The 57,671-nt window shown below is 39.5% G+C and carries 53 protein-coding genes and 1 tRNA gene (1 of these 54 running past the window's edge); 37 read left to right on the top strand and 17 right to left on the bottom strand.

Annotated features, from left to right (window positions below; all coding sequences use genetic code 11):
* From E7413_05285 to E7413_05250, 8 genes are all read right to left on the bottom strand, one after another.
* Positions 1–276 carry the 5' portion of a GNAT family N-acetyltransferase gene (locus tag E7413_05285; protein ID MBE7019269.1) on the bottom strand. 165 nt of this gene lie to the left of the window's left edge, so 276 of the gene's 441 nt are visible here — the first part of the coding sequence; it begins with the start codon at positions 274–276; the stop codon falls past the left edge of the window.
* A complete protein-coding gene (locus E7413_05280) occupies positions 273–977 on the bottom strand; it encodes a glucose 1-dehydrogenase (GenBank protein ID MBE7019268.1) in 705 nt (234 codons plus the stop codon). The genes E7413_05285 and E7413_05280 overlap by 4 nt, the downstream gene beginning before the upstream one ends.
* Before the next feature lie 77 nt (positions 978–1,054).
* Positions 1,055–1,585, bottom strand: a complete 531-nt coding sequence (locus E7413_05275; GenBank protein ID MBE7019267.1) for a spore maturation protein — start codon at positions 1,583–1,585, stop codon at positions 1,055–1,057.
* Positions 1,582–2,166, bottom strand: a complete 585-nt coding sequence (locus tag E7413_05270) for a hypothetical protein (protein MBE7019266.1) — start codon at positions 2,164–2,166, stop codon at positions 1,582–1,584. Before E7413_05270 ends, E7413_05275 begins: the two co-directional genes overlap by 4 nt.
* 86 nt (positions 2,167–2,252) lie before the next feature.
* Positions 2,253–3,599 (bottom strand): tRNA uridine-5-carboxymethylaminomethyl(34) synthesis GTPase MnmE, encoded by a 1,347-nt coding sequence (gene mnmE, locus E7413_05265; GenBank protein ID MBE7019265.1) that lies wholly within the window; start codon positions 3,597–3,599, stop codon positions 2,253–2,255.
* Between the two features lie 32 nt (positions 3,600–3,631).
* Positions 3,632–5,320: a copper amine oxidase N-terminal domain-containing protein gene (locus tag E7413_05260; protein MBE7019264.1), complete on the bottom strand. Its 1,689-nt coding sequence runs from the start codon at positions 5,318–5,320 to the stop codon at positions 3,632–3,634.
* A 136-nt stretch (positions 5,321–5,456) separates the two neighbouring features.
* Entirely contained in the window at positions 5,457–5,675 is a 219-nt protein-coding gene (locus E7413_05255) for a holin (protein MBE7019263.1), read from the bottom strand.
* Between the two features lie 3 nt (positions 5,676–5,678).
* Positions 5,679–6,467 carry an N-acetylmuramoyl-L-alanine amidase gene (locus tag E7413_05250; protein ID MBE7019262.1) on the bottom strand — a complete coding sequence of 263 codons (789 nt, stop codon included), beginning with the start codon at positions 6,465–6,467 and terminating at the stop codon, positions 5,679–5,681.
* Between the two features lie 111 nt (positions 6,468–6,578).
* Here E7413_05250 and E7413_05245 point away from each other — a divergent pair, with 111 nt between their 5' ends.
* From E7413_05245 to E7413_05205, 9 genes are all read left to right on the top strand, one after another.
* Positions 6,579–7,334 carry a WecB/TagA/CpsF family glycosyltransferase gene (locus tag E7413_05245; GenBank protein ID MBE7019261.1) on the top strand — a complete coding sequence of 252 codons (756 nt, stop codon included), beginning with the start codon at positions 6,579–6,581 and terminating at the stop codon, positions 7,332–7,334.
* A gap of 4 nt (positions 7,335–7,338) precedes the next feature.
* A complete protein-coding gene (locus tag E7413_05240; GenBank protein ID MBE7019260.1) occupies positions 7,339–8,073 on the top strand; it encodes an FAD-dependent thymidylate synthase in 735 nt (244 codons plus the stop codon).
* A 15-nt stretch (positions 8,074–8,088) separates the two neighbouring features.
* Positions 8,089–9,030, top strand: coding sequence for an undecaprenyl-diphosphate phosphatase (locus E7413_05235; protein ID MBE7019259.1), 942 nt, complete (start codon positions 8,089–8,091; stop codon positions 9,028–9,030).
* Between the two features lie 15 nt (positions 9,031–9,045).
* Positions 9,046–11,400 carry a DNA translocase FtsK gene (locus E7413_05230; protein MBE7019258.1) on the top strand — a complete coding sequence of 785 codons (2,355 nt, stop codon included), beginning with the start codon at positions 9,046–9,048 and terminating at the stop codon, positions 11,398–11,400.
* A 15-nt stretch (positions 11,401–11,415) separates the two neighbouring features.
* Complete coding sequence (locus E7413_05225) at positions 11,416–13,128, top strand: bifunctional homocysteine S-methyltransferase/methylenetetrahydrofolate reductase (GenBank protein ID MBE7019257.1); 1,713 nt, start codon at positions 11,416–11,418, stop codon at positions 13,126–13,128.
* Positions 13,129–13,134: 6 nt separating this feature from the next.
* Positions 13,135–13,929, top strand: coding sequence for a dihydropteroate synthase (locus tag E7413_05220; protein MBE7019256.1), 795 nt, complete (start codon positions 13,135–13,137; stop codon positions 13,927–13,929).
* Between the two features lie 156 nt (positions 13,930–14,085).
* A tRNA-Gln gene (locus E7413_05215) sits at positions 14,086–14,159 on the top strand.
* Positions 14,160–14,240: 81 nt separating this feature from the next.
* Complete coding sequence (locus tag E7413_05210; GenBank protein MBE7019255.1) at positions 14,241–15,551, top strand: sodium:proton antiporter; 1,311 nt, start codon at positions 14,241–14,243, stop codon at positions 15,549–15,551.
* A gap of 144 nt (positions 15,552–15,695) precedes the next feature.
* Positions 15,696–17,165 carry a DUF1846 domain-containing protein gene (locus E7413_05205; protein ID MBE7019254.1) on the top strand — a complete coding sequence of 490 codons (1,470 nt, stop codon included), beginning with the start codon at positions 15,696–15,698 and terminating at the stop codon, positions 17,163–17,165.
* A gap of 41 nt (positions 17,166–17,206) precedes the next feature.
* Here E7413_05205 and E7413_05200 read toward each other — a convergent pair whose 3' ends face one another.
* Both E7413_05200 and E7413_05195 read right to left on the bottom strand, forming a co-directional pair.
* Positions 17,207–19,060: a ferrous iron transporter B gene (locus E7413_05200; GenBank protein MBE7019253.1), complete on the bottom strand. Its 1,854-nt coding sequence runs from the start codon at positions 19,058–19,060 to the stop codon at positions 17,207–17,209.
* Entirely contained in the window at positions 19,057–19,305 is a 249-nt protein-coding gene (locus tag E7413_05195) for a ferrous iron transport protein A (protein ID MBE7019252.1), read from the bottom strand. Before E7413_05195 ends, E7413_05200 begins: the two co-directional genes overlap by 4 nt.
* Before the next feature lie 127 nt (positions 19,306–19,432).
* On the opposite strand from E7413_05195, the gene E7413_05190 reads away from it, so the two are divergent.
* Positions 19,433–20,323 (top strand): aldose 1-epimerase family protein, encoded by an 891-nt coding sequence (locus E7413_05190; GenBank protein MBE7019251.1) that lies wholly within the window; start codon positions 19,433–19,435, stop codon positions 20,321–20,323.
* A gap of 12 nt (positions 20,324–20,335) precedes the next feature.
* A complete protein-coding gene (locus tag E7413_05185; protein ID MBE7019250.1) occupies positions 20,336–21,112 on the top strand; it encodes a DUF975 family protein in 777 nt (258 codons plus the stop codon).
* A 94-nt stretch (positions 21,113–21,206) separates the two neighbouring features.
* Here E7413_05185 and E7413_05180 read toward each other — a convergent pair whose 3' ends face one another.
* Entirely contained in the window at positions 21,207–21,752 is a 546-nt protein-coding gene (locus tag E7413_05180) for an AbrB/MazE/SpoVT family DNA-binding domain-containing protein (GenBank protein ID MBE7019249.1), read from the bottom strand.
* Between the two features lie 171 nt (positions 21,753–21,923).
* Between E7413_05180 and E7413_05175 the strand changes: the two genes are divergently transcribed.
* On the top strand, positions 21,924–24,128 hold the full coding sequence (locus E7413_05175; protein MBE7019248.1) for a hypothetical protein: 2,205 nt from the start codon (positions 21,924–21,926) through the stop codon (positions 24,126–24,128).
* 80 nt (positions 24,129–24,208) lie between these two features.
* A complete protein-coding gene (locus tag E7413_05170; GenBank protein MBE7019247.1) occupies positions 24,209–24,787 on the top strand; it encodes a hypothetical protein in 579 nt (192 codons plus the stop codon).
* A gap of 83 nt (positions 24,788–24,870) precedes the next feature.
* Here E7413_05170 and E7413_05165 read toward each other — a convergent pair whose 3' ends face one another.
* The 3 genes from E7413_05165 to E7413_05155 form a co-directional block, all read right to left on the bottom strand.
* The gene (locus tag E7413_05165; protein ID MBE7019246.1) at positions 24,871–26,019 is read right to left on the bottom strand and encodes a radical SAM protein; all 1,149 of its coding nucleotides are present in this window, start codon (positions 26,017–26,019) and stop codon (positions 24,871–24,873) included.
* Entirely contained in the window at positions 25,913–27,034 is a 1,122-nt protein-coding gene (locus tag E7413_05160; GenBank protein ID MBE7019245.1) for a hypothetical protein, read from the bottom strand. The genes E7413_05165 and E7413_05160 overlap by 107 nt, the downstream gene beginning before the upstream one ends.
* A gap of 97 nt (positions 27,035–27,131) precedes the next feature.
* Positions 27,132–27,998: a helix-turn-helix domain-containing protein gene (locus E7413_05155; GenBank protein ID MBE7019244.1), complete on the bottom strand. Its 867-nt coding sequence runs from the start codon at positions 27,996–27,998 to the stop codon at positions 27,132–27,134.
* A 250-nt stretch (positions 27,999–28,248) separates the two neighbouring features.
* Here E7413_05155 and E7413_05150 point away from each other — a divergent pair, with 250 nt between their 5' ends.
* The 6 genes from E7413_05150 (at position 28,249) to E7413_05125 (ending at position 33,505) form a co-directional block, all read left to right on the top strand.
* Positions 28,249–29,070, top strand: a complete 822-nt coding sequence (locus E7413_05150; GenBank protein ID MBE7019243.1) for a mechanosensitive ion channel — start codon at positions 28,249–28,251, stop codon at positions 29,068–29,070.
* A 111-nt stretch (positions 29,071–29,181) separates the two neighbouring features.
* A complete protein-coding gene (locus E7413_05145) occupies positions 29,182–29,406 on the top strand; it encodes a hypothetical protein (GenBank protein MBE7019242.1) in 225 nt (74 codons plus the stop codon).
* A gap of 105 nt (positions 29,407–29,511) precedes the next feature.
* A complete protein-coding gene (gene sigG / locus E7413_05140; GenBank protein MBE7019241.1) occupies positions 29,512–30,282 on the top strand; it encodes an RNA polymerase sporulation sigma factor SigG in 771 nt (256 codons plus the stop codon).
* A gap of 56 nt (positions 30,283–30,338) precedes the next feature.
* Positions 30,339–31,811, top strand: a complete 1,473-nt coding sequence (locus tag E7413_05135) for a hypothetical protein (GenBank protein ID MBE7019240.1) — start codon at positions 30,339–30,341, stop codon at positions 31,809–31,811.
* A gap of 383 nt (positions 31,812–32,194) precedes the next feature.
* Positions 32,195–32,935 (top strand): hypothetical protein, encoded by a 741-nt coding sequence (locus E7413_05130; protein ID MBE7019239.1) that lies wholly within the window; start codon positions 32,195–32,197, stop codon positions 32,933–32,935.
* Positions 32,936–32,953: 18 nt separating this feature from the next.
* Positions 32,954–33,505, top strand: coding sequence for a catalase (locus E7413_05125; GenBank protein ID MBE7019238.1), 552 nt, complete (start codon positions 32,954–32,956; stop codon positions 33,503–33,505).
* Positions 33,506–33,722: 217 nt separating this feature from the next.
* Here E7413_05125 and E7413_05120 read toward each other — a convergent pair whose 3' ends face one another.
* Both E7413_05120 and E7413_05115 read right to left on the bottom strand, forming a co-directional pair.
* Positions 33,723–34,520, bottom strand: coding sequence for an SDR family oxidoreductase (locus E7413_05120; GenBank protein MBE7019237.1), 798 nt, complete (start codon positions 34,518–34,520; stop codon positions 33,723–33,725).
* A complete protein-coding gene (locus tag E7413_05115) occupies positions 34,517–35,932 on the bottom strand; it encodes an MFS transporter (GenBank protein ID MBE7019236.1) in 1,416 nt (471 codons plus the stop codon). Before E7413_05115 ends, E7413_05120 begins: the two co-directional genes overlap by 4 nt.
* A 148-nt stretch (positions 35,933–36,080) precedes the next feature.
* On the opposite strand from E7413_05115, the gene ahpC reads away from it, so the two are divergent.
* The 18 genes from ahpC (at position 36,081) to E7413_05025 (ending at position 56,711) form a co-directional block, all read left to right on the top strand.
* Positions 36,081–36,644 carry a peroxiredoxin gene (ahpC, locus tag E7413_05110; protein MBE7019235.1) on the top strand — a complete coding sequence of 188 codons (564 nt, stop codon included), beginning with the start codon at positions 36,081–36,083 and terminating at the stop codon, positions 36,642–36,644.
* Positions 36,644–38,302, top strand: coding sequence for an FAD-dependent oxidoreductase (locus E7413_05105; GenBank protein MBE7019234.1), 1,659 nt, complete (start codon positions 36,644–36,646; stop codon positions 38,300–38,302). The genes ahpC and E7413_05105 overlap by 1 nt, the downstream gene beginning before the upstream one ends.
* A gap of 251 nt (positions 38,303–38,553) precedes the next feature.
* Complete coding sequence (locus tag E7413_05100) at positions 38,554–40,926, top strand: DUF3089 domain-containing protein (protein MBE7019233.1); 2,373 nt, start codon at positions 38,554–38,556, stop codon at positions 40,924–40,926.
* Positions 40,927–40,983: 57 nt separating this feature from the next.
* Entirely contained in the window at positions 40,984–41,316 is a 333-nt protein-coding gene (locus E7413_05095; GenBank protein MBE7019232.1) for a hypothetical protein, read from the top strand.
* 72 nt (positions 41,317–41,388) lie between these two features.
* Entirely contained in the window at positions 41,389–43,278 is a 1,890-nt protein-coding gene (locus E7413_05090) for a hypothetical protein (protein ID MBE7019231.1), read from the top strand.
* Between the two features lie 21 nt (positions 43,279–43,299).
* Positions 43,300–43,569 (top strand): hypothetical protein, encoded by a 270-nt coding sequence (locus E7413_05085; protein ID MBE7019230.1) that lies wholly within the window; start codon positions 43,300–43,302, stop codon positions 43,567–43,569.
* A gap of 278 nt (positions 43,570–43,847) precedes the next feature.
* Positions 43,848–45,719, top strand: coding sequence for a hypothetical protein (locus E7413_05080; protein MBE7019229.1), 1,872 nt, complete (start codon positions 43,848–43,850; stop codon positions 45,717–45,719).
* Positions 45,697–46,476 carry a response regulator gene (locus E7413_05075; protein ID MBE7019228.1) on the top strand — a complete coding sequence of 260 codons (780 nt, stop codon included), beginning with the start codon at positions 45,697–45,699 and terminating at the stop codon, positions 46,474–46,476. Before E7413_05080 ends, E7413_05075 begins: the two co-directional genes overlap by 23 nt.
* A gap of 116 nt (positions 46,477–46,592) precedes the next feature.
* Positions 46,593–46,907 (top strand): STAS domain-containing protein, encoded by a 315-nt coding sequence (locus tag E7413_05070; protein MBE7019227.1) that lies wholly within the window; start codon positions 46,593–46,595, stop codon positions 46,905–46,907.
* Entirely contained in the window at positions 46,904–47,461 is a 558-nt protein-coding gene (locus tag E7413_05065; protein ID MBE7019226.1) for an ACP phosphodiesterase, read from the top strand. The genes E7413_05070 and E7413_05065 overlap by 4 nt, the downstream gene beginning before the upstream one ends.
* 47 nt (positions 47,462–47,508) lie before the next feature.
* Positions 47,509–49,080, top strand: coding sequence for a diguanylate cyclase (locus E7413_05060; protein MBE7019225.1), 1,572 nt, complete (start codon positions 47,509–47,511; stop codon positions 49,078–49,080).
* 3 nt (positions 49,081–49,083) lie between these two features.
* Positions 49,084–50,040: a hypothetical protein gene (locus E7413_05055; protein ID MBE7019224.1), complete on the top strand. Its 957-nt coding sequence runs from the start codon at positions 49,084–49,086 to the stop codon at positions 50,038–50,040.
* 12 nt (positions 50,041–50,052) lie between these two features.
* Positions 50,053–51,111: a hypothetical protein gene (locus tag E7413_05050; protein MBE7019223.1), complete on the top strand. Its 1,059-nt coding sequence runs from the start codon at positions 50,053–50,055 to the stop codon at positions 51,109–51,111.
* Complete coding sequence (locus E7413_05045) at positions 51,111–51,641, top strand: bifunctional (p)ppGpp synthetase/guanosine-3',5'-bis(diphosphate) 3'-pyrophosphohydrolase (protein ID MBE7019222.1); 531 nt, start codon at positions 51,111–51,113, stop codon at positions 51,639–51,641. Before E7413_05050 ends, E7413_05045 begins: the two co-directional genes overlap by 1 nt.
* 25 nt (positions 51,642–51,666) lie before the next feature.
* Positions 51,667–51,963 carry an STAS domain-containing protein gene (locus E7413_05040; protein ID MBE7019221.1) on the top strand — a complete coding sequence of 99 codons (297 nt, stop codon included), beginning with the start codon at positions 51,667–51,669 and terminating at the stop codon, positions 51,961–51,963.
* 33 nt (positions 51,964–51,996) lie between these two features.
* On the top strand, positions 51,997–54,804 hold the full coding sequence (locus E7413_05035; GenBank protein MBE7019220.1) for a hypothetical protein: 2,808 nt from the start codon (positions 51,997–51,999) through the stop codon (positions 54,802–54,804).
* A 12-nt stretch (positions 54,805–54,816) separates the two neighbouring features.
* Positions 54,817–55,443, top strand: coding sequence for a hypothetical protein (locus tag E7413_05030; GenBank protein ID MBE7019219.1), 627 nt, complete (start codon positions 54,817–54,819; stop codon positions 55,441–55,443).
* 875 nt (positions 55,444–56,318) lie between these two features.
* Positions 56,319–56,711: a hypothetical protein gene (locus E7413_05025; protein ID MBE7019218.1), complete on the top strand. Its 393-nt coding sequence runs from the start codon at positions 56,319–56,321 to the stop codon at positions 56,709–56,711.
* Between the two features lie 149 nt (positions 56,712–56,860).
* Here the strand turns inward: E7413_05025 and E7413_05020 are convergent, their stop codons facing one another.
* Positions 56,861–57,625 (bottom strand): MerR family transcriptional regulator, encoded by a 765-nt coding sequence (locus tag E7413_05020; protein ID MBE7019217.1) that lies wholly within the window; start codon positions 57,623–57,625, stop codon positions 56,861–56,863.
* Positions 57,626–57,671: the final 46 nt, after the last annotated feature.

The following is a 57,671-nucleotide window of genomic DNA, read 5'->3' as shown; positions in this document are numbered from 1 at the left end:
GCGATACATTTCTTTCACGTAAAGCTCTTCAATCCAGACTACCATTCCGCCCACCTCGTTGGAATAGGTGAAAGATAACAACACATATCCCAATGTGTTTTCGCCATCCGCCATCACAAGTCCCCGAAGATAAGGAGAACCTTTTACGGCAAGGTCAAAGGTGGTTTTCATATCTTCTTTTTTGATTTCGTGGCAAACGGCAGGAGAGGAGAAAAAGTCACGGCACATAGCGTAAAACTCAGTTTCGTGTTCAGGTTTAAAATCCAACAGCATCATATCACAAATCCTCCGTTAGAACTTAACATCTGACCTGTGATAAATTTCGCCTTATCAGATACCAAAAAGCTGACAGCTTCTGCAATATCGCGGGGAGTTCCTAAGGTGCCCAAAGGAGTTTCTTCTGCCAAATCGGCTAAATCATCTTCGGTAAAATCGTTTAACATATCAGTTTTGATAATGCCGGGAGCCACACAGTTCACTCGGATGTTGCAGGGTGCCACTTCTTTTGCAAGTGCCTTGGTAAAACCAATAACTCCTGCTTTTGCGGCAGAATAATGCACTTCACAAGAGGCACCAACCATTCCCCAGATGGAGGAAATATTTAAGATGGCACCGCATTTTTTGTGAATCATATGAGGGAGTACTGCTTTGGTTACCAAAAACATACTTTTTAAGTTGGTATCCATCATAGTGTCCCAGTCTGCTTCCGTAATATCAGTAAACAGTTTCTGCTGAGCGATACCTGCATTATTTACCAACACATCAATTTTTCCGTATTTTTTGGTAATATCTTCTATCATTTTTGATACTTCTGAGGAATTGGAAACATCTGCAAGGTATCCCATTTGGGTTTCGGTATTTTCTATTACGGTATTTTTACTGTTGGCAATGACAAAGTAACCGTCTTCTTGCAGTTTTTTTGCGATTTCTTTTCCGATTCCACGACCAGCACCGGTCACTAACGCAATCTGTTTCATAGCGGTAAACGCTCCGTTCTTTTTGGTTCTTTTGGTATCATTTCATACCATAATCATACCATATTCCAAAATAATTGTCAAGCAGAGCAGAGGAACAAATTGACCGTCAGCATTGCAAGGAATATGACAATCATATCAGCACATAATCCTAACAGTAGTGGCAATTTCGTTTTCTTGACACGGGTTACGGCAAAATAGACGGTAACGGTGTAAATGGTGGTTTCGGTGGAAGCACAAATCACCGATGCTAAAAGTCCTTCGTAGCTATCTGCACCAAACTTTTCTAAAATATCGGTTAAGAGCACCATGGCACCGCTTCCCGAAATGGGACGCACTAAAATCAGTTCTCCTATACCATCAGGGATTTTTAAAAAATGAAAAAGAGGGGAAAGTAATTTTAAAAAGAAAGACAATGCCCCCGATTCTCTGAAAACGGCAATGGATACCATAATGGCAAGAATATTCGGTGTGATTTTCACAATTGCCGAAAATCCTTCTTTAGCTCCCTTTGTAAATGCGGAAAGGGAGTCTCTTTTTTTTAGAAAAGAAATCAAAAATAAGCTGAGAAAAAACAGAGGAAGCACACTGTTTGATAACGCAGAAATCATAACGATGTCCTCCATTTCTGATAGGAAAGAGCCAATTTACATAAAAACAGAGCAGATATCAGTCCCAAAAATCCTGTAACGAGAACAGGAATTACCACGGCAGAGGGGGAAACCGAGCCTGCCATGGCACGAAGACCGATCACCGTGGTGGGAATCAGTTGAACAGAGCAAGTGTTAAACAAAATAAAACGGCACATATCAGGGGTGGGATATCCGTCCGATTTTACCTCTTTATCCAGTTCTTCCATAGCGGCAAGACCGGAGGGGGTTGCCGCATTGCCGATGCCTAACATGTTTGCCGAAATGTTTACCGATATTTTTTGCAAAGTTTTTTGATTTTTTGTCTTGAAAATTTTTGCAAGAATTGGAGATAGTAGTTTGGATAACAATCTTGTCAATCCGATTTCCTCTGCAATTTTTATCATCCCTGAGAAAAATGCGGTTAAGAATAACAACTTCAGCACAAAAGATGCGCAGTTTGCGGTGGCAGTGGTAATGATGTTGGTTAGTTGCCCTAAATTATGGTTGATTGCCAGAAAAATAATTCCCCATATCCAGAAAAACGAAATCACATATCCCATAAAAAAATCACCGAAGTTCCTTTCATTTCATGTTATGAAGGACAACTTCGGTGATATGTATTTTTTGATATTTTTGTATCGAAAAACTATTTTCCGATGCAGAAGTTTTTAAAAATATTGTCAATGACCTCATCGTTGACGGTGGTACCTGTGATTTCGCCTAAGTAAGATGCGGCATCTTCCAGATCAATGGAACAGATGTCGGCTTCCAGGTTCATTTTCAAGGTGGAAATCGCTCTGGTAAGACTTTCTTCCGCCATTAAAAGTGCCTGATAATGACGTTCAGAGAACAGTGTTTCTTCTGATTCTGATTGTTCCAATCTTGCTTCGATATCTTCTTTGATGCCGTCCAACAGTTCTGATATACCCTCATTGTTTTTAGCACTGATGCAGTATACTTTTTTGCCGAAATCATCGGGAATTTTTGGAGTATTCAAATCGGTTTTATTATAAATCACCACCGTATGAGAGGGTAGTTTTTTGATATATTCTGTTTCCTCAGCGTCCAATTCTTTGGATGCATCCAGAAGATAGAGAATATAGTCCACCTGCTCAATATATTGGTAGGATTTTAAAATTCCTGCCTGCTCCACAATGTCACTGCTTTCACGAAGCCCTGCGGTGTCAGCAATGTTCATCATATAACCGCCAATATCAATCCGCTCGGTGATGACATCACGGGTGGTGCCTTCAATATCGGTAACAATGGCGCGGTCTTCTTCTAAAATGGCGTTTAAAAGAGACGATTTTCCCACGTTGGGCTTTCCGCAGATTGCGGCGGTGAAACCATCTTTTAAAATTTTCCCTTTATCGTAGCTGGTGAGCAGGGAAGAAATATCCTTTAAAATCACTTCCAGACGGGATAAAATCACGTCGTTGTGGTTACCGCCTGTTTCATCGGGAAAATCGTTTCCTGCCAAAATATGCATAATTTCCGTCATAATGCGGCTTCTTAATCCGTCAATTTTATGGCGAAGTTTTCCATCTAAGTTTTCCTGTGCCATTAAGAGTGCAGACTTGGTTTCGGCGCCAATAGCATCAATCACTGCTTCTGCCTGGGTCAGGTCCATTTTTCCGTTCAAAAAGGCACGTTTGGTGAATTCGCCTTTTTCAGCAAGACGGGCGCCGTTTTTTAAGAGTTCTCTCATCACACATTCGGTCACGGTTTTCCCGCCGTGACAGTAAAACTCCACGGTATCTTCTCCTGTGTAGGACTTGGGTGCAAGCATTTTTACCGCCAGACAATCATCTAAAATGTTGCCGTCTTTGTCACGGATTTTGCCGTAAACCAAACTTCTGTCGGCAGCTTTTGACAATTTTCCACCAAACAGAGTATCTCCGATTGCCACGGCATTTTCACCGCTTAAACGGATGACGGATACGGCACTTTGTATATTTTTGGTTGCAGGAGCTGCAATGGTATCATAAAACATAGATGGTTTAGACCTTTCTTGTATCGGTTCGGTTATTCGGTGTAGTGCCAAGGGCTGATGTAAACTGCATTTTCTTCTGCATTCCAGCTCACTTTATCATCGGAAAAAGCAGAAATCATAGCTCTGAGCGGTACGTAATCCTGACCGTCTTTTACCAGAGTGGGAGCGGCAAGGGTGATGGCATAATCATCACTATACATTACGTTGTCTCCGGGATAGTAATAAGTCCATTTTTCTGTTACCGGGTCGGAAAAAACAATCATTTGGGTTTCTTCATCCCAGAAATAGCTGGTTCTTAACCAGTTCATCAAAGGTTCTAAGGGAACGTAGATGGTTCCATTTTCGTTTAAGATGGGAGCTGTGTTATCAAAATCAAGTAGTTCACGGCTATAGTCGGATTTGTATACGATGCTGAGACTTCCGTCAGGTGCCGGCAGGATAATATCGTCATCAACGGAATCACTATATTCATCCTTGTAGGTTTCACCGTTTTCAATTTTTTCTGCTAACCAATCAATTTCATCCTGAAGAGAATCAGCTATACATTTGTATACGGACACATTGTTTTCTTCCGTTAGGTTGGGGAAGGAAATATTCTGAAGTCTACTGATGCTTTCACGTTTCTGATTGTAATGCAGGCGGATTTCAAATGCAAAATCTTCTTCATAATCTGCAGTACCGTCTGCAAGTTTGGAAATGGCATTGATATCAAAGTCCAAATGAATGTCGCTGTTTATTTCGGTGATATATCCTTGGGGATTTACGGTGAAGGTCACGCGGATACCGTCTTCTCCTATCAGACGCACATTATCAAGCAGTGTCAATATGATTTCTGCTCCTAATCTCATTTGAGAAACTGCATCGGGGTCCTCGGGAAGCTGGGGTAATGTCGGGATATCTTTCATAATTTCTTCTGGATAAATGGTGGTATAATAAGTGGTGATGGCATTCCAGAGCTTTGCAATTTCATCTCTGGCTTCAGGGCTATCAAAATAGGTCATCACAGCGGAGCGTAGGAGTGCTTTGAAATCCTGATCAGATATTACCAAAGAATATGTGTTGTTAGATTTGGTCACCAATTGGGGAGCATCGCTCATATAAGCAGCGTATCCCTTCAAACAATTGAACATATTGTCGTTTAATTGCAATGCATCGGCAATTGAGGTGTTAAAGTTATAGTTGGGCGTATAGTCTGGTGCAACAAATTCCTTCTCAAAGTATTGAGCGTTTAGACGAGCAAATTCTTCTTCTTTTTCGGCTAATTGAGCGATATCAGCAGTATCTACGGTGCAATAAGTAGCATCTTCGTACTGATGGGGTAACATTGCTTTAAACAGGGTGGGAATTTTAAAAATGGTTTTGGTTTGACCGTCTTTTACAGATGCATAAATTTCACCTGAGAAATTCATATCGTCTGAAAGGATGGAATACTGTGCTTTGGTAGTAGCTGCTTCTCCCTGAATCATTTGTTCGGTGGTAGCTTCTAAGCGAAAAGAGGAGAGCATATTCAAAATACTTTGCAGATTGACATCCATTTCTTCTTGAATTTGAGAGGGAAGGGTAATCTTCATGTTACCCGACAGCAGCTCTTTAGTTTTGACAGAAGTCATCTGTACATCTTTTTGTAATGCAGCCATCAGGGATAACTCCTCAGAAGAGCATCCGGTGAATAACAGAATGCAAATCATGGAAAGGATTAACGCAACAAATCTTTTTGTCATAGGAAATACCTGCCTTTCTGAAATTTTTGTCGGATTTATCACGGTGTTAACCGCTTATTTATATTATATCATATAACCAAGAAATGTCAATATAGAAAAAGACATGCCCCATAATTTTGGGACATGCCTTTTTTTCTTAGGAATCTTGTGCTTTGGTGACAGATTGGATATCCTGAGAAATCTTTTCTAATGTGGTTGAAATTTTCTCCAGCTTTTCAGCCTGACTATCAACAATCGACATTAGCCTTTCTTCTCGTTCTCTGGATTCCTTTTGATAGGTAAAAAATAACCAGATAAAAAGCGCGGCAAATACGCCTTGCCCCATCACAAGCTCCAAAAGTGCTTGTAAATCCACGGCTTACTCCTTTTCGTAACTTTTCAGAAGTTTTTTGTATAGGTCTTTGCGGTAGGGGTGCTGATCCAACAATGTGAATACAGCAGCAGAATTGTCTAACCCCCATTTGTCGGAAAGCAATTCTTTGAGAGTAGATAATTCATCTGTTGGAGTGATATTAAGATGTTTTAGCACGCCCTTTGAAATTGCCGAGGCAAATATTTCCGGATTATTTCTCAACAGAGCGGCATCTGTGGGGTCATCCAAAAAAGCAGTTTCCACTAAAATGGCAGGGCAGACGGTTTCTCTGAGTACCAGCAGATTAGCTTCCTTCACACCTCGAGAGCGTAAGGATAAGTCCTTTGTTAATGATTGCAGGACGGCTGATGCCAGTTGCTCTGCCTGCCCTCCTTTTTGAACAACCAGAACCTCTGTGCCTGTTCCGCCGCCTGCGTTGCAGTGAATTGAAATAAAATAATCACAGGTTTCATTGTTGGGAATTTCAGCTCGTTTTTTTAAACTGCTGTTGACAGAATTGCCCAGATTCTCGGTTTCACTTTTTCTGGTCATCACGGTTTGAATCCCATTAGATTGCAGTTTTTGTTGAAGTAACACAGCAATCCGATAAGTGATGTCTTGTTCTCTTAGACCGTTCGCTTGAGCACCTGTATCCCAGCCGGAATGATTGTGACCTGCGTCAATACAAATTTTCACATATAACACCTCCTTCAATCGTAAGAAAAAGCGACCTTTTATTTGTCCCGTGTTATTATGAGCAAAATACTGCGAATAGTCAAGAAAAATACAGAGAATTGATAGGAATCAGGTCTTTTTGTAAAATTTAGAAATAAAGGTTGCTTTTTTCTTAATATAATGATATAATATATACTGATATTTTATGAACCAAACTAAGGAGGGTGCACCGTGTTTGAAAAAGTGGATGTGCTTGGCGCGCAAATTTCCAATGCTACCATTTCGGAAATTGTTTCAGAAATTATTTCTCGCATCAAAAATGGAGAAAACACCGTGGTGTATACCCCGAATTCTGAAATTATTGAGCAGTTCAGAAAAGATGAAAATTTGATGAACCTTTTAAATTCTGCCGACATTTTAACTGCGGACGGCATCGGCGTGGTGAAGGGAGCCAAAATGTTGGGCACACCTTTAAAGGAACGTGCCGCCGGGTATGATATTGCTTGTCAGCTTTTGGAAGAAGGTGCCAAAGAGGGAATCCGGCTTTATCTGTTTGGATCCCGTGAAGAGGTCTGCGCTCTTGCCAAAGACAATATTTTAAAAAAATATCCGGGGATTCAAATTGTGGGAACCCAGAACGGTTATTTTAAAGAACCGGTGGGCGAAAAAATTGCCCGGGCAAATCCCCAGGTGGTTTTTGTTTGTCTGGGTGCCAGAAAGCAGGAAGAATGGATTTATGAGAATAAGCATTTGTTTTCCGGCACAACTTTCTTAGGTATCGGCGGCAGTATGGATGTGTTTGCAGGTGTGGTAAAACGTGCACCGGATATTTTCATTAAATTGCATCTGGAATGGTTTTACCGTTTGTGCAAACAACCCAGTCGTTTTGTCAGAATGTTGGCATTACCCAGATTTTTATGGCAAATCATTTTAGAAAAGAGGAGACGCAAACGTCTTATCAAACAAAACAAACGAAAAGGAGCGTAAACATATGTTAAAAGTCATTTTAATTTCTCACACGCCCAATCCTGAAAAAGTGGTGGCTGCTGCTGCTAAAATGTGTTATTCCAACAGTGGTGCTGAAAATATTTTAGATAAACTGGATGAAGAAAAAACCACCAAATTTTTAGAACATTTAACCGCTTTAGGACACGAGAGTCCTTTAGAACATATCACATTTACCTTTGCAGTGGAAGGCGTAAGCCGTTCGTTGCTGGCTCAGCTGACCCGTCACAGAATGGCATCTTACAGCGTAAAATCTCAGCGGTATGTAGAGGAAGCAAACTATGAATATATCACGCCGCCCGAGATTGCTGAAGATCCCGCTGCAAAGGCGCTCTATGATAAAACAATGGCACAAATCGGCGAAGCATACGAAAAACTGACTGATGTGTTATATCAGAAACACGTTGCCACAATGGATGAAAAAGCGGCGAAGAAAAAAGCCATTGAAGATGCTCGTTTTGTGCTTCCCAATGCTTGTGAAACCAAACTTGTTATGACCTTTAACGCAAGAAGCTTACTCAATTTCTTTCAGCATCGTTGTTGTAACCGTGCGCAGTGGGAAATTCAGGCATTGGCTGATGCTATTTTATGGAAAGTTCGTGAAGTAGCTCCTGTGATTTTCTCTCACGCCGGACCCAAATGTGTGAATGGTGTTTGTCCGGAAGGCAGTATGAGTTGCGGTAAACGCAAAGAGATGCAAGAGCGTTATCTGGTAAAGTAAAAAGGAGAACGATTTATGGAGCTTATAATAGCCCTGTTTTTCGGTATCATCCAAGGGGCAACGGAGTTTTTACCGATTTCCGGCGGCGGCCATCTTGCGATGATACAAAATTATAATCAAACAGTGTTTGGAGCGGAGCTTTTTTCACCTACACTGAGTTTTGATATTATGCTGCGCCTTGGTACGCTTGCTGCCATCATATTTGTGTTCTATTCGGATATCAAACGTATCGGGCGAGAGTTTATGATGTGTATCGGAGACATTATTCACAAGCGTTTTTCCATACATACCAACAGGCCGTATCGTCAACTGCTTTATATGCTGGTGGTAACCACATCATTTTTGGTACCTGCAGTGTTCTTGATGGATTATATGGAAATGAATTTTTCCAAGCTCAGCGTCATAGCCTTTACGCTGATGGTGACGGGGATTTGTAATCTGTTCATTGATTCCATCGGAACCGGAAGACGAAGAAAATCGGTAAATCAAGCGGATAGCGGTGAGACGGTTGTGGTAGAAGCAGAGTCCAAGGAAGAAAAACGTTCAGCGATTTTGTCATCTTTAGAGGCAGACGGTCCTAAAGATGTGTTGAAAAAAGGAGCGGTAGTGGGTGCTTTTCAGTTGGCATCCGTGATTCCGGGAATTTCCCGCTGCTCTTTAACGGTTATGGGTGGTCTTTTAGCGGGCTTTCGCAGAGATTTCACTGTAAAATATGCATTTTTAGCTACCATTCCTGTTTTAACCGTGAAAATTCTGATGCAAACGGTTACCGTGATTCGAGATGGGATTGTGATTAATTGGATTCCCTATCTTTTGGGAATGATAGCAGCCTTTGCCAGCGGCGTGTTTTTTATTGGCGTTATGCGAAAAGCGGTGCGCAGAAACTGGTGTAAGCGCTTTGGCATTTATTGTTTGATTTTAGGCGTGTTTATTACGATGATACAACTTAGAGGATAGAAAGGATTTTATTTCATGGCAACGAAGAAAAGAAAAAAATCAACTCCGGCAAGACGAAAATCCCGTACTGCTTCCAAAAAGAAATCCGCTCAGTTGAAGTTGGATCCCAGGGTTTCTTTTTTTCTGAAAGTCGTGGGCGGTTTCGCTTTGATTGTATATTTGTTTTTTAGTGTATTCAGTTCTTCCGCAGGGGGATTGGGTTCTCTTGTAAAGTGGCTCCTTTGTGCGTTTGTTGGCGACGGAGTATATTATGTGCCGATTCTTTTGGTGTATATTATGATTATGAATCTGATCTACATCAAAACCGGAGAATCCCGTGGAAAAATTATCACTGCATTTGTAATGATGCCCGTGATTGCAATGGCAGGTCACGTGTTGCATGACTGTGAAGTGGCAGACTTATCATTAAAGGCCTGGGGAACCATTATGCAAGAAGCTCAGCTTGGAAATAACGGCGGCTTGTTAGGCTCTTATCTGGGCAGCATCGTAACCGGTTTATTGGGATGGGCAGACAAAGTGTTTGTAGTGCTTGTTCTTTTAGGCGGATTATTTGTGATGTTCAATGAAATTATCGGTACCGTATTCGGGAAGTTTACAGAATGGTTCCGCAAAACATTTTTGCAGAAAAAAACTTCCAAAATATTCCGTGTACCCGGTGTGGAAACCGATAAAGTTCGATCTGATGAAGTGATTCGGGAAGAAATTAAGAGAAACACCCTGGATGTTGATATCACGATGGACATTGCCGAAAATGCAGATGTGATCATCGAAAAATTTGCGACGCCCGAAGATGATCTGAAAGATCCTGAGTTGATGTCTGCAACTTCTGCACAATCGGAACCCAATAAAAAACCTGCGCTTTCCAATCAGGAAATTGCAAGTGTAGCCCAGGAATTGAATGAAGCAAAAGAGCAAGAGGTGAAGGAATATATATATCCTTCTATTGATTTTCTGAATAAAGGAATCAATCGCCCCACCGGTTTAACCAAAGAAGAATTGAATGAAAATGCAATTCGTTTGGTTACCACACTGCGGGAATTTGGCGTGGAGGCAGAAGTGGTAAGCGTTCAGGAAGGTCCTTCTGTTACCCGATATGAAATCCGTCCTCAGGTTGGGGTAAAGATTTCTAAAATTATGGGTCTTAGCGATGATATTGCACTTCGTATGGCGGCAAAAGGAATTCGTATTGCTCCTGTTCCCGGGAAAACCGTAATCGGGGTGGAAATTGCCAATCAGAAGGTTATGCCTGTATTTGTGCGTGATGTCATAGCCTCCAGTGAATTTATGGAGCATAAATCCAAGGTATCTTTTGCAGTTGGGAAAGACATTGCAGGTACTACCGTGGTTGGGGATATTGCCAAAATGCCCCATTGTCTGATTGCAGGGGCTACCGGTTCCGGTAAGAGTGTGTGCATTAACTCTTTGATTACTTCTATCTTGTATAAAGCAAGTCCGGAAGAAGTAAAAATGATTATGATTGACCCCAAAGTGGTGGAATTATCTGTTTATAACGGGATTCCACATCTTTTGATTCCTGTGGTAACTGACCCCAGAAAAGCGGCAGGTGCCTTAAACTGGGCAGTTATGGAAATGCTCAACCGTTATAATCTGTTTGAAAAAGCCAATGTTCGTGATTTGGATAGCTACAATGAGCATCAGGTTGCAAACGGCGAAAATCCGTTGCCTAAAATCGTCATCATCGTGGACGAGCTTGCCGATTTGATGATGGCATCCCCAAAAGAAGTGGAAGAATATATCTGCCGTCTGGCGCAGCTTGCCAGAGCAGCAGGTATGCATTTAATTATTGCAACTCAGCGTCCCTCTGTTGATGTTATCACCGGTCTGATTAAAGCAAATATGCCTTCTCGTATTGCATTTGCCGTGTCTTCTCAGATTGACTCCAGAACCATTCTGGATATGGGCGGTGCGGAAAAACTTCTGGGGAAAGGGGATATGCTTTATGCACCCATTGGCGAATCTAAACCCATTCGTGTGCAGGGAGCTCTGATCACCGATAAAGAAGTGGAACAGATTGTGGATTTCTTAAAACAGAATACAGAAGCAAATTACGATGACGATGTAATTTCTCATATTGAAACTGCAGGTGCCAAAGACGGTCCTTCCGCCACTTCCGATGCAGGAGATGCAGACCAAATGTTGCCGGACTGTATCGAATTTGTGGTAGAACTTGGGGAAGCATCTGTGTCCAAATTACAGCGTCGGTTTAAACTTGGCTATTCCAGAGCTGCAAGAATTGTGGACCAGATGGAAGAACGAGGCATTGTTGGTCCCTCTGAGGGCAGCAAACCCAGACAGGTGTTAATTACCAAAGAACAGTATTACGAAATGAAATTAAATGAGGGAATGTAATTCCCGAAAGGAACGATTGTGAAACCCCCCTTTTATTTTGATGGAGCCTTTGGCACCTATTATTCCGAAATTTTTCATACCGATGAGCCTTGCGAATTGGCTAACCTTACTGCTCCTGAGCGTGTAGCCGAAATTCACAGGGCTTATGTTGGTGTGGGTGTAAATGCTATTAAAACAAACACCTTTGGAGTGAATCTTTCGTTAACGGATGAAAAAACGATTGTGGAACTGTTAACAAAAGGCTATCAGATTGCCTGCCGGGCTGTTGAAGATACCAATGTGCAGGTGTTTTGTGATATCGGTTATATTGATGGGGAACAGAGTGAAGCAGAATACAAACGAAACGTGGATGTATTCCTTTCTCTCGGTGCTAAGAATTTTTTGTTTGAAACCTTTCAAGAGTATGGTTCTTTAAGTCGTGTGATTGCTTATCTGAGAGAAAAAGAACCCTCTGCTACTGTTTTGGTATCCTTTAGTGTTTCCCAGGATGGTTACACCAAAAAAGGATACTTTTACAAGAGTTTATTAAAACTGGCGGCGGCAGATGCAGATATCGTGGGATTAAATTGTCAGTGCGGACCCGCCCATTTATATCGGTTGATCAGCCGGCTTGATCTTTCGGAGTATCCCTCTTTTTCTGCGATGCCCAATGCAGGATATCCCCAGGCACTAAATGGCAGAACCGTCTATTCCAATAATATTTCTTATTATAGCGAAAAACTGCTTGCTATCGCTTCTTTGGGTGTTTTTGTGCTTGGTGGTTGTTGCGGTACTACACCCAACCATTTGAAAGCCGTTATTGAGGGAACAATTCCCGAGGCAGAAGCAGTAACTGTTTCGGAGCAGACTGAAAAATCGATACAAAAGAATCGCCTTTTAGAATTGTTTGCAAGCGGGGAAAAGGTGCTTGCCGTGGAAATCGATCCGCCGGTAGACACAGATGTTTCTTTCCTGATGGAAGCTTCCCGACAAATGAAGCATTCAGGTGCCCATCTGATCACGGTGGCAGATTCCCCTTTAGCGCGTACCCGTGCAGACAGTTTGATGCTTTCGGCCAAAATCAAGCGTGAGGTGGAAATTGAGGTGCTTCCACATCTTTCCTGTCGTGATAAAAACTATATTGCGATGAGAAGCGCCCTAATTGGCGCCAATATTGAGCAGCTAAATAATGTGTTGGTAGTCACAGGGGACCCTATTTCCCGTAGTGACGGTGGTGTTTTCCAGTTTAATTCCTACACATTGATGAATCTGATTTCCAACTTAAATCAGGAAATTTTTCCCGAGAATCCTTATACGGTTTGTGGAGCGCTCAATGTGAATGCCCTTCATTTTGAGAAGGAGCTTTCCCGTGCCAAAACCAAAATTGCATCGGGAGCCAAAGTGCTTTTGACACAACCGATCTTTTCAAAGCAGGCAGCCGAAAATTATCGCCGTGCCAAAGAGGATTTGGATTGTTATATACTGGCAGGTATTTTACCGATTGCCGGCTGGAAAAATGCAATGTTCTTAAATAATGAGGTATCGGGCATTGAAATTCCGACTGACTTTATTGAACAGTTGAAAGAACTGTCGCCTGACGAAGTAATTCAGGCATCAGTTGCATATAGTATGAATATGATACATCGCATTTACGATTGTGCCGATGGATTCTATATTATGACGCCTCTTCGAAAAATCGAATTGGTGGCATCGTTGCTTGCCAAAATTAAAGCGTTGAAAGAAGGTTAGTAAAAAATGTTAATTATTTCTGAAAAATTAAACAGCTCCATTCCATCTGTGTTGGAATTTTTCCAAAAGAAGGACGATGATGCATTGATTGAACTCATTAAAAAGCAGGAGAGCGCAGGAGCAACTTATATTGACATCAATACCGCCGTGTTGCAGGACGGGGAGCTGGATGCTATGCTTTATGCCATTGATTTGGTAAAAAAGAACTCCAAACTGGGAATTATGATTGATACTCCCAATGTGAGTGTGGTGCATAAGGCGGTGGAAGCGGCAGAAGGCAGCAACATCATTATCAATTCTGTAACCGTTTCCGAGCGTATTGATGAACTGATGGACTTATTCAAAAGCCATCCTGATATGATGGTGGTGGGATTACCAATTCCCAAAGCTGGGATTCCTCACACAGCGGAAGAACGTGTTCGCTATGCCGGAGAGATTATTGAGAAATTTGCGGCAAACGGAATCGGAGAAGAACGAATTTTCATCGATGTGTTGGTAGAAGCTTTGGCGGTAGGGGACAATAATGCCGCACTTTGCTTAGAAACCTTGCGTCTTTTAAAAGAAACATATCCCAATGTAAAAACCACCGGTGGATTTTCCAATATTTCTTTTGGTTTGCCGAAGCGAATGGTGTTAAACACTGCGTTTTTGGCGATGGCAATGTATCAGGGGTTAGACAGTGCTATTATGGATCCTGCTCCCGATGCTATGAGAAAAAGTTATCGTGCCATCAATGCGTTATTGGGCAAGGATGAGTATTGTATGGATTATATTGATGAAATCCGTGGTACGGAAGAATAAAAATTGCAGAAAAAAAGAATCCCGTTTTCATTATTTGGAGATGGGATTTTTTTGTTTTTTCCTGAAAATGAAAAAATTTTAAAAAATTTCAAAAAAAAGGTTGACAATTTGATTTTAGGGTGATATAATAGCAAAGGTTCAGAAAGTTAAATATATAGCGGGATTGTGTAAGGGTAGCACGACAGACTCTGACTCTGTTTGTGAGGGTTCGAATCCTTCTCCCGCTGCCAGCGAAAGAGCGACTTGCCCGAGGCAAGTCGCTTTTCTATGAGAAAATCTTTTTGTAAACAGGTGAAAGGAAGTTTTTTAACATGGGTATTTTATTATCTGTTTCCGTTGCACTTTTAGCAGGGCTTTTAATGACCAGAGCTTTCAAACCGCTTAAATTGCCTTCTGTTACTGCATATTTAATTGCAGGAGTTTTAATCGGACCTTATTGCATTGGGCAGCTTGGTATTGAAGGATTTGGCTTTTCCAGTCATGAAGCGGTGGAAGCATTAGGATTGGTTTCAAAAGTTGCACTGGGCTTTATTGCATTTTCCATCGGAAATGAATTTCGTGTCAATGAATTAAAGCAAACAGGAAAGCAAGCTCTTGTAATCGGAATTGTGCAGGCGTTGGTAGCTGCATTACTTGTAGATTTAGCATTGTTTGGTGTTCACCTGATGATGCCCGATAAATTATCTGTTTCTCAGGCAATCACCTTAGGAGCAATTGCAACCGCAACCGCTCCTGCTGCAACCTTGATGGTTGTTCGTCAGTATAAGGCAAAAGGGCCTTTAACCAATTTATTGTTACCTATCGTTGCATTAGATGATGCGGTTGGTTTGATTGTATTTGCGGTTTCTTTCGGAATTGCAAAAAGTATGATGGTTGGCCAGCCTGATTTTATTGCAATTATCATTCAACCTTTGTTGGAAATTATTTGTTCTTTAGCCTTAGGTGCTGTGATGGGATGGATTCTTACTCAGCTTGAAAAAATGTTCAATTCCAATACCAACCGTCTGAATATGACCATCACTTTTGTATTTTTAACCGTGGCACTTTCTATGTTGGAAATTCCTGTTGGAGAGTTACATATCACCTTTTCGCCCTTACTGGTATGTATGATGATGGGTACCGTGTTCTGCAATATTTGTCCCTTATCTCACGATTTAATGGAAAAATCAGACAAATGGACATCTCCACTGTTCGCATTGTTTTTTGTCATCAGTGGTGCAGAATTAGAGCTTAATGTGTTTGCCGATTGGGCAATTGTGGTAATTGGGTTGGTATACATTGTGTCTCGTTGTTTAGGTAAATATTACGGAACTTTTATCAGTGCAAAAGCAACCAAATGTTCCACCGAAATTCAGAAATACTTGGGAATTACCTTATTTCCTCAGGCGGGGGTTGCGCTGGGTATGTGTGCTATTGTAGCGGCAGAACCTGCTTTTGGAGCTGCGGGAAACTTAGTTAGAAACATCACCTTGTTTGCAGTTCTGATTTACGAAGTGTTTGGCCCTGTTATGACCAGAGAAGCATTGCGTCGTGCGGGTGACATCAAACCGATGTCTGACGAAGTGAAGAATCGTCGTCAACACAAGTTAAACGAAAGTAAAAAATTAAAACAAGCCAGATAAATTTAAAAAAGGCAGATGGATATCTGCCTTTTTTTTGTGAAAAAATTCCTATAAAAATTATAAAAACTTTGGTTTTTTACTTGCATTTAAGAGGAAGTTATAGTATAATACATATGTTGTGATTTTTAGAAAGGAGGCTATCGTATGAACAGAAAAATTGGATTTGATAATGAAAAATATATCCGAATGCAATCCAAATTTATTGGTGAACGTGTAAAAAAATTTGGAGACAAGCTGTATTTAGAGCTTGGCGGAAAACTGTTTGATGATTATCATGCCTCCAGAGTATTGCCCGGTTTTGAGCCGGATACCAAAATCAAGATGCTTTTACATCTTCGAGAAAAGCTTGAAATTGTGATTGCAATCAGTGCCATCGATATTGTAAAAAATAAGGTGAGAAGTGATTATAATATCACTTATGATTTAGATACTATTCGCTTAATTAAAGCTTTCCAGGACTTAGATCTGTTGGTGGGTAGCGTAGTCATTACCCAATACAGCGGTCAGGAAGCGGTGGATATCTTTAAAAAACGATTGGAAAATATGGGAATTAAAGTATTTCTGCATTATCCTATTTTGGGGTATCCTTCCAATGTGGAATATATCGTGAGCGATATGGGATTTGGAAAAAATGAATTTATTGAAACCACTCGCCCCATCGTTGTGGTTACTGCACCCGGTCCCGGCAGTGGAAAAATGGCAACTTGCCTTTCTCAGCTGTATCACGAAAACAAGCGTGGGGTAAAAGCAGGTTATGCAAAATTTGAAACCTTCCCGGTATGGAATCTTCCTTTAAAACATCATGTGAACTTAGCGTATGAAGCTGCCACGGTGGATTTAAATGACGTCAATATGATTGACCCGTTCCATCTGGAAGCATATGGGGAAACCACCGTAAACTATAATCGTGATATCGAAGTCTTCCCCGTGTTGAACGCCATGTTCGAAAAAATCTTAGGGGAAAGTCCTTATAAATCTCCCACCGATATGGGGGTTAATATGGCAGGTAATTGCATTATTGACGATGATGTGGTTTGCCGTGCCTGTAAGGATGAAATTGTGCGTCGTTATTATCAGGTGTTAAAAGATAAAACCAACGGTAAAGTGGATGATGATGTTGTTTGCAAAATGCAGCTGATTATGAAGCAGGCAGAGGTTACGCCTGAAGACCGCGGAGTTGTGCAGGCGGCGAAAGATAAAGCGGAAGCAACAGAACTTCCTGCGTGTGCCATCGAGCTTCCCAACGGAAAATTGGTTACCGGAAAAACTTCGGCGCTGCTTGGTGCTTCCAGTGCTGCACTGTTAAACGCTTTAAAGGCTGTTAGAGGATTATCCGAAGAAATTCATGTGATTTCTCCCGATGTTATAGAGCCTTTGCAGGGGCTTAAAACCAACCATTTTGGTAGTAAAAACCCCAGACTTCACACCGATGAAACATTGATTGCGCTTTCTATCTGTGCTGCAAATGATCCCATCGCAAAGGACATGCTGGATGGACTTAGTGCCTTAAAAGGAGCAGAGGCACATTCTACGGTGCTTCTTTCTCAGGTAGATGAAAATGTGTTTAAAAAATTGGGGATTCATTTGACCAGTGAGGCAGTATATCATAAATAAAGATAAAAAGAACGGAATTTCAATTCCGTTCTTTTTTTGTTTTATAGTAACTCAACAAGAAGCTTAACGGTCATACAAAGAAGAACTCCGATGATTGTGGGGATCAGCGCTGTCAATACTGTCCATTTGATACTTCCTGTTTCTTTTTTGACAGTCAGCAAAGTGGTTGCACAAGGCCAGTGAAACAACGAAAACAACAAGGTGCAAAGGGCAGTCAGATTCGTCCAACCGTTTTGCATCAGGATTTCTCGCAAAGCAGAAAAGTCTTCTACAGCTGTCAGGCTTCCTAACCCGGTATATGCCATCAGAATTACTGGCAGTACAATTTCATTGGCAGGAAGACCTAACATAAAGCCAATTAGAATGACACCATCCATTCCTAAAAGCCATCCGATGGGATTTAGGCAGTTTCCGAGATAGTACAATAAAGAAACTTCGTTTACTGAAATGTTTGAAAGGAGCCAAAGAATGGCACCTGCCGGAATTGCCACAGACACTGCACGTCCCAAAACAAACAGAGTTCTGTCAATCAGAGAGCGGAGCACAATTTTTAAAACCAAGGGCTTTCGATAGGGCGGCAACTCTAAAATGAAGAAAGACGGTTTTCCGCGCAACAGTGTTTTGGAAAGAATGAAAGATACTAAAAAGGTCATCAAAATTCCAAGAAGAACCAGTCCTGTCAATAGGAGTGCACCTATGTAGGATGGTTTGTTTTGGGAGAAAAATACAGCAATTATTGCAAGAAGTGTCGGGAATTTCCCGTTGCAGGGAACCAAACTATTTGTAAGAATTGCTAAAAGACGTTCCCGCTTGGTATCAATAATTCTGGTTCCTGTTACGCCCACTGCATTGCAGCCGAAGCCCATACACATCGTCAGTGCCTGTTTGCCGCAGGCATTGCATTTTTGGAAAATGTGGTCTAAATTGAATGCAATTCTGGGAAGATAGCCTAAGTCTTCCAATAAAGTAAATAAAATGAAGAAGATAGCCATAGGCGGAAGCATTACGGACACAATTTGCCCAACTGTGCGAAAAACTCCGCCACATAAAAAATCACAAAGAAGAGGAGGGCAGTGGAGCCATCCGGCAATGCTTCTTAGCCATGCTTCCATATGATAAAATCCGGCACTGAGCAGCTTGGAAGGATAGTTTGCTCCCACCAATGTAATCCAGAAAATAACTGCCAGAAGGCAAAGCATCACGGGGATTCCGGTCCATTTGTTTGTAAGAATTTTATCTAGTTTATCCTCTCTTTTTCTGTCGCGACCTTTTGGATAAATCACTGTTTTTTTAGCGATTTTTTTCGCTTGCTGCACCAGTTCTTCAGCACTTTTTTTCGTAGCAACATCCGAGTCGTTTTCGGTGCAAGCATAAGACTTTGCCACTTTGGAAACGGCATTTGTCAATTCCAAAATACCTTCTTTCCGGTTGGCGGAAGTGGTGACAACTGCGACACCCAGTAATCTTGATAATTCTTCCGAATGAACGCTGATCTGCTTTCTTTTTGCTTCATCCATCAGATTTACACAAAGTACAACGCGATTGGTAATCTCCAGAATTTGCAGTATCAGATTGAGATTTCTCTCCAGGGAAGTTGCATCACAAACTACCACTAAAGCATCATATTGCTTTGATAAAATAAAATCACTTGCCACCTGTTCTTCCTGAGAATTTGCTTTTAAGGAATAGGTGCCCGGAATATCTACCAGAAGGTAATCGTTCCCGTTATGTTTATAAGTTCCGCGTGCATTGGAGACGGTTTTTCCGGGCCAGTTCCCGGTGTGCTGGTGAAGACCTGTTAAAGCGTTGAACACGGTGCTTTTTCCCACATTCGGATTGCCTGCCAGACCAATGGTGTATGTTTTTTTGGCAGGCTGTTTTTGATTTTTTTTCATAAAGATGCCTTCCTTTTTGTAATCAGAATGGTTTTGGCATCTTTTTTTCGTAATGCCAATAACGTTTCACCGATACGGTATGCGATAGGGTCTCCTGAGGAGGCAAAAAACACACATTCTACAGTGTTTCCGCGAATAAATCCCAAATCCTGCAGTCTTCTGCTGATACTGTCAGGTGATTGTAATTTTTGAACCGTTGCCTGTTGTCCCGGCAACAATTCTGATAAGAAATATTTGTTTTGCACGGTTCATTCCTCCTCTTTCATCTTATGAAAAAATTTTTCATTGGTGATAACTTGAAAAAATCCTTGAACTTTTCACAAAAGAGTAGTATAATAGAATCAACATCATTTTGGAAAGGTGAGTTGTATCATGAATTATGAATTACAATACAAAGATATGAAAGCAGTTTGCACCACCATGGGTGCGGAACTGATTTCTCTGACCCGTGCAAATGGCAGAGAAGTAATCTGGCAGGGAGATAAAACCTATTGGGGTGGAGTGAATCCCAATTTGTTTCCCATTGTTTGCAGTTTGAAAAATTCCAAAACGGTGATTGATGGAGTGGAATACACCATTCCCAAGCATGGTTTTGCAAGACGTATGGAATTTGAAATGGTGGACAAAACAGACAACAGCATTACCTTTTTGTTGACTGATAATGAGACTACCAAAGCTTGCTATCCCTATTCTTTTGGTTTTTATATTACACACACTTTAACCGAAGACGGTTTTGTGACTACCTATCGTGTGGAAAACAGAAACGATAAGACCATGCTCTTTGGTTTGGGCGGACATACTGCGTATAACTGTCCTATGGCAGAAGGAGATGTATTCACCGATTATGAAATCCGTTTTAATAAAGCGGAAACACATCCTGTATATCAGTGTGTGCCGGACGATTTAGGCGGATTGTTATATGAAAGAGGAATACGCACGGAATATCAGAATGTCACCAAGATTCCTCTGGAATATTCTATTTTTGATTTGGATGCTCTGATGTTTTCCAAACTGAATTCCAACGTAATCAGCCTGGTTCATAAAGAAAAAGGGTATGGCGTGGAAGTTACTGTGAAAGGATTTACTTGCCTTGGACTCTGGACTCCCATCGGACTTGGCGCACCTTTTATTTGCATAGAACCCTGGACCATCATTCCCGATAAGGAAGACACCACCGGAATTTTTGCAGAAAAACCAAATATTACCGCACTTCCCAAAGGAGAATCCAAAGAATTCTCTTATCAGGTTCGATTGATAGGATAGGGGAATTATGCGATGAAAAAATATCCTTTTTGGGTAATCAAGGCAGATGCCAAACGATTGCTTCGCGGAAAGTGGAAGCCGTTGGTACTTTCTTTGTTTATTCCGTTCTTGCTGTTTGCAGCGTTTTATGTGAATGCTTCTGAGAAATTGGCTACTTTGGAGCCGACCTCCATTCAAGAGGGAAAATATCTGTTTTATGTACAGATTGCTTCTGTGATATTCTCTGTTGTGATGCAACTTTTAACGGTAGGTATCTACGAAAATCTGAAGCCCTCCAGACCAAAAGCAAACTTTTTTTTAGTGTACGGTGTTGCCTGTAAAAAAATATGGAAAATGCTGCCCACACTTTTCGTTACGATCATTCTTCCTAACGTTATTACGCTTTGGTTATCCTCAGAGAATGCGATCAGATTTTATGATTATCTGTTGTTTAGCGTGTTGGATTATCATGTGTATTTGATGGCGGTGACAGTTTTTGTCAATGTGATTCAGATTTTGGTGTTTTACCTGCAGTATTCGTTGCTTTTGGTTCCCGCTATTACAGTGGAACATCCCGAGTATGGCGGGCTTCGGTTAATGAAAGAAAGTTTTAGGGTAACCAAAGGAAATCGTATTTATCTTCTGATGCTGTCCTTCAGTTTTGTAGGTTGGATGATTTTGGGAAGTCTTGCGCTGTGTATTGGTGTTTTGTGGGCTATGTTATATATGTTGGCAGCAAATTACGCTTATTACCGACGTATCACCGTTATAGAGGAACCGATTACCGTGTCCGACGTTTTAGAATCATAAGAATTCAGCTCGATTGTGGACGAGTGTCCTGACACTTGCTGTTTTTATAAGAAAAAAGCTATGATACCAGATGGAATTGGTATCATAGCTTTTCTTAGTTTTCGAATAGTTTTCCAAGAACCGTAGCGGCTGTGGTCGCTAATTTTTTTTCGGTGTCACCCAGATAGACATCTGTTTCGGTGGCATACAGGATTACTGAGCCGATGACATCTCCCTCTGAAACAATGGGAATCACCGCTCCGCATAAATAGGTGTTGTTATGGTCTAAAAGATGCACTCTGGAATCTCCCGCACGGTTTACGAAATAAGTTTCCCGATTTTTTAATACAGTTTCAATTTCTCCGGAAATTTTTTGTTCCAAAATCTCTTTTTTTCCTGTTCCTGCAGCACAAATAATGGTGTCATTATCAGTAATTGCCGTGTTATGACCGCTGATTTTGTAAAGTGCGTCTGCATACTGAACCGAAAAGTTCCCAAGCTCGCCCACAGCAGAATACTTTTTAAAAATCACTTCGCCTTCCTTGTTGGTAAAAATTTCAAGCGGGTCGCCCTCGCGGATGCGCATAGTTCTACGGATTTCTTTCGGAATGACCACTCTTCCCAAATCGTCAATTCGTCTGACAATTCCTGTTGCTTTCATATACATTTTGCTCCTTTTTTGTTAAGTTACAACTGTATTTTGTGTCAACCAAGGAATTTTTATGTAAGGAAAAAGGTGGAATATGCGGAAAAATTCATAATATAATTGTATATTTTATTGACATTCATTTGTCGGAATATTATAATAAAAAGCTAGAGAGGAAGTGTTTACGTGATTAAAAAATTACTGAGTTTCTTTTTAATATTTTGTGTGTTGATATCGTCTGCGATTGGTGTTTATGCATATTCTGAATACAATGACCACAGAGCTCTGTTCGGAGCGGTTTCCGATTGGGCAGTTTGGGAAATTTCGAAGGCTTATGAGCAAAAGTTGGTTCCCGATACATTTTTGGAAAAAGATTTGAATGTGCCTGTCAGCAGGGGAGAATTTGCAGCAATTGCAGTTACCCTGTTTGAAACCCTGACGAACACAGAAATTTCTTATCAAAATACGCCGTTTACTGATGTTGCAGGAAATGCAAACGAAGTATTTGTGAAAAAGGCATACGCAGTTGGAATCACTGCCGGCATCAGCGAAAACCGGTTTGCTCCTGATGAAAAAATCAGCAGAGAACAATTTGCAACCATGCTTTGCAGGGTGTTTAAAAAGTATGTTTATCCTGATTGGAATTTGTCAAATGACAGGGAATATCCTTTACCTTATGCGGCAGCAGCATTGTTCTCTGACGACGGAAATATTTCAGACTATGCCAAAGAAGCAGTATATTTTTTAAATCTACATTCCGTGGTTGAAGGAATGGATGATCACCGGTTTACCGGAAGCAACGATGCCGATTTTGCTACCCGAGAACAGGCAATTTTACTTTCCGTAAGATGTTTAGAACGTCTTTTTACTGAAGAAATCTTGGAAGAAGCACGGATCTATCCCACTATGTCAGCCACAAATAAGATTCCGTATATCAGAAAATTTACCTTAAACAGTGCAGAAGAAGTATCGGAATTAGCCTTGTATGAGGAAATCGAATATCTGAAAATCGATTCTGCCAATATCAGTGATTTCAGCTTTTTAAAAGATTTGAATATTTCCTTGCTTCAGGTGCTTTTTAATGAACAGTATCCTCTTGATTTTCGTTGCATCAATGCGGAGGCGATTGAACAATTATATTTACTCAATGTGGACATTGTGAATACCGAAGCTGCCGCTAATTTTCAGAATTTGTTTTGTTTTTTGTTAAAACATGGTACCAATCAACCCCAAGTCACGAATCTTGATTTTCTCGCGGAATGTACTAAAATGCGAGAGGTAGAAATCCAGAATTATGGTATCACCAATTTAGATTTTGCAAAAAATATGTCCCGGTTACATACGCTTTCGGTAAAGAATTCTTCCCTAGAAGATATGAGTGGACTTTCCGATTGTGCTGCATTAAGTTCGCTTACGTTATCTCGTGGTAAACTAAAAGATATTTCGGTTGTCAGCAGATTAAAAAAATTATCTTTTTTGGATTTGTCAGATAACTATATTGAAAATGCAGATACAGCATACCAAGCATTTACTGACAGATACTTATGCTATCTGAACCTTTCTGATAATTATATCACAGAGGTTCATCTGCCGTCAGAATATTTTGGACCGTCTAACGACATTAGCCTTAACCTTTCTAGGAATTATATTTCCAAACTCCCTGAAAATATATTGCCGAATATGTATATTGAACTTGACGGCAATAATATTCGTGAATTTTCAGAAGAAGAAAAGCAAATTCTGCAATCCCACGAAGGGGCGATTGATTTATATGATAATTTGCTGAATGAAGAAACTATGCGTGAAATTGCAACGAATGAAGCAATACATTTTGGGGAATTTACATTGGAGGAAGCCATACGTTTTACAAATAAAATCAGGGACATTCTATCTTTGATAGTGGATGGGACCGATTACGAAAAGGTGTATCAGATTGTAAATGGTGTTCGGTATAGCTTTGTGATGGATTATTCCTTGCAAGCACCTTACAAAGATTCTGCCTATGGGGCTTTGTTTGATAAAGCGGTTTGTACAGGCAGTACCGACCTGACAAATGTTTTGTGTCGTCATAGCGGCATTCGTGTAAAGGAATATCACGGTGATCTTGGTGATCCCAATGATTTTGTGAGACATGATTGGACATTAGTGGAAATCGACGGTCATTTTTATCATTGTGATGCAATGCAGAATAAGGGCAATCCTATGCCGCTGCCGTATCTTTTGTCATCGGATGACAAAATGAAAAACCATTCTTTTATTTTGGATGCATTAAATGTATTTGCATGTGATGAACCTATTTCTCGAGCGGATAGGGACGCATTGCAGCAAGGTCATGAAAATTGGTTGCAGCAAAATAATATGACGCAGTTCAATTTTAATTTAATTGAATAAAATGACGTTCTATAAAAAGCTTGACATCTTAGGTTAAAATATGATATACTGGAACAAATTTTGATAAAAGAGGAGACTGTATGATTATACAAGACATCAAAGGATGGACATATGGTTTTATGAAACGAAACGAGCACCAGTGTGTCAAGTATATTATATCCTTGGAAGAAGATGCCACAAAGGCCATCCAGTATGAAAATTTCTCCAGAGCGTCTGTGTTGTTTCGGGATATTGCTGATGGCTTGGAAAAGCTTTCCGTGATTGATAAAGATAATTATGAATTACCGTTATATACAGCGTTGTTTTGCATGGCAAAAATTGAAGCCTTTCATTTGTCAAATAAGGAAGAAGCAATCGTTTTTATAGAAAAAGCAATCGAGATTGCAAAAGAGTGTTCTGCATATGACAGAGTGGATGCTGATGTAGCAGAGAAAGACGTGGAAGTGCTTAGAAATTTGATTTCTAAATTGCGCGCTTGTAAAGACGTTGCTGATTTAATATCAGAATTTGGTGAAGATGCCTGGAGGCTGTCTAATGATTCTGTTTTTTCCAATATCAGAATGGATAACACTATTTCAGGATTCGGTTGTTTGATGATAATTTTAGTGTTTGGTATATTTTTTGTGCTATGTTCTATTTATCCGCCCACAAGAGCTTAATCCCCGAAAGTATAGAACCGCTTTGTAACTACAAAAGAATATAAAAAGAGCCCTCTGTTTAAAACAGGGGGCTTTTTTATATTTTATGAGAGGGGGCATGCGGGATCTCTTTTTTTGTATGAGTGATATGCCGCATAGCTTTGACATTTTGCACCGCCACGGCACCATATTGCATATTGGCAAAGGGAACATTCCGATGGAATTTGTTCTATCCGCAAATCTTTGAACACCTCGTGATTCTCATAGATGTCCCTAAGCGTACTGTCCTTGATGTTTCCGCAGAGAATCGGCATTCTTCGACAAGGCATTATGTTGCCGAATTCATCCACGGTAATTAAACTGTTTCCTGCGCTGCAACAATAATAAGAGCCCTTAGAATACAGAAATTGGAGAGCACGATTCATGGTCACCTGTGTTTTTGGATAAAGAAGTTTTGTAAACCAATTTCCTTGTGCTTTTTTCAGCGTTTTCACATATTTTTGAAATAAGTCTGCCGTGATGGTCAGTTCTTTGAAATCTTCACCGTTTCCGATGGGAACAATGCGGTCAGACCACAGTTTTGTGATACGTCGTTTTCTGCATTCTTTTGCAATGTAGGGAAGGTCTCTGAAATTTTTTTGGTTGGCGGTAAAACTGATATAGGTTTTAATTCCGCTTTTTTCCAGACGTTTGGCAGTAGAAAGAACCCGTTCGTAGTCGCCGGGAGCACGAAGTTCATCGTGGGTTTCTTGTTTTCCGTCTAAACTCAGTTGCACAAACGCCACGTTAGTGTTTTTGAGGAGTGTAATCAATTCATCATCCAAAAAAGATCCGTTGGATAAAATACCGTAGGAAAAATGCTCCCGATTTTCCCCCATATAGGAAAGAATTTGTTTGATATCTTTGCGGATAAACGGCTCTCCACCGGTCAGGTTGATATGTCCGCGTTTTTTGATAGCATGCTTTCGGTTATAGTGCTTGCGAAGCTCTTTAAATTGTTCCATCACCGAAATGATATCTTCATAAGAAAGAGGTTCCACATTTCCTTCGGTTCGGTAGCAATGTTTGCAACGGAGATTACAACGTCCCGTAATATGAAATTGTAATAAAACTCTGGACTGCATATTGCAATAACAAGGATTCATCTTAATCACCGCAACCTCCACAACCTCCGCAACTACTGCAACTGCTACAGCTACTGCAACTGCTGCAACCACTGCAGCCGGAGCTGTTGCTGATACCGGAAGAGGCAACCTGGGTTGCCAGTCCTCCGCTGATGAGTTGACGAATCACTGAATTTCGGTCTACTTTGAATAAAAGCCGGTGGTGATTTAAGATATATGCACGAAGCAGATTTTCGATGGTCTTACAATCTGTGGGAGTATGATCCGGATTTTCTTCCATTTTTTCCAGTGCTTGGTAAATACCAATCAAATGGTTATGAAACATAGAATCTAATAAGCTATTGCGATAGTAATCAGATACCCAATGACAACTTTTGTATAGTATAATCAAAATAATCGGGAATATGAAAAAAAGAAAAGTTTCAAGATTTCCCGTGGGTTTTGAATGGTGTTGTCCCATAATATATTTTGTGATGCCGGGATAGTAAGCCAGGGCGATAAATGCCACAAAAAAACAGTTGGCAATCATCCGGTATTTCCGGTTGATTTGTGCAATGAGATCGCTGTCTGCTCTTGTTGTTTTGGGTGAGAAATTGGTTATCGTTTCAATGGCTTTTATTGTGACTTCTGATGTAGAGGCTTGAATCACTTTCACAATTTTTGCAACATCAGGATTTTTTTTGCAATATTTTTTTAAGTCTTCTTCTGAGATATAGGGACTGATCTGAATATACAGTTCCGATTTTTTGTTCGAGTCAGGTTTTTCTTTTTTTAAAATGAGAATCCGATCCAGATAGCCTTTTAACAAATAATAAGTCATTCTTTGAGAATTGTTAAAATTTTTCAAAGTCATCAGATCGTCGTTGGACAAATTGATTTCACGAATTTCAGGCGAATACGCTTTTGTAACACCGGTAAACACAATCAGTAATATTATCCCTGTTACAGCAAAAACAAATAGGATCCATAAAATCAAAAGTCCGATGAAACTTGTTCCCGGTATTTTTCGAATCAATTCCGGAATATCACGGGAAGCAAGGGAATCTACTACTGTAAAATAGACTAAGAAAAATATGATATAACAACAGATTAAAATGGGATCAATTTTGGATGACTGTTGCTTCTTTTTTGTTTTATGTTCCATTACATTCTAACTCCTTATGTCTTTTTACAAAAAACGAATGAAGATACCAAACAATTTGTATACATAGTGCTTGGGAAGATGAACTTAGCTGGAATCATCAGGAATTCTGAATTTCTGCTTTTTTCATCTTGTTGGGAGTTTTTCCGTAATATTTTTTGAATGCCACAAAAAATCCGTTAGGCCCTGTGTATCCGCATTTCTCTGCAATTTGTGTTACGGAAAGCTTGGTATCCTGCAGCAAACTTTTTGCCAGTTGCATTTTCATCATTGTAAGACGTTCGCTAAAGGATTGACCGTACATTTTTTTTATAATTCTTTGGGTTTGCTGGGAACTTAAGCGCAACAGTTCCGATAATTCTGTGAGGGACCCGTGTTGGAAATTGTGGGTAAAATAGTAATCCACCAAATAGGTACGGGAGTTTTCGGTATCGGAAAAGGTATTAGGCTGAGGCGTTTCTTCTCCCTGGGAATTGGTTGTCTTAATGAGGGCCATAATTTCATGAAGGCAGGCAGTAATCAGCTCATCTTTTTCTGAATAATTGCTTTTTATATACTGTGCGCAACGTTCAAAACAAGGAGATAACAGCGCAGAATCCAACCGGATGAAATCTCCTGACAAAATTTTTTGGAATGCCTCATAGTAATTGGACTCCGGCATGGTTGGATTTTTTTCAACAGTAAAAATCATGCAGAAACGTTTTGTTCCCGGATGAATGTTTGTGGTGTGAGTGGTTTCCGGAGCAATAATCAAAGTATCTCCGCGATTGATGATGGTCCTTTCAGAATCGGTAACCAAGGTCATATCACCGTGGAGCACGTGAAACAGTTCATAGAGCTTATGAGAGTGCAAAAGACCTTTGTGCGGAACTTCACCAACAGAGTTAATATTGGAGAAAAATACAAAATTTGCATCTCCCAAAGAAAAACGGTATTCCCAATAAATATCATTCACAAAATAATTCACATTTCATCCCTTCTTCCTACCATATTATAGCATAATGTTTTATAAAATGCAATAAAATATTAAAAAACATTGCTGAAACTGGGATTTCCTGATAAAATTCCAAAATCTTTCTGGCATTTGCATAAAATGTATGCAGAAATATATTTGTTTGATAATCAATTGAAAAAGATGGCATTTTGTTTGACAAATTGTTTGCCCTTTGATATAATAATGTTAAACGAAAGAGTGATTATGAAAGAGGAGTGTTGTTATGACAAAAGAGTCTGTTGAAGCTTTTTTGGGGTTGCTTTCCCCTTATGTTGTAAGCATCGCATGGCGCCTGGCGGCAGCTTTTTTGATTTTGGGAGTTGGTTTTAAACTCACAAAAATTCTGGTGAACTCATTTTTAAAAAGCCAGGCTTATTCCAAACTGGAATCTAATGTGGGCTCCTTTTTAAAAAGCTTTTTGTCAGTGGGATTAAAAACGCTGATTGTGTTCACCACTGCAGGTGTTATGGGAATCCCCATGACCTCTTTTGTGACCATCCTGGGTTCTTTGGCAGTGGCAATCGGTTTATCTTTGCAGGGGAGTCTTTCCAACATTGCAGGTGGTTTGATTATTCTGTTATTTAAACCGTTCACCATCGGAGAATATATCTCGGTAGATAATGTGGAAGGTGTTGTTACCGAAATCGGTTTATATTATACCCAGTTAAAAAGTGTGGATAATCAGAAAATTGTAGTCCCCAACGGAATTGTTTCCAATCAGACTATGGTGAATGTTACTCATCAGAAAACCAGACGGGTGGACTTGATGGTTCGTGCCTCTTATGAAAGTGATGTGGAAGCGGTAAAGAATATATTATTAGGAATTGCCAATGCACACCCGAAGGTTTTAAAAACGCCGGATGCTCCTGTGGCAAGATTATCCGAGCATGGGGAATACGGGTTGGTTTATTCTTTCCGTTGCTGGTGCAACAGTGAAGATTATTGGGATGTTCGTTTTGATTTGCTGGAAGAAATTAAAAAAACATTTGACCAAAACGGCATTTGCATTCCTTATCCAAAAATGGATATTCATATCAATCAATAATTTTTTCCTTAAAAAACTTCCTGTTGTGTTACAATTTGGTTAAAATGCTTGCTTTTTTTAGAATCGTGTGTTATGATAGAAAAAAAGCTTCAATTTAAGGAGATTTTTATTATGAAAAGAGTTTTAGCATTACTGTGCGCGTTTTGTCTGTTATTCGTATTGTCCGGATGTGTAGGAAAATGTGACAACTGCGGTAAATCCGGAGCAGTGACCAAAGTTTCCTTCGAGGGAGAAGAGGCAAATCTTTGTAAAGACTGTAAGGTTGAATATGATCAGTTAATGGATCAGTTAAGCTCATTACAAGGACAGTTACAAGACTTAGAAAATTTAGAATAATAGAAAAAACACCGTCGGATTACCGGCGGTGTTTTTTTATGTAATAGCTTCCGTCAAATTCGGAAATACTATGGACAAGTATTTTGGGAAAAGACGGAGGAATTTATGAATAAAGTGGTTATCTGCGGTGTGAACACCCAGGATTTGCCCCGACTCAATCAGGATAAAAAAACGGTCTTACTTCAGCGCATTGCTCAAGGAGATCAAAAAGCCAGAGAAGAATTTATCAATGGGAATCTGCGGCTTGTGCTTAGTGTCATTAAGAAATTTTCCAACCGTGGAGAAAATCCGGACGATTTGTTTCAAATCGGCTGTGTGGGACTGATGAAGGCTATTGATAACTTTGATTTAAAGCACGAGGTGCGTTTTTCCACCTATGCAGTCCCTATGATTTTGGGGGAGATTAAACGCTATTTACGGGATGCCGGTGCCGTCAAGGTAAGCCGTTCCTTAAAAGACATTGCTTATCGGGCTTTATCTGCCAAAGAAAAACTTACCGTTTCTTTAGGACACGAACCAACACCTTATGAAATTGCCAAAGAAATCGGTGTTACCCCAAAAGAGGTTTCTACAGCTTTGGATGCTATCTGTGATCCGGTCTCCTTGTACGAACCAATTTATAACGACGGTGGTGATGTGATTTTGGTGATGGACCAGTTATCCGACACCAAAAATCGGGAAGAAAAGTGGTTAGGGGGTATTTGTGTTTCTCAGGCAATGAGCAAACTGTCCGAAAAAGAACGCAAGATTTTATCCATGCGTTTTTTCGAAGACAAAACACAAACCGAGATTGCCGAAGAAATTCACATCTCTCAGGCGCAGGTTTCCCGTTTGGAGAAAAATGCCTTGATTTCGATGCGAAAATATATCAATTGACCACATAAAAAGAAGCCTCTCTTTCATACGAATAGTAGGGAAGGGAGGCATTTTTTTTGAAAAAAAGTGTTGTGTTTTTGAAAAATGTTTTGGTTATGATGGGGTGTTCCTTTTTTCTTCGCAGTATCGGATTATCTTTTTCAGTGTATTTAGCCAATCGTATTGGTGCGGAGACTATGGGGCTTTATCATTTGATTTTGTCGGTATACTTTTTTTCGGTGACTCTCGCTACTTCAGGGATCGGTCTTACCGTTACCAAACTGGTTTCTGAGGAACTGGCAAGAAACGGTAGGGAAACGGCACGTGCATTGCTGAATAAATCTTTAAAATACTGTTTGTTTTTCAGTGGGGCAGCAGTTTTATTGCTCATCTGTTTGGCGCCGTTTTTGGTGGAATGGGTATTTTATGGACAAATCAGTGTCATACCGTTTTATATTCTGGCAACAGGATTGCCGTTTATTTCTGTTTCTTCTGCATTATCGGGATATTTTATTGCTATCCGAAAATCGGGGAAAACAATGTTCGGACAGCTTTTAGAACAACTGTTTAAAATGGGTGTGACCGTTTGGTTGTTATCTTTTGCACCTTCCTCGAATTTCACAGCGGTATTATGTATGTTGGTGCTGGGCGGAACAATGGCTGAGATTCTTTCCTGTAGTTTTTACTATGTTACCTATCGGTTTCAGGACCGAAATATTTTGGCAAGACAACAAAGAGATCAATGGAAGCGTATTTTGGGTTTTTCAATGCCCGTTGCCGTAAGCTCTTATCTTCGCTCAGGCTTATCTTCGGTAAAGCAACTGTTGATTCCTAACCGTCTGGCAGCATCAAAAAATGTAAACGGGATAGCTGAATACGGGCGGGTCAATGGTATGGTGTTTCCGATTCTGATGTTTCCTCAGGTAATGCTTTCTTCGTTTGCTTCCCTCATTGTGCCTGAAATCACTGAACAACACGCTTTGGGCAGACAAAAAAATCTTAGACGGATTCTTTCTAAAATATTTCAGATTACGCTTTTGTTTTCCGTGGCTGTTGCAGGAGTATTCCTTTGTTTTTCCGAAAAATTATGCCTGTTTTTTTACGGCAACACCGAAACTGCGGTATATTTACGATTACTTGCTCCTTTGGTGGTTATTATGTATTTAGACGATATTGTGGATGCCGTATTAAAAGGAATCAACTGTCAGGTTGCAGTGGTTCGTATCAGCATTTTAGATTCTGCCGTGGGAATTGGCCTTATGTGGTGGTTGCTTCCTGTTTACGGGATCCGAGGATATCTTACGGTCATTGCAGTGGGCGAAATCTTAAACGGAACCCTTAGTATCATCACCTTAATCCGTCATACGGATTGTAGTTTCGGTTTGTTTCGTAACATTCTTTGTCCCGCTGTACTTATAGAAATTTGTATTTGGTGTGCCGGGGTATTATGTCCTGACGGATTATGGAGTGCCATCTCTTTGACGGTATTTTTGTATATTTGTTTACTCTATGCAACAGGTATAATCAAATACGATGACTTGAAATTATAATTTTTCTTGTGTTTTTTGTCAGGATGTGATAAAATAAAAAATAATTTGAATGTGAACAGTTTTTATTTTGATTGTGAATACAACAAGGTTCCGGGGCACCCGACCGCAATCTTTGATTGCGTCATCGGGTCGGGTTCTTATTTGATGTGAAGATATAAAGATTGTCGAACTGTGACGAAACACCCTTAGACTGAGACGGTCGCTGGACGGGGAAGAGTATTCTCCCGTTCATCATCCGAAAAATTATCTGCTGATGATTCCCAATGCTGAACACGCTTATATTTTGTTTGGTTATACCAATTCCGAGGAAAATATTTTGGAAGCATTGCGACTTACAGACAAGCATTTTGATTTATTTTAGTAAAACAGAGAGGAATTAAGAAATGAATCTGACCAAACGAAATTTTCTGACAAGTAATCAATTAAAAATCTTAGCGGCTGTTTTGATGCTCATTGACCATGCGGGGGTGATGCTGTTTCCCGATATTGCAACACTTCGTATCCTCGGACGACTTTCCTTTCCTATTTTTGCATTTTTGATTGCGGAAGGATGTGTCTATACAAAAAATAAACGCAAGTATTTTTTTAGTGTGTTTTCACTGGGAGCTTTTTGTCAGATTGTTTTTTATCTGACGGAAAAAAGTACGGACTTGGGAATTTTAATTACCTTTTCTTGCTCAATTTTGCTTTGCTATCTATGGGAGTATATGAAAAAAATATGTCTTTCCACGGATGAGGGCATTCTTTTTAAAATTTTTCTGATCGCTAATTTTTTTCTTGCTGTTTTCGCCGCTTACTTGTTGAATCAGATATGCTACGTGGATTACGGTTTTTTAGGATGCATGTTACCATTGTTTGCCTGTGCTTTTCGGAAGGTAGAACTAAACGGAAAAACCTATCTTGCAACATTGGATCATAACGTTGTTCACGTGATATCATTTGGATTTGGACTGTGGTTGCATGCTGTGGAATCAGGCGGTATTCAGATATATTCGTTACTGGCAATTCCTTTGTTGCTGCTTTATTCGGGAAAGCGCGGGAATCGGAAACTAAAATTGTTTTTCTATATTTTCTATCCCGTTCATTTTGCGGTATTAGCATTGATTCAACAATTATTTTTTTAATAGATAAGGAATAAAAATATGAGATTTTTCAGACATTTTAAAACGATTACCCGTCATAAACTGATGGTGATGAAATATTGCTTTCGTATAGGGCTTTATCGTCAGGGACTTGCCCATGATATGTCAAAATATCATCCCAAAGAATTTCGGATTGGTGTGAAATATTATATCGGTACCGAAAGTCCCAATGCGGAAGAGCGAAAGAAAACAGGTGTTTCCACCGCATGGCTTCGTCATAAGGGCAGAAATAAGCATCATTTTGAATATTGGATTGATTACAGTCCCAATCCCGAGGAAGGATTCGTGGGAATGAAAATGCCCTTACAATATGTGGCAGAAATGTTTTGCGACCGTCTTGCCGCTTCCAAAAATTACCGTGGAGAAAATTATACCTCCGATTATCCGTTGGCTTATTACATAAAAGACCGTGATAAAATTATTATCCATCCCGATGTGGATGCTCTATTGATAAAACTGCTGACGATGCTGAAAGACGAAGGAGAAGATGCCACTTTCGCCTATATCAAGACATTGTTAAAACAGGAAAAAACAGTAAAAAAACGGCTCTAAATGAGCCGTTTTTTCGTTCATTTTTTTCGCAATCGTTCATATAAAACTGTTCCGCTTTCAATCCGGTTTAATACCTCATTCAAATCAGTAATTTAAAGAAAGTGTCTAAAATCGTTATTTTCTAACGATTTTAGACACTTTTATTGTGAATACAACAAGGTTCCGGGGTACCCGACCGCAATCTTTGATTGCGTTATCGGGTCGGGTTCTTATTTTTCTATCTGCGATTTGATTTGTTTGACAAATCTCCATACACAGGAGTTGACAGTCCAAAACCGCCGGACACGGTTAATATTTGTCCTGTGGTATAAGCCGAATCGTCTGATGCAAAGTAAACTGCTGCAGCGGCGATTTCTTCCGGTGTGCCCATTCTTTGAAAGGGAATATGGCGCAGAAATAATTCTCTGAATCCCTCTGTCAGATTTTTTTCCACTGCATCGGTTGCGGTCATCCCCGGCAAAATTGCATTACAGCGAATATTGTTTTTTGCTTCGTGTACTGCTATCAGTTTGGTCAGATAGTTGATGGCAGCTTTACTTGTCCCATATGCCACTTGTGAAATATCCGGAACAAGACCACCCACTGAGGAGATATTGATAATACTTCCGCCACCGTTTTTTGACATGTGTTTGGCTGCTTCCTTACTTGCCATAAATACACTTTTTAGATTGATGTTTACAATATCAAAGAAAACATCTGTATCTGTGTTGGAAAAATCCAGGTCTTTTCCCGGATTGGATGTGCCGAAATTGTTTACCAACACATCAATATGTCCTGCATCTTTTATGACTTCATCGGTCATCGCGATATAAGATTCCGGCTTACTTGCATCGTTATAAACATATTTGACTCTGTATCCTTGGGAATTCAGCTTATCAGCCACCTGTTTTGCAAGATCTATATTCCTTGCCGCCATATAAACGATGGCACCTTCTTTGGCAAATGCTTTGGTAATTGCAAGGCCGATTCCTCGGGTTGAGGCAGTAATTAAAACCACTTTATTTTTTAATTTCATGCATTTTCTCCTTTTTTCGTATAAATTTTAGGCAAGAATAACACGATGGCAATTCCTGCAATCACACATAGAATTTCTGCTATCGCCAGAAACTTTACAGAATTTACTGCAGCGGTTATTTCGCTTGCACCGCTATTGATTATATGTGTTACTCTGTTTGTGAAAAGGGGAACAAAAACCGCAACACCAAAGGGTGCTGCAAGGTCACGGAATAAGCCGTATGTTCCGGTTCCTGATCCGGCAATGTCACCAGGCACACCTGACAGTACAACCTTCATGAAAATTGCAGCATTTCCGCCAAGTCCAAAACCTAAAATTCCCAGAGAAGCAGCAAGTATGATGATGGAAGTCTTTGCAGTAAACAACAACATCATTGCACAACCAATTCCTGTAAGAGTTAGGGAAGCAGCTAATACTTTTTTAGGCTCTGTACGGTCTGCAAGAGGACCTAATAGAACGGAACCGAGAGACATTCCGATATACATAATCGAAATTGCATAACTGGATATGATTGTGTTATCAGGCTGGGTGTAGTTGATAAATACAATGATATTTGTCATATTTGCCTGCATCAGTCCCTGGGTTAGAAAGAGCGCGATAACGGAAAGAAAAAATTTCTTTCTTTTCATAAATTTCCAGCTTAGAATCGGATTCACTGCTTTTTTTTCTGCATAAACTAACCCAAAAAGTGAAATGATTGATGCAATCAGAATGATCATAAACCATATTGAATCAATACCAAAATTCTGACCAAAGGATGGCAGACACAGCATGAGTGAGAAGAAAATCAACACCCATACAGAACCGATGCCGTCAAAATCTGTAAGCGGTTTTAAGGCGACGCCATCTTTTTTGTGTGTTACAAGGCAAAGTAAAAATATGATGACTGAAATTGCAACGCATACCCACATCATTACCCGCCAACCGTAACTTTCAATCAGTAATCCGCCCAGTGTTGGTCCGAAAATGACTGCACTGCTTGAGATAAGCATATACAAAGAAAAACCTTTTGCAATTTTCTCAGGCGGAAATTCTGTAACAATGTAAGACATCACAACCGGTGCAATGGCTGCACTGCCAATTCCTAAAATAAAGCGGGAAATAATCATAAATAATAAGGATGGTGCGATTGCTGTAAGGAGGTTACCAAGGGTGAAGATGGCAATACCAATCAGTAAGGTTACTCTTCTGCCTATCGCATCACCAAGTTTTCCAAGAATGGGGGCAAATGCTGCTGTGGAGGCAGCCATAGCTAACGCTGTCCAAGTTGTGTTGTTGTAAGGCAAGTTTAAATCGCTGACAAATGCAGGACCAAGCACGGCAGTAAATCCACCTACAGCGCCAACTAAAAATGCCGCGAGTGCATACGGCACAAAACCTTTTAAATAAGGTTTAGAAGCACGATTTTCCATCATTGATCACTCCAATCTAACCATAGTATAACCATTGTTCACGTATTTATTTCGATTTTTCGGTTATACTTTTATATAGATTGCTATGTTATTTGGTTGGCATAGCCTTAAAAAATCCTAAAATTTAAAAATAAAGGAGAATACAATTATGTCATTGATTAACAAAGAAATTTCAGAGTTTAAAGCACAGGCGTTTTTAGGAAACGAGTTTAAAACAGTTTCCAAAGCAGATATTTTAGGGAAGTGGAGTGTATTCTTTTTCTATCCCGCGGATTTCACCTTTATTTGTCCCACAGAATTAGAAGATTTGGCAAATAAATATGAAGAGTTTAGAAATATCGGATGCGAAATATATTCTGTTTCTACCGACACCCATTTTGTTCATAAAGCATGGCACGATGCATCGGAAAGAATCAAAAAAATCAATTATCCTATGCTTGCAGACCCAACTCATGAAATTTCAAGAGATTTTGAGGTTTTAATTGAATCAGACGGTCTTGCAGAGCGTGGTACTTTTATCATCAATCCCGAAGGTAAAATTGTAGGCTATGAGGTAACCGCAGGGAATGTAGGCAGAAATGCAGAAGAACTGTTCCGTAAGGTTCAGGCGTGTCAGTTTGTTCACGCTCACGGCGATCAGGTTTGTCCTGCCAACTGGAAGCCGGGTGCTGAAACATTAAAGCCCAGTCTTGACCTTGTAGGGCAGTTATAATGAGTAGCAAGCAAAATATCAACCAGGATACTTTCTATGATGTTGTGGTAATCGGTGGCGGTCCGGCAGGACTGACCGCCGCCATTTATCTGGCTCGGGCAAGATACCGCGTGTTGGTTGTGGAAAAAGAGCAGTTTGGCGGCCAGATTACCATTACACACGAGGTGGTAAATTATCCGGGGTTAGGAAAAATCAGCGGAAAAGAGCTGACCGAGACGATGCGCCGTCAGGCAGAAAGCTTTGGAGCAGAATTTTTAATGGCAGAAGCAAAAAGTCTTAAAATGGATGATGATATAAAAACCGTTCATACCAGCCGTGGAGATTTTCAATGTTTCGGAGTTTTGCTTGCCACCGGTGCACATCCCAGAACCATCGGATTTTTGGGAGAAGAAACACACAAAGGGCGGGGTGTTGCTTATTGCGCCACTTGTGACGGAGAATTTTTCACAGAGAAAGAAGTCTTTGTAATCGGTGGTGGCTTTGCTGCAGCAGAGGAAGGTGTGTTCTTAACAAAATTTGCCCGTCATGTCACAATCCTTGTGCGGGATGACGATTTTACCTGTGCTGCAAATGTTGCAGAACCGGCAAAAAATCATGAAAAAATAACCGTTATTTATCATACTGTGGTGGAAGAAGTAAGCGGTGAAAACGGCCTTAATTATATTCGTTATAAAAATACCAAAACCGGAGATGTTACCGAATACCGAACAAAAGACGGGGATCACTTCGGCGTATTTGTGTTTGCCGGATATTCTCCTGACACAGATTTGGTGAAAGATATTGCAAAGTTAAATGAGTTCGGCTATGTTATAACGGATTCCAGTCAAAAAACGAATATAGACGGATTGTATGCAGCAGGGGATGTGTGTATCAAACCCCTTCGTCAGGTGGTTACGGCTACCGGTGACGGTGCATTGGCGGCCACAGAACTTGAAAAATATGTTGCCGAATTACAAAGAAAAACAGGGCTTCAGCCTAAACCTCCCGTTACCAGAACGACAGACTTTCACAGTGAATCTGAGACTCCCGAATCGACCGATGATTCCAATGAAACATTTACAGCAGAAATGAAAGCACAGTTAGAGGGCGTATTTTCCAAAATGGAACGCAAAGTTACCCTGAAACTGTATCTGGATCATCGTCCTGTTTCTTTGGAGCTGGAAGATTTTATCACAAAACTTTCAGACCTTACGGATAAGCTTACAGTTATGGTAGCTGATAGAGATGACCAATCAAATCTTGCTCCTTGTGTGCGAATCTTTTTGGAGGATGGTACGGATACGGGAATTGGATTCCACGGTGTTCCGGGCGGACACGAGTTCACTTCTTTTGTGCTGGGACTTTACAATGCAGCAGGTCCCGGACAGACAATCGAAGATGATGTTTTGAGAGAAATTGAAGAAATTCAAAAATGCATAGATATGAAGATTTTGGTATCGTTGTCTTGTACGATGTGTCCTGATTTGGTAATTGCCTGTCAGCGTATCGCAACAAAAAACAAAAACATCACAGCGGAAGTGTATGATCTTCAACATTTTGAAGAGTTAAAGAAAAAATATAATGTGATGAGTGTTCCTTGTCTGGTGATTAACGATAAACACGTATCTTTCGGAAAGAAGAATATCAATCAGGTTATTGAATTCATCAAGCAGGGATAACATATCACCCAAATCGGTAATTTCAGGAAATTGTCGTAATTCTTTGTAACTAAAGGAATTACGACAATTATTATTTCTGGCATTTTTTTTATTTTGTCATAGGTTTGTCATATCAAATTTGATATGATTAAGTCAAAAGATATTTACATGAAGAAAAAACAAGAAGAAAAGAACAACGGAAATGAATTGTTGATATCATAATCAAAGAAAAAATATGTTCAGGGTAATCCGGCTATTTAGGAGGTAGTTCTATGAAAACCAAAAGATTTTTAAGTTTATTGATTGCAGTTGTGCTTTGTTTGTCATCGTTTACGGCATTGGCGGCAGATGATTTAGCTGAGGAAATATTTGTGGTATCCGCACCGGAGGACGAATATGTTGATTATTCCAATATGTTTTACTGGTCGCGTTGGAATCTGGGAGAGGAAAAGGAAGCAGACCTTTTCTTTGTTTGCCCGACTGTTGATATGGGCAAAGAGGGGAATTTCAATTCTGATATAACGGATGAAAAATATCGCCAGAGCTTTGACGGCGCTATCAATATGGAGCTTGGTATTTATGAGGATGTGGCAAGAATCTATGCACCTTATTACAGACAAGCCACTTTCCCGGTTTACAGTCTCAGTGAGGAGGAACAGGAAAAGTATCTTTCCATAGCTTATGAGGATGTGAAACAGGCATTTTTATTCTATGCAGACCAAACAGATGCTTCCAGACCATTAATTCTTGCAGGATTTTCCCAGGGGGCAGATTTGATTATTCGCTTGATGAAGGATTTGTTTGACGAGCCGCAATATCAAAGACGACTTGTTGCTGCATATGCTATCGGTTGGAAACTCACAGAAGACGAAGTGGCAGAATATCCGCATCTTAAGCCTGCCAAAGGAGAAACAGATACGGGTGTTATTGTTGCATTTAACAGCGAGGATAAAGATATTACATCTTCTTTAATAATCGGTGAAGATGAAAAGACATATTCCATAAATCCCCTGAATTGGAAAACAACATCCGAAGTTGCAGACAAGACTCTTAACCAGGGCGCTTGCTTTACCGATTATTCAGGGAATATCAAAGAAGAAATTCCTAATCTTACAGGTGCATACATAGACGAAGAAAGAGGAGCGTTGAAGGTTACAGACGTAAAGCCGGAAGATTATCCCGGTAAGCTTTTTGATGACGGTATCTATCATCTTTACGACTATCAGTTTTTCTTCAGAAATCTTCAGGAAAATGTTGCGAAAAGACTTTCGGCATATAACGAGAAATATGCCGAAAGAATAGATGTTTGTTATCAAAACAAGATTGTGAACTTTGATGTGGAGCCAGTCATTGAAAACGACAGAACCTTAGTTCCCTTAAGAGCGATTTTTGAAACCATGGGCTGTGCAGTTTATTATTCCACTGATGACGGAAAACAAATTGTTTCAGCAAATAGAGCGAATGATCATTTGCAACTTACCATCGGCGAAAACAAAATGTATTTTAATGGAAAAGAAATAGCTCTCGATGTTCCTGCAAAAATTAAAGATGGCAGAACTTTAGTTCCGTTAAGAGCAATCTCTGAAGCATTTGAATGTGAGGTGCATTGGTATGGTGACACCAAAACAATTCACATTGATCCCCCGATGAATGCCTATGATGTTTCTGCAAAAAAAATTGAAGAAACCATAACCGATGAGGAAGGCAATGTTTTAATAGAAGCAGTTGCATATTATCCTGTTATAAAAAATCCCAATGACATCCCTTACCTGGATAACATCAATGCTGATTATTTGTGGGATGCTGAGAGGTTTATAGAAGAAGCAAGAGCAAAAAAAGAGGATGCACTTACGCTGAAAGAACAAATGGGCGAAGATTTTAAACCTTTTGTTTATGAACTTACTTACGAACAACCTTACAGAATTTGGGGCTATCTTTCATTTATTAATCACAAATATGTAAATATAGGTGGAGCTCATCCGTCAAAAATAATGGATTCAAGAACATACCACGTAGGCTCTGATGCGGAAATGTCAGTTTCAGAAGTTATTGAAGAAAGTATGCTTGATGCTTCTTTGTCAGACTACGTAACAAATTTATTTGTTGAGAAATTGAAAGAAATTGCTCCTGAATCTTCTGATGTTTATACATGCGATTACGTGAAAGAATATCTTGGTTATGTTCAGTTTTATCTTACCAAAAATTCCTTGGTGCTTTATTTCAATCAGGGAGAAATCGCACCATATGCACTTGGTGTAATTAGCGTGGAAATTCCGTATGCCCCGCAACTGTTCCATACAGATATGAGACATAACTACGAAGCGGAACACGTATTTGAATATGAATATGAAAAGGGTTACGAATGGCGTGTGTTTGCTTACTCTGAAGACAAACTGATGGTGACGGAAGAAAACACCGATTATCCACCGGAAGAAGTTCCCTCTGAGTATTATCCTGTGGGACTTAGCAAGGTTACCGTAAAAGGCAAAGATAAAGGTAACGGGACTTTAATTTTGGCTCACGTAACAAAGGGCGAAGGTATCGAGACTGCAACCCAAATCTATTTGTCAAATTTTTATATTGATGACGATCACATGTTAACCCTTGTTGCCGAAGAAGAAGCGATGTATTTCATTGAAAAATAAAAGGGAATTCCCATTTGTTCCCAAAAATTATTTATATGAATAGAGGATGAGAATAAGATGAAGAAGAATTTTTTATTTTCAATTCCAATGATTGCGATTGCAGTATTGCTGTTTTTACTTCGTGCCACAGGGATGATCACACATATTATCGTGTCTTTGATAGGGCTTTTACTACTGATTGCATACACCGTTGTAACCAACAAGGAATGGAGAAACCCGCCTCTTGAAATCGCGATGCGTGTGTTTTATGGAATTGCTCTCATCACAGGCGTTGTGCTGATGCATGTGCATGGTGTTGCTATTGTTTCCATCATTCATAAAGTCAGTGCAGTGTTATTTGTAATTTTCTTGGCTGATACTGAAATCCATAAAGCGATAAAAAATAAATAAGGTTTATATATCATAATAAAGGAGTGAACCATCATAAAAACAAAAAGAATTTTCAGTACTATTTTTGCAGTTGTGTTATTTTTCAACACGATTGTCAATGGTTTAGCATCGGGGGTATCTTATCTGCCCAATGTAACAAGCGAGATGTCATCACCTTCCTATTGGACACAGGAAGATGAGATACTTATGTCTTACGAAGAAATTGAAAAACTCAATGAAGAGACTCTTTTTACAAAAGGCACAAATATGTATGATTTGAAGAATCAGCCGGAAACGATAGATGGGATTGCGTTAAATGAAGCGCTCCTGAAATCGAGTCAGGCAGATGCTTCCTATTATCTTGGTTGGACGTATTTAGAATGTGAAGAAAAAGCCACTCAGGAAGATTATGATAACATGATTGCAAATACGCAAAATCCTGATGCAGAACAAGAACAAAAAGTGCTCTATGGGATTGCAACCAAAAGAACAGCACTACGCACTTTTCCGTCTGATATAGCGATTTGGGATGATCTTACTGATATCGATTTTGATTATCAGTATCTTGCCTCAGTCAGAGTCAACGAACCTGTTGTAATTACATCAAAGTCAAAAGACGGAAACTACTATCTTGCAAAGAGCATTTGTTGTTCAGGTTGGATTCCGGTAGATTCAGTTGCCATTTGTAGGGATAAAGAGGAATGGATTTCTGCATGGGATATTGAAACAGATGATGTTCTTGTTGTATGGGGTGATAAGGTGTATACCGAAACTTCCATAGATGGTGCAAGTACATCGGATCTAATGTTGACAATGGGAACGGTTTTAGAGCTTGCGAAGGATGTAAAGCCTACCGAGATTATCGATAACCGTTCGGCATACCACAACTATGTTGTTTGGATTCCTGTAAGAAATGATGACGGAACATATTCTAAAAAGCTGACCCTTATTTCGGAACATAAAAAAGTACATGTCGGATTTTTACCATTGACCAAAACAAACATTTCAAAAGTTGTATTCTCGGCTCTCGGAAATATTTACGGTTGGGGTGGAAGTCTTAATTCCGATGATTGTTCCGGATATATGAGAAATGTGTATAAATGCTTTGGTATGGAGCTTGCGAGGAATACCACCTGGCAATCAGCAATGCCTATGGCGAAGGTTGATATGCAGTATATGTCCAAAGAAGAAAGTATGAAATTTCTTGATGCTCTTCCGTTTGGAAGCATTCTCTATTTTAACGGTCACGAAATGATGTATCTTGGCAGTCGAAACGGAAATTATTATGTTATCAGTGCTGTTGGGACCATCATGCAGCCTGAAAATCCGTCAGTTCGTCAGCGTGTCCGTTCTTGTGTTGTGAACACATTGGAACTGAAAAGAAGTAACGGGAAAACCTGGATGGAGGAACTGACAGTAGCGCTTGTTCCGTACTACAGTTTTAACAATAATCCCTTGCCCGAATACGAATGGTATCACAACGGGGTGGCATATTGTTTGAAGAACAAACTGATGCAAGGAGACGAAAACAAGTATTTTCATCCCGGTAAAAATATTACCTGGGCAGAATTTTTGCAGATTCTTTATAACATGGAAGAAACAAAACCTGTCATCGAAACCGAAGAAGATACACCTTGGTATGCAGAAGCGATAGCTTGGGCAAAAGAAAATAATTTGGTTCATGAAAATGATAAGGACTTTCATCCTGATTCATCCCTTACCCGTGAACAGTTTGCATCTGTTTTGCATTTATATGCAAAATTTCAGGAATACGATGTAAGCATAGGGGAAAATACCAATATTCTTTCCTATGATGATGCTTTTGATATTTCCGAATATGCGATTCCTGCTATGCAGTATGTTGCCGGTGCAGGGATTATTACGGGGAAAACAATCAGCACATTAAATCCGAAAGATAATGTAACAAGAGCAGAAATTGCTGTCATTCTTGAAAGATTTATTGAAAAAGTAAAGATAAAGTGATAGAATAGAAAGAGGAGTTAAATGATGAATGATAAATGGGGAGACAAAACAACCTTAGAAAAAGTTGCAACTATTATTTCCGGTGTTGCATTGCTTGTATGGTTAGTCCTGGAAATGTTGGGAAGAAAAAATAATGCGCCATATACAGAATTAGGCGGTTGTATTGCTTTATGTGTTATCTGCGTATGTGAGGCGATTTCCTTTTGGAGAGTGAAACGCTCTTTATCTTACGTTGGGATTGCCGGCGTTGTGATAATGCTGACGGCTTTGATTTTATTAGCTTTATTATAATATACAGTCTTAAAATTGAGACTATCTGCAGAGAGTAATCAACAAAAGGTGGCTTTATCGAATTACGACAAAATTTTATGGAATGGAATTCGGCGGAAGATTCCTAAAATATTCAACACGGATCAAGAACAGGTCGGTTTTCACCTTAAGAAATGATGGTTGCTCTCAATGTAGCATTTTCTTTCTGTATGTGTCAATGAACGATGTTACAAAATATCCTTGCCTGTATCTGAAATTTGCACAAATTCTGCAATGAACACAGAAAATACTTGTGGAGAATGATTGTTATGAAATCTATGAAAAAAAACTTAAATAAGAAATTTTTTATTGGGATATGTATATCTTTGCTGGTTATTGTTCTTTGCACCTTTGTTTATACAGGAAGAGATTATGGAAATCAGGCAATGAATGCCTTGTATCTTTCCGCAAAGTTTGTCGGGGAATATCAGGTGGCAGACGGCGAGTGGCAAACATATGTCAAAGGTGAACATATTCCCGCAGACAAAGGTGATGTAACCCTGAAAGGAAATTTTCAGTTATTTGTTCCCACTACGGGAGAGATTGTAGGAAATGCACCCGAAGGCACAATCCTTGCATTTTATTTTAATCATATTGGTGGTGAAGTATCCGAAGATGGAGAAGAATTTCACCCATTTGATGCGGAGCTGGATATTGCCGGTGAGGATATGTGTGGCGAAATGTATATCGGCTATGAATGTCAAGGTGCAAATGAAATTGTGATCAAACTGAAAAATCCGCATCAATTCGGCAATTCAGGAGCAGTTGATGATTTTCTGAACCATTTAAGTACCTATGGCGGAACAGATTTTGAAAGAGATATGTTGAATAAAGGAAGTGCACACAGGGTTTTTGGGATTGCCCTGATCTTGTTTGCATTTATGATTATGGGTACAGCTATATTCTCGATGTTGATTCATATGAAAGGAAATGGAAAACTATGGTTGATTGGCATTGCTATCTTCTGTTCGGGGATTTATTTCTTATTTAAAGCACACGGAGTGATATTCTTTAGCGAAATCATTAAATTTAATACAAGAATGCAGATTGGTTCAATCATGATTTATATGCTGATGCTGACGGGCTTTATAGTTTTTCAGCTGAAAAATAAGGCAAAAAAAGTTGGGATATGGCTTGCTGTTTTGGATTTGTTTTTCATTTGTGCATGTATGTTGGCACCAACGATTACTCATGTGAGATTTTATGATACCTTGCCAGTATGGTCAGCACTTCAAAGTGCGATTTGCCTTGTAATGATAGTGCTTCTTGCTCTTTGTTTTTCAAAAGCAGATAAAAACAAAACGATATTCAATGCGTTCGTGATGCTTCCGATGATTGCATTTATCCTGGATAGTTTGGGGACAAGCTTTGGCTTGTGGCAAGGTGGCATTGTTTCGGAAGGTATTTTTGTTTTAATCTTTGTTGCAACGCTTATCTTGCTTTTGAAGGTTGTTCCTCAAAGTTTCAATGCAGCTATACGAGCGAGAGAGCTTGAAACGGAAAAAATGATTTTAAAGGCAGAGCTTGCAGAAAGTCGAATATCCCTTCTGATCAGCCAGATTCAGCCTCATTTTATCTATAATACCTTGGGAACGATTGAACAGCTTTGTATCACAGAACCGGAAGCTGCTTCAAAATTGGTTCGTAACTTTAGCTTGTATTTAAGAGGAAACTTCAGTGAACTGGATAATGTAAAACCGATTACATTTTCGCAGGAAATGAATCACGTCAAGCACTATACCGATATTGAACAGATTCGTTTCCCTGATATGACAATCCAATACGACCTTCGTTCTGTGGAGTTTCTTCTGCCTGCACTTTCCGTTCAGCCCCTTGTCGAAAACGCTATCAAGCACGGTCTTATGGGGCTTGAAGAAGGCGGAATTGTTACAATATCTGCTTATGAAACCAAAGAGTCTTATGTGGTAGAGGTAACCGACGACGGTGTGGGCTTTGATATCAATGCAGGATATGATGAAACCAAGCATGTCGGAATCAAAAACATACGGGGCCGAATTGAGGCGATGTGTAACGGTACACTGACCATAGAAAGCAAAATCGGAAGTGGAACGAAGGCAACTATAAGAATACCAAAGGAGGGGACAGGAAATGATTGCAATCACAGTGGATGATGAAAGGCCTATGCTGAATGCTCTGACCAATATTGTGAAAGCTTCGCCTGATATCGAAGCGGTTTACGACTTTTCTGTTTGTTCAGCTGCTCTTGAGTGGATTGCTCAAAATAGTGCGGATATCGCTTTTCTTGATATCAATATGCGTGGTATGGGTGGACTTGCCCTGGCTGAAAAGATTTCCCAAATTCAGCCGGAATGCAAAATTGTTTTCTGTACGGGGTATGAGGAGTATGCACTCAATGCCATTCGGCTCAGATGTAGCGGATATCTGATGAAACCAATCACTCCGGAGGATGTTCAGAAAGAAATTGACCATATTAAGAGTAAAAATCCGAATGTTTCATTGCTTGATGTGAAATGCTTCGGAAACTTTGAGGTTTTAAAAAATGGAGAGGCGCTTGCCTTTAAGCGTACCAAAGCAAAGGAGCTTTTTGCGGTGCTTGTTGACAGAAACGGTGCAGGCATGACGGGAAAGCAAATATGTGCCGTTATATGGCCCGAAAATACAGATGATGTTAAAAATATGGATTATTTAAGACATCTTGTGGGAGATTTAAAAAAAGCACTGGCCAATGTGGGGGCGGAAAAGGTGTTTTGCCAGGAAGGGTACCATTACAGAATAGATCCCTCGAGAATCAACTGTGACTATCACAAGTTTTTACAAACCGGAAAGCCTCCGTTTCATGGAGAGTATATGACCCAGTACTCCTGGGCTGAAGACACACTCGCATTGCTGCTTGGAAGAAATTCATAAATTTGTTTACGGTCGGAAGATTCCGACCGTATTTTTTTTACTCGAATTTTAATTTGTCATAGGTTTGTCATAGTGAATGTGATATTTTATGTATGTAATTATTCTTTGAAAGGAGAATGTTTATGACAATCAATGTAGAAAGAGACTTTGAACTTGTGACTCTTGCAATAACGGGGAGATTGGACACAACAACTGCACCAAATTTAGCAACCGTAATCAGTGAGTTGTCCGAAGATACAAAAGAACTTATTTTTGATATGTCCGGGGTCGAATACATTTCTTCGGCGGGCATCAGAGTTTTGCTTGGAGCGTATAAAAAAATGAATTCCAATCAGGGAACAATGCGAATTGAAAAAGTTAACGATATGGTTTATGAGGTTTTCGAAATGACGGGCCTTTTAGAAATGTTAGAATCGGAGAAATCTATATGAAAAATAAAATTTTGTTGATCAATGCTTGTGTTCGCCCTCAGTCAAGAACAACAGAACTTTCTTGGCATTTGCTCAATAGATTGGATGGAGAAATAACCGAAGTTAATTTATACAAAGAGGGCCTGTTACCTCTTTGTAATAAGGGGATCGAAAAAAGAGCACTGCATGATTTTTCCGGTGAGGAATTTGAATATGCCAAACAGTTCTCGACAGCTGACATTATTGTAATTGCTGCACCGTTTTGGGATTTATCATTTCCCTCCGTGTTAAAAATTTATTTGGAAAACATCACGGTTTCAGGAATTACTTTTGAATATTCAGAAGAGGGACGTCCTGTTGGCAAATGTAAGGCAAAAAAGTTGTATTATATCACTACCGCCGGTGGATATATCAGTCATAACAATTTTGGATTTGATTATGTAAAAGCACTTGCTCAAAATTTCTATGGGATTGATGATGTGTGTTTTTGCGCGGCAGAAGGTCTGGACATTTTTGGCGCAGATGTAACATCTATTATGGAAGAAGCCAAAAAGCGTATTTCAAATTTGTCATAGGTTTGTCATAGCTGATTTTATACAATAGCCGGAAAGGATGATATAAAATGAAAATACACTCAATGCAGTCTAAAATTTTAATAACACTTATATCTGCTATGCTGGCTATTACAGTGTTCATAGGGGGATTAAGTATATATGAGGTCGACCAGTTTGTGCAGCACCAGACAGAGGATTATATAAATGTCACCTGTGAAAAAGAAGCTTCTCAAATCAACGACATTTTCGGCGATATGGAAAAGTCGGTACATATTATGGAAAGCTATGTGCTCGATTTTATCAACAGTAAAGCTGATATTGAGGATACCAAAAGACAGGCCGATATTTTAGAACGAGCTGATGAGATGTTTATTGATGTAGCAAGCAATACTGACGGTGCGATGGCGTACTATTTCAGATTTGCACCCGAGCTTTCACATAACACATTCGGACTTTTTTACAGTAAGGTGAAAAGAACGGATGAATTTGTTCGTTTTGAGCCTACTGATATATCTCTTTATGATAAATCTGATACTGAACACGTGGGCTGGTATTGGCAACCGCTTGAAGCAGGAAAACCCGTCTGGATGTTGCCATACAACAACAAAAACATCGATATCATGATGATTTCGTATGTAGTGCCTCTTTATTATGATAACGAATTTATCGGTATTGTTGGTATGGACTTTGACTATAGCGTTTTGACCGATAAGGTTCACCATATAAAAATTTATGAAAACGGATTTGCACATCTCGAGTTTGAAGGTGCAGACATCTATAATTCAGAGCACGCCGAAGACGCAAAGCTTCATGAGCATCCGGAAGAATATCTCAGTGTATCCGAAGAATTAAGGAATGGAATGACGCTGATCATTTCTGCAAGCTACAATGATATCAGACAGATACGATATGACATAGCTCTTAAGATACTACTTGTTGTGCTTTTGCTTGCCGTGTTGTTTTCTTGCATCGCAATTTTTATCGTTAAAAAAATTGTGCATCCCTTAAAGAAACTAACTGATGCATCGGTGAAACTTTCCAATCAGGAGTATGATGTTGAAATCATACAGAGCGATACGTATGAAATTAATCTCTTAAGCATTGCATTTGAGAATATGGCGTTGCAGCTGAAGGAGCACGAGAAACTGCAGCATCTTTTAGCCTATCGTGATTCACTTACCGGGCTTAGAAACACGAATTCCTATTGGGCGTGGATTACTGATTTTGATAAAGAAATTGAAAGCAAAGAAATCGTTTTTGGTGTTATCGTTTTTGATATTAATTATCTGAAAGAAACAAATGACAGATACGGTCATGATGTAGGTAATAAGCTTATTGTGAGTGCGGCAAGGGTTATATCAGATATATTCAAAAGAAGTCCTGTTTTCAGAATCGGCGGAGATGAATTTTTAGTGATTCTGCAAAACAGAGACCTTGATGATGTAGAGGAACTTCTTAAAATTTTCGATGAAGAGTGTCTTAGCAAGTCGGTGGATACAGATAAAGAGTCAATTCCGGTAAGCATTGCAAAAGGCTTTGCAAGATATGATTTCGGAAAGGACACAAATTTTATGGATGTATTTAACAGAGCGGACGATGCTATGTATGAGAATAAACGAAAAATTAAGGGGTTGAAATAAAGCGTGGGTAACAGAAAAAGAAAATTTGCTGATGATGGCTGGGCATTATGGATTGATGGTGATGACAGAAGCACAATCTACTTAAATGAATGGATCAACCCAAAAGGCAGAAGTTATGTTGATATCAGTGTGCGTGTATATGGAGCAAAAGAAACAAAAACGGTCAACATTTTTGTTCCCTTTGCGATAGAAAGCTGCGAAATCGTTGATTTATCGTATATGCTGGCGGATAGCTCCGCATTAAGAGCCCTTTTTAATACCAATGGTAAGGTGGATTCTCAAAAAACAAAATACACATCAGAATTGCGGTATGACAACAGAACGGTAAGCCTTATCAATCTTACAAATGAAGGTATGGAGGTAAAAAAGGTTTCATACGGAACGGTTATTACTGCAAATTTTGAATTTATAAAGGATTATATCACATCTGACGAAGCATACCTGATATTCAGAATACCTCATAAAACCTTGGATAAGGTTTTTGCATCGAAAGTCGATGTTGGTAGTATGTTTGAAAGGATTAATTCGTTGATTCAAAGCCCTATTATTTCCGAAAAATACGGCTATTCCATCAGAATCAATGAGGCGCGGCTTCTGCCACCTGAAATTAACGAAATTAAAGACCTGCACGAACAGCGGATCAGAAAGGCACTGGTCACCATTTCTATCGGCGACGAATATGAAATGAATGATTCCACTTGTTACCGTATCAGACGTCTTGAAGCAGAGTTGAACCGCAATTATGCGCCGGAAGGATATGACTGTTCCTCTGCAATTACCTATCAGTGGGTAGAAGAACGGGATTCCAATATGAAGGCGCACTACAATTTCTATTTTACTATGGAACATAACGAAATCAGCAAATTCAGTATGTTTATTTATCTGTTTATGGTTCTTTTGATTGGAGCCTTAGGCGGTGCAATATATGATTTATTTAAGCTCATGTTTGGGTTTATGTAAGGAGGAGATATTTTGAATTTAAAATGCAGACTTATTTTAGAGGATTACAGAAAACAAAGGGACGATTTTGTAACCTTAGGCGACACGGTACATACCATGCTCTCCGACATCGTAAAGGATTTGGGACTTACTGTTTTAGCTGTTGAGCATCGTGTGAAAGAAGAAAAAAGCCTGGCAGGGAAGTTGGAGAGAAAAGGGGACGGCTACAACACCTTAGAAGATATTACCGATATTTTAGGTTGTCGTGTGGTTTGTTTCCTTTCTGATGAAATTGACCAAATCGGGCAGAAGATTGAAGAGAATTTTGTGATAGACTGGGAAAATTCATCTGACAAAAGAGCACTCATCAAAGAAGATGCCTTTGGATATTTATCCCTGCATTACATCTGTTCACTTCCTTTTGGTGATAAGTGGCCTGATGCTATTTGCGGCAAAAAATTTGAAGTGCAAATCAGAACCATTCTGCAACACGCCTGGTCAGCTATTCATCATGATATTGGCTACAAGAGCGATTTTGGTGTTCCCAGAGAGATTAACCGACAATTTGCACGGCTTGCAGGTCTTTTGGAACTGGCAGATGATGAGTTTGTGCGTGCCCGTGATAATATGGTGGATTATACGGAAGATATCCGGCAGCGTATTATTACCGACGATGCAGATGATGTTGCCATCAATATGATTTCTTTGAACGAGTATGTTCTCAATAATCGAAAAATGCAAAGTATTATTCGTGAAATTGCGGATATTGCTGGTGCGGAAATCAGAGAGATTGACCCGGAAAGCTATATTCCTCAGCTTGCGTTTTTAGGCATCACAAAGCTTGGTGATATTGAGAAGATGATTCAAGAAAATTATGATCTTGCAATGAAGCTGGCTAAAAAAGCATTATCTGCGGCAGGGCTTGATATTGTTTCCTCAAGTGTTGCACTACGTTTCTTGTGCCGTGCAGAATTACTTAATAAAAACTACGATTTTGATACCATTGCAGCGTTTTTAAAAATCTCTTTGGGAACCAAAGAGAAGGCTGAAAGACAGGCAAAACACCTTCTTAAGCAAAAGGAGGGGTGTTGATGACAGAACGCATGCAACGTGCTTTGGCATTTGCAACAAAAAAGCATCAAGGGCAAAAGCGTATCGGCGGTGATGATTATATCACCCATCCGATAGCAGTTTCAGAGATTGTAAAAAGTCAGGGATTTGACGAAAATTATCAGATTGCGGCACTCTTTCACGATTTATTGGAGGATACCGATGCAACCGAAGAAGACGTTTTAACATATGCAAATCAAGAAATTCTTGAAGCTGTAAAACTTTTGACAAAAGAACATGGGTACAATATGGCAGAATATGTGGGTGCCATTAAGCAAAATTCCATTGCTTATGCAGTTAAGGCGGCAGACAGATTGCACAATTTACAATGTGCACTGATCACAAGTGAGGAGTTCAAGCGGAAATATATCTTGGAAACTCTCGACTGGTACATGGATTTTTCACCCGAAATCCGAAAAGCTGTCAAAAATTTGGCACAGAGCTTGGAAACTCCCATGGCGGAATTATCATTCCTCTACGAGCCAATAGAATCGTGGAAACAAAAAAATTAAATTTATATAAAAGGAGATTATTACAATGACGATTGAAAAGAAAATTAATGGGGAAGCAGTAACGCTGACCGTATCCGGACGACTGGATACCCAAACAGCACCGGAGCTTGAAAATGAACTTGACAGCGTTCTTGCAGGGCTTAAGGAACTTACCTTTGATTTTGCAAATCTTGAGTATGTTTCATCCGCAGGACTTCGAGTAATCTTAAAGGCTCAAAAAGCAATGAACGCACAGGGCAGTATGAAGCTTACCGGTGTGAATGACAGCATTATGGAAGTTTTTGATATTACAGGTTTTTTGGATATTCTGACCATCGAATAAGAGCGAAGAAAAATCTGATAAGGAGATGAAAATATGGCACCACATTTAATTATGTCTGCATCATATAATGCACTTCTCGCCATTTTTCTCTACATACTTGACAAAAAAACAGCGTTTTCTAAAACGTCTCATAAAGTTAAGCAATTGATTATCGGGGTGCTTTTCGGTCTTATGGCGATTTTTGCGACAACCACCTTCGGCGGGTTTGATGTGGGTGACGGAACTATCATGAATGTGAGAGATGCCGCACCTCTTTGTGCAGGTCTTATCTTTGGTGCTCCTGCAGGCATCATAGCAGGACTGATAGGAGGTATTTATCGCTTTGTTGCCGTGTATTTCGGGCTTGCCGGAACATATACGCAGATTGCCTGCTCAGTATCAACCATTCTTGCGGGTTTTATTGCAGCAATCCTAAGAACATATATGTTTGACGATAAGAAGCCAACCTGGCTGTATGGTATGGGTATTGGTATGGTTACAGAAGTGCTTCATATGCTGATGATATTCTTTACCAATATGGATGATGCGGTCAACGCATTTGAATTTGTAAAAATATGCACATTACCTATGGTAATCGGTAATGGATTGGCTGTTGGGATTGCGGTTTTGGTAGTATCTTTAATTGGCAGAGAAAAGTCTGACTCGAAAAAAGAACAAAAACAGATTTCACAGACTTTCCAAAGCTGGCTTTTAATTTGTATTATCATTGCTTTTGTTGCCACAAGCTCATTTTCTTCTGTATTGCAAACAGGCATGAGTGAGGTCCAAACCAATAAAACCATCGAAATGAGCCTATCAGATGTTTATCAGGACATCTTGGATGAATCCAATAACAATCTTTTAAAAAAGACCGAAAACATCAAGGAAGAATACTTAATGGGAGCAACCCTTTCATCTCTTGCCGAAAAATATAATGTCATTGAAGTCAACATCATTGATGAGAACGGATATATTTGTGATTCCAATGTACAAGAGTATATCGGCTATGATATGACAAGCGGAGAGCAGTCAAATGAATTTGTAACTGCACTTTTAAAGGGGAAAGAGTCCCAGTATATTCAGGATTACAGACCTACCTCTTATGATGATGTTACTTTTAGAAAATATGGAGCAATCGCACTTTCAGAGGGTGGATTTATTCAGGTTGGATACGACAGCACCCAGTTTCGGGCAGACATAGACAAGTATGTGAAAACAGTATCAAAAAACCGTCATGTAGGAAATTCCGGATTTGTTGCAATATGTGATGAAAATTTTAATCTTGTAACATACAGAAACGATTTTGAAGGCGCAGGGCTTCAGAAAATCGGTATCACATTTGATCCTGAAACTACTACACAAGGCGAAATTTTTGAGTCAATGGTCTACGACAAAGAATACCTTTGCGCATACCGTTTTGTAGAAGGATACTATATTGTCGGTGCTATGCCAAAGTATGAAGCTATGTTTATGAAAGAGGTTTCAGTGTATGTCAATACATTTATGGAAATCCTCATATTCGCTGCTTTATTTGTTTTGATTTATTTCCTGATCAAGAGAATTATCATTGATAACTTAAGGAAAATAAACAAAGATCTTGCCGAGATTACAAGCGGAAACCTGAATGTTACGGTGAATGTTCGTTCCAATGAGGAATTTGCATCCCTCTCTGATGATATCAATCAGACAGTTGGTACGCTGAAACGCTATATCAAAGAGGCGGCAGCAAGAATTGATAAAGAACTGGAATTTGCAAAACAGATCCAGTATTCTTCGCTACCTACAGTTTTCCCGAAAAATAATGCGTTTAAGCTATATGCCGAAATGATCACTGCAAAGGAAGTTGGCGGCGATTTTTACGACTTTTATATGCTTAGTGATTCCACCATTGCTTTTTTGGTTGCGGATGTATCCGGGAAGGGGATTCCTGCAGCGATGTTTATGATGAGAGCAAAAACAGTGATCAGAGATTTGGCAGAGCAGGGACTTGAGCCGGACGAAATATTTACCATTGCAAACGAAAAGCTTTGCGAAAATAACGATGCAGGAATGTTTGTCACGGCATGGCTCGGTATTTTAGATACGAAGACAGGACTTATGAAGTTTGCCAATGCTGGACATAACCCACCACTTTTTAAAAGAGGTGGTGAGGAGTTTTCATATTTGAAAGCACGAAGCGGTATGCTTTTGGCAGGAATGGAAGGCATCCGTTACCGCAAAAACGAATTGCAGCTTGCTCCGGGTGATAAGCTTTATTTGTACACAGACGGTGTCACCGAAGCAACCAACAACAGCACCGAGCTTTACGGCGAACAAAGACTTTTAGATTTTGTAAATTCTTTGGAAAATACAGAACCCAATAGGCTTTGTAAACTCATTAAAGAGGATGTTGATCAATTTGTGGGGACGGCTCCGCAGTTTGACGATATTACCATGCTTGCTCTCGATTTTGATGCAATACTTGGTGACGAAAGTATTTCGGTTATACCGGATAGCAATTCTCACGTAGTTGTAGGTGCATTTGCAGACTCACTTTCCAAAAAGATTGAAATTGTACCGAAAATTGCAAATAAAATTAATATTGTGTTTGATGAAGTTTATGCAAACATAGTCAATTACAGTAAGGCAACTCTGGCAACAGTTTGCTACAGTATCGAAAGTGGAAAACTCCGCATTTCGTTTATTGATAATGGTATTCCATACAACCCTCTAGAGGCAACTGAACCTGATACAACTCTTTCTGCAGAAAAAAGAGCAATCGGCGGTCTCGGAATTTTTATGGTTAAGAAAATGACGGAAAGTATGGAATATGAATATGAAAATGGTAATAACATACTTACTCTTGCCATTTCATTAAGTTAGGAGGAAAATCAATTGAAATCAAATATTTGTAAATTAAATGAAGATTTAACCTGCCTTGAGGCAGTTCTTGCAGAGGTAGAAAAAGTAACAAAATACAATGCTCTTGAAGGTAAAAAAGCATTAAGGCTTCGCCTTTTGACAGAAGAACTTTGCGGAATGCTTCCCGGACTTACCCAAAACTTCGATGGTGAGTTCTGGACAGAAAATGACGGAAATCATTATGAACTGCATGTAAAACTCCAGGCAGAGGATATGAATCTGGCCTTAAGAGAGGAGTTGCTGGCTGTTTCAAAGTCCAAAAAAAATGCTGCGGCAAAAGGTGTTATGGGAAAAATCAGAGCAGTTGCAGAAACAATGCTTCTTGCAGCTTCAGATCCGGCTCTTCAAGCACTTCCTGTTGGAGATTTGTATGATTATCATGGCTATAATATGGGATTTGGTTATATTGATCCGACCATTGCCTATGAAACAGACTTTGCATACTCATGGTCACTGTTTGCTTATAAAAAAGCAGTGGAAGAGAAGGCAGAAGATGCATTTGCAGAACTGGAACGTTCCATCGTTGCAAAACTTGCTGACGATATTATTGTGGGTGTTCGCGGTAAAAATGTTGAAATTATAGTTACTTGGAACGTATAATGAATGATTCTATACCGTACAGTTTTTATATAGTAGAAATATTTATGAAAAATAAGGTGAAGAGATGATAATTTATTAAATGAAAAGATATATCTTGTTTTATTGAATTACATTTGCAGAATTATTTTATCATGAACAAAGAGACTGACATCCGTCAGTCTCTTTGTTTTCTGGTTATTTACCGCAGCCGCAATCATTCATATAAAGCTGTTTTTATTCACATTTACCGCTTTGAATCCGGTTTAATACCTCACCAAAATCAGTAATTTAAGGAAAGTGTCTAAAGTCGTTGAAAATCAACGGTTTTGGACACTTTTTGTTTTGTTGCTGATTATCAACTACTTATCGCAACCGCAGTCGTTCATATAAAACTTCTTCGGTTCGCATTCACCCGACTGGATCCGGTTTAACACCTCACCGAAATTAGTAATTTAAGGAAAGTGTGTAAAACCGTGCAATACCAACATTTTGATTACTTTTACATTTTTGATAATTTGATTGAAGATAACAATACCTATTCTGCCGGAAGGGTTTGCAAAGATTTTTATGATTTGAAATTTGTTAAAGATTTTCAATATAGAGTCTTTATTGTTCACTTAGTAAAGTGTATAGATACTGATGTAATCAATTTTTTTGATTTCTGTGGAGAATCTATACATTTTCAAACAAGCACCGGTCAAAGTACAGGGATTATAATTTGCTTCTGCCATGACAAAACAAGATGCTCGTCTGAGTCAGCGTTTTTTACTTTTTTATTGTGGTAAATAACAATAAGTTTTGGCGGTTGGGACATTTTTTTGTGAAACATAAGCTAAAAATTGTGCTTATTTAACTAAAAAATATGTATTTTTTTAAAAATAAGAAATGATACAATTATGATGTTATACAACGCTTTATTCATTGACTCTATGGGAGCTGTATTTACCGGTGCAGGCCAGGAATTTTCTGTTGCGAAAGGACACACCCTGCTGTCTGCTACTTTTAACTTAGAAAAAATTGAAGATGTTGTGACTGCCAACAGCATTACAAATTTGGATTTCGGTTATGAATTAGCGGAAGGAAAAGTTATGATAGGCGGCGTTATCTATGATGTTGGTCAGACCGATGCGGAAGACCTCTTAGGTTATAAGGCGAGAGCTTATTATGACAGAGATACTAAAACCTTAATTTCTGTTGATTCTTCTGTACATACTACTGAATTCAAGCTTAGTGTTGAAAATTTACGTTACAATTCTTTGGCTTATATTTACGAAGTACCTCAATTGTAAACTTAAATGCAATACTTGTTTGTTTGATTTATATTTTTAAGTGTATAAATTATAGATACAGGCAGGTGTTGCATTTTGTTTTGCAAAGAAATTATTGAGTAAAAATTAAAGCCTCCAAGGAGAGTGAATCCTTAGAGGCTCATTCTTTTTTATTCAATTATCGCAATAATCTGTGTGATGAACTTGCTTTTATCTTTATGTTGTGGTGGTCCTTCAAGATAGATATGTCTGCATTTGCCGGATAAGGTAATGCCGTTTTCTTTTGCGTATTCAAAAAGTTTCTTGCGGGTGTCGAGTATGTCCTCGTATGCACCGTGATGATATACAGAAAGAGCACGGACATCGGGAATAGCCTCAACATATTCTCCTTTACTTCCGGCAGGGATTGCTACACAATAGGATATTTCATCAGGAACCTTAACAGAATACTCAATATAATATAAACGCCTTGTTGTATCTGTTTCGTATGCCTTGAAAGCTTCAAGTGCCGTATCGCGGAGAAGATTTGTTTTATCCTTGATTGAAGAAGAATTATATGTACGGGAATAAATTGTTTGTGCAGGAATGGTAATCTCTTCGATTGCGGCATTGACTTTTTTTGTTCGCTCCTTCAGTTTCTCTATGGTGAGATTAAGTTCATCCCTCATTTTTTCAAGACGGTGTATCATCGGTTCTAAATCTGATTTACCACCAAAGTATTCACGGATTTCATCAAGGGTAAGCCCTAAGTTCTGAAACACCCGGATAGTACGAACCTGAGTAAAGGTATCAATACTGTAATATCTGTTTCCAGTGGTTCCGTCTTTTTTATCAGGAGTAATGAGACCTTTTGCTTCATAGTTCAATATAATTTTTCTTGTGATTCCAATGGCTTTTGCTATCTCGCCGATGGAAAATAAATTGTTATTATCCATAAAATAATCCTCGTTTTTTGTATAAAATAAATATTTTTGAAAAAAT

Source organism: Oscillospiraceae bacterium (assembly GCA_015068645.1).
Classification (GTDB): Bacteria; Bacillota; Clostridia; order UMGS1840; family UMGS1840; genus SIG452.
Note: the sequence above shows the minus strand (reverse complement) of the source record. Positions and strands in the feature narration are given on the sequence as shown.

Bases quoted from the DNA above. Each gene is read 5' to 3' on its own strand.
- E7413_05035 (MBE7019220.1), top strand. From the start codon at position 51,997: ATGGCACCACATTTAATTATGTCTGCATCATATAATGCACTTCTCGCC.
- E7413_05205 (MBE7019254.1), top strand. From the start codon at position 15,696: ATGAACAGAAAAATTGGATTTGATAATGAAAAATATATCCGAATGCAA.
- E7413_05065 (MBE7019226.1), top strand. From the start codon at position 46,904: ATGAAAAATAAAATTTTGTTGATCAATGCTTGTGTTCGCCCTCAGTCA.
- E7413_05190 (MBE7019251.1), top strand. From the start codon at position 19,433: ATGAATTATGAATTACAATACAAAGATATGAAAGCAGTTTGCACCACC.
- E7413_05125 (MBE7019238.1), top strand. From the start codon at position 32,954: ATGAGATTTTTCAGACATTTTAAAACGATTACCCGTCATAAACTGATG.
- E7413_05085 (MBE7019230.1), top strand. From the start codon at position 43,300: ATGATGAATGATAAATGGGGAGACAAAACAACCTTAGAAAAAGTTGCA.
- E7413_05185 (MBE7019250.1), top strand. From the start codon at position 20,336: ATGAAAAAATATCCTTTTTGGGTAATCAAGGCAGATGCCAAACGATTG.
- E7413_05115 (MBE7019236.1), bottom strand. From the start codon at position 35,932: ATGGAAAATCGTGCTTCTAAACCTTATTTAAAAGGTTTTGTGCCGTAT.
- E7413_05070 (MBE7019227.1), top strand. From the start codon at position 46,593: ATGTTTATGACAATCAATGTAGAAAGAGACTTTGAACTTGTGACTCTT.
- E7413_05040 (MBE7019221.1), top strand. From the start codon at position 51,667: ATGACGATTGAAAAGAAAATTAATGGGGAAGCAGTAACGCTGACCGTA.
- ahpC (MBE7019235.1), top strand. From the start codon at position 36,081: ATGTCATTGATTAACAAAGAAATTTCAGAGTTTAAAGCACAGGCGTTT.
- E7413_05100 (MBE7019233.1), top strand. From the start codon at position 38,554: ATGAAAACCAAAAGATTTTTAAGTTTATTGATTGCAGTTGTGCTTTGT.
- mnmE (MBE7019265.1), bottom strand. From the start codon at position 3,599: ATGTTTTATGATACCATTGCAGCTCCTGCAACCAAAAATATACAAAGT.
- E7413_05240 (MBE7019260.1), top strand. From the start codon at position 7,339: ATGTTAAAAGTCATTTTAATTTCTCACACGCCCAATCCTGAAAAAGTG.
- E7413_05170 (MBE7019247.1), top strand. From the start codon at position 24,209: ATGATTATACAAGACATCAAAGGATGGACATATGGTTTTATGAAACGA.
- E7413_05230 (MBE7019258.1), top strand. From the start codon at position 9,046: ATGGCAACGAAGAAAAGAAAAAAATCAACTCCGGCAAGACGAAAATCC.
- E7413_05020 (MBE7019217.1), bottom strand. From the start codon at position 57,625: ATGGATAATAACAATTTATTTTCCATCGGCGAGATAGCAAAAGCCATT.
- E7413_05275 (MBE7019267.1), bottom strand. From the start codon at position 1,585: ATGATTTCTGCGTTATCAAACAGTGTGCTTCCTCTGTTTTTTCTCAGC.
- E7413_05220 (MBE7019256.1), top strand. From the start codon at position 13,135: ATGTTAATTATTTCTGAAAAATTAAACAGCTCCATTCCATCTGTGTTG.
- E7413_05235 (MBE7019259.1), top strand. From the start codon at position 8,089: ATGGAGCTTATAATAGCCCTGTTTTTCGGTATCATCCAAGGGGCAACG.
- E7413_05075 (MBE7019228.1), top strand. From the start codon at position 45,697: ATGATTGCAATCACAGTGGATGATGAAAGGCCTATGCTGAATGCTCTG.
- E7413_05130 (MBE7019239.1), top strand. From the start codon at position 32,195: ATGAATCTGACCAAACGAAATTTTCTGACAAGTAATCAATTAAAAATC.
- E7413_05260 (MBE7019264.1), bottom strand. From the start codon at position 5,320: ATGACAAAAAGATTTGTTGCGTTAATCCTTTCCATGATTTGCATTCTG.
- E7413_05150 (MBE7019243.1), top strand. From the start codon at position 28,249: ATGACAAAAGAGTCTGTTGAAGCTTTTTTGGGGTTGCTTTCCCCTTAT.
- E7413_05060 (MBE7019225.1), top strand. From the start codon at position 47,509: ATGAAAATACACTCAATGCAGTCTAAAATTTTAATAACACTTATATCT.
- E7413_05025 (MBE7019218.1), top strand. From the start codon at position 56,319: ATGATGTTATACAACGCTTTATTCATTGACTCTATGGGAGCTGTATTT.
- sigG (MBE7019241.1), top strand. From the start codon at position 29,512: ATGAATAAAGTGGTTATCTGCGGTGTGAACACCCAGGATTTGCCCCGA.
- E7413_05045 (MBE7019222.1), top strand. From the start codon at position 51,111: ATGACAGAACGCATGCAACGTGCTTTGGCATTTGCAACAAAAAAGCAT.
- E7413_05080 (MBE7019229.1), top strand. From the start codon at position 43,848: ATGATTGTTATGAAATCTATGAAAAAAAACTTAAATAAGAAATTTTTT.
- E7413_05210 (MBE7019255.1), top strand. From the start codon at position 14,241: ATGGGTATTTTATTATCTGTTTCCGTTGCACTTTTAGCAGGGCTTTTA.
- E7413_05270 (MBE7019266.1), bottom strand. From the start codon at position 2,166: ATGGGATATGTGATTTCGTTTTTCTGGATATGGGGAATTATTTTTCTG.
- E7413_05120 (MBE7019237.1), bottom strand. From the start codon at position 34,520: ATGAAATTAAAAAATAAAGTGGTTTTAATTACTGCCTCAACCCGAGGA.
- E7413_05180 (MBE7019249.1), bottom strand. From the start codon at position 21,752: ATGAAAGCAACAGGAATTGTCAGACGAATTGACGATTTGGGAAGAGTG.
- E7413_05095 (MBE7019232.1), top strand. From the start codon at position 40,984: ATGAAGAAGAATTTTTTATTTTCAATTCCAATGATTGCGATTGCAGTA.
- E7413_05200 (MBE7019253.1), bottom strand. From the start codon at position 19,060: ATGAAAAAAAATCAAAAACAGCCTGCCAAAAAAACATACACCATTGGT.
- E7413_05145 (MBE7019242.1), top strand. From the start codon at position 29,182: ATGAAAAGAGTTTTAGCATTACTGTGCGCGTTTTGTCTGTTATTCGTA.
- E7413_05160 (MBE7019245.1), bottom strand. From the start codon at position 27,034: ATGGAACATAAAACAAAAAAGAAGCAACAGTCATCCAAAATTGATCCC.
- E7413_05105 (MBE7019234.1), top strand. From the start codon at position 36,644: ATGAGTAGCAAGCAAAATATCAACCAGGATACTTTCTATGATGTTGTG.
- E7413_05280 (MBE7019268.1), bottom strand. From the start codon at position 977: ATGAAACAGATTGCGTTAGTGACCGGTGCTGGTCGTGGAATCGGAAAA.